This is a genomic window from Sneathiella limimaris (genome assembly GCF_012932565.1).
Taxonomy (GTDB): Bacteria; Pseudomonadota; Alphaproteobacteria; order Sneathiellales; family Sneathiellaceae; genus Sneathiella; species Sneathiella limimaris.
In genome coordinates this window covers 286,996-344,666 of sequence record NZ_JABBYJ010000003.1, presented here as the reverse complement: position 1 = coordinate 344,666, position 57,671 = coordinate 286,996, and the positions used below count along the sequence as shown (strand labels likewise).

47 protein-coding genes (2 of these 47 only partly in view) are annotated in these 57,671 nt (G+C 50.4%); 23 read left to right on the top strand and 24 right to left on the bottom strand.

What is annotated here, in order from left to right; translation table 11 throughout:
- From HH301_RS17265 to ectA, 9 genes are all read right to left on the bottom strand, one after another.
- Positions 1-374, bottom strand: the 5' portion of a protein-coding gene (locus HH301_RS17265) for a response regulator (RefSeq protein ID WP_169570291.1). It extends 103 nt beyond the left edge of the window; 374 of the gene's 477 nt are visible here — the first part of the coding sequence; its start codon is at positions 372-374; the stop codon falls past the left edge of the window.
- A 14-nt stretch (positions 375-388) separates the two neighbouring features.
- Entirely contained in the window at positions 389-2,713 is a 2,325-nt protein-coding gene (locus HH301_RS17260; RefSeq protein ID WP_169570290.1) for a sensor histidine kinase, read from the bottom strand.
- 117 nt (positions 2,714-2,830) lie between these two features.
- Positions 2,831-3,295 carry a response regulator gene (locus HH301_RS17255; RefSeq protein WP_169570289.1) on the bottom strand — a complete coding sequence of 155 codons (465 nt, stop codon included), beginning with the start codon at positions 3,293-3,295 and terminating at the stop codon, positions 2,831-2,833.
- 657 nt (positions 3,296-3,952) lie between these two features.
- Complete coding sequence (locus HH301_RS17250; RefSeq protein ID WP_169570288.1) at positions 3,953-5,725, bottom strand: methyl-accepting chemotaxis protein; 1,773 nt, start codon at positions 5,723-5,725, stop codon at positions 3,953-3,955.
- Between the two features lie 175 nt (positions 5,726-5,900).
- On the bottom strand, positions 5,901-8,801 hold the full coding sequence (locus tag HH301_RS17245; RefSeq protein ID WP_169570287.1) for an ATP-binding protein: 2,901 nt from the start codon (positions 8,799-8,801) through the stop codon (positions 5,901-5,903).
- 158 nt (positions 8,802-8,959) lie between these two features.
- On the bottom strand, positions 8,960-10,447 hold the full coding sequence (locus HH301_RS17240) for an aspartate kinase (RefSeq protein ID WP_169570286.1): 1,488 nt from the start codon (positions 10,445-10,447) through the stop codon (positions 8,960-8,962).
- 90 nt (positions 10,448-10,537) lie between these two features.
- Positions 10,538-10,939, bottom strand: a complete 402-nt coding sequence (locus HH301_RS17235) for an ectoine synthase (RefSeq protein ID WP_169570285.1) — start codon at positions 10,937-10,939, stop codon at positions 10,538-10,540.
- Between the two features lie 63 nt (positions 10,940-11,002).
- Complete coding sequence (ectB, locus tag HH301_RS17230) at positions 11,003-12,277, bottom strand: diaminobutyrate--2-oxoglutarate transaminase (protein ID WP_169570284.1); 1,275 nt, start codon at positions 12,275-12,277, stop codon at positions 11,003-11,005.
- Between the two features lie 64 nt (positions 12,278-12,341).
- Positions 12,342-12,896, bottom strand: coding sequence for a diaminobutyrate acetyltransferase (gene ectA, locus HH301_RS17225; protein WP_169570283.1), 555 nt, complete (start codon positions 12,894-12,896; stop codon positions 12,342-12,344).
- 328 nt (positions 12,897-13,224) lie between these two features.
- Here ectA and HH301_RS17220 point away from each other — a divergent pair, with 328 nt between their 5' ends.
- Both HH301_RS17220 and HH301_RS17215 read left to right on the top strand, forming a co-directional pair.
- Positions 13,225-13,704 (top strand): MarR family winged helix-turn-helix transcriptional regulator, encoded by a 480-nt coding sequence (locus tag HH301_RS17220; RefSeq protein WP_169570282.1) that lies wholly within the window; start codon positions 13,225-13,227, stop codon positions 13,702-13,704.
- A gap of 120 nt (positions 13,705-13,824) precedes the next feature.
- Positions 13,825-14,622 (top strand): sulfotransferase domain-containing protein, encoded by a 798-nt coding sequence (locus HH301_RS17215; protein WP_169570281.1) that lies wholly within the window; start codon positions 13,825-13,827, stop codon positions 14,620-14,622.
- A gap of 3 nt (positions 14,623-14,625) precedes the next feature.
- On the opposite strand, the gene HH301_RS17210 is transcribed toward HH301_RS17215, so the two are convergent.
- Positions 14,626-14,970, bottom strand: a complete 345-nt coding sequence (locus HH301_RS17210) for an antibiotic biosynthesis monooxygenase family protein (protein ID WP_169570280.1) — start codon at positions 14,968-14,970, stop codon at positions 14,626-14,628.
- A gap of 4 nt (positions 14,971-14,974) precedes the next feature.
- The gene (locus HH301_RS17205) at positions 14,975-15,289 is read right to left on the bottom strand and encodes an NIPSNAP family protein (protein ID WP_169570279.1); all 315 of its coding nucleotides are present in this window, start codon (positions 15,287-15,289) and stop codon (positions 14,975-14,977) included.
- 73 nt (positions 15,290-15,362) lie between these two features.
- Here HH301_RS17205 and HH301_RS17200 point away from each other — a divergent pair, with 73 nt between their 5' ends.
- Positions 15,363-16,040 carry an ArsR/SmtB family transcription factor gene (locus HH301_RS17200; RefSeq protein ID WP_169570278.1) on the top strand — a complete coding sequence of 226 codons (678 nt, stop codon included), beginning with the start codon at positions 15,363-15,365 and terminating at the stop codon, positions 16,038-16,040.
- An 84-nt stretch (positions 16,041-16,124) separates the two neighbouring features.
- Here the strand turns inward: HH301_RS17200 and HH301_RS17195 are convergent, their stop codons facing one another.
- From HH301_RS17195 to HH301_RS17185, 3 genes are all read right to left on the bottom strand, one after another.
- On the bottom strand, positions 16,125-18,455 hold the full coding sequence (locus tag HH301_RS17195; RefSeq protein ID WP_169570277.1) for a methyl-accepting chemotaxis protein: 2,331 nt from the start codon (positions 18,453-18,455) through the stop codon (positions 16,125-16,127).
- Positions 18,456-18,629: 174 nt separating this feature from the next.
- A complete protein-coding gene (locus HH301_RS17190) occupies positions 18,630-19,271 on the bottom strand; it encodes a hypothetical protein (protein WP_169570276.1) in 642 nt (213 codons plus the stop codon).
- Between the two features lie 197 nt (positions 19,272-19,468).
- On the bottom strand, positions 19,469-20,332 hold the full coding sequence (locus HH301_RS17185; RefSeq protein ID WP_169570275.1) for an urea carboxylase-associated family protein: 864 nt from the start codon (positions 20,330-20,332) through the stop codon (positions 19,469-19,471).
- Positions 20,333-20,419: 87 nt separating this feature from the next.
- Here HH301_RS17185 and HH301_RS17180 point away from each other — a divergent pair, with 87 nt between their 5' ends.
- Positions 20,420-20,710 (top strand): DUF1330 domain-containing protein, encoded by a 291-nt coding sequence (locus tag HH301_RS17180; protein WP_169570274.1) that lies wholly within the window; start codon positions 20,420-20,422, stop codon positions 20,708-20,710.
- Positions 20,711-20,796: 86 nt separating this feature from the next.
- Here HH301_RS17180 and HH301_RS17175 read toward each other — a convergent pair whose 3' ends face one another.
- Positions 20,797-21,144 (bottom strand): RidA family protein, encoded by a 348-nt coding sequence (locus HH301_RS17175; RefSeq protein ID WP_169570273.1) that lies wholly within the window; start codon positions 21,142-21,144, stop codon positions 20,797-20,799.
- A 103-nt stretch (positions 21,145-21,247) separates the two neighbouring features.
- Between HH301_RS17175 and HH301_RS17170 the strand changes: the two genes are divergently transcribed.
- From HH301_RS17170 to HH301_RS17160, 3 genes are read left to right on the top strand one after another with little or no spacing between them, the layout of a single operon-like run.
- Positions 21,248-21,673 carry a DUF2141 domain-containing protein gene (locus HH301_RS17170; protein WP_169570272.1) on the top strand — a complete coding sequence of 142 codons (426 nt, stop codon included), beginning with the start codon at positions 21,248-21,250 and terminating at the stop codon, positions 21,671-21,673.
- A 7-nt stretch (positions 21,674-21,680) separates the two neighbouring features.
- Positions 21,681-22,007: a hypothetical protein gene (locus HH301_RS17165; RefSeq protein WP_169570271.1), complete on the top strand. Its 327-nt coding sequence runs from the start codon at positions 21,681-21,683 to the stop codon at positions 22,005-22,007.
- A 4-nt stretch (positions 22,008-22,011) separates the two neighbouring features.
- Positions 22,012-22,953 carry a helix-turn-helix transcriptional regulator gene (locus tag HH301_RS17160; RefSeq protein ID WP_169570270.1) on the top strand — a complete coding sequence of 314 codons (942 nt, stop codon included), beginning with the start codon at positions 22,012-22,014 and terminating at the stop codon, positions 22,951-22,953.
- Between the two features lie 3 nt (positions 22,954-22,956).
- On the opposite strand, the gene HH301_RS17155 is transcribed toward HH301_RS17160, so the two are convergent.
- From HH301_RS17155 to HH301_RS17145, 3 genes are read right to left on the bottom strand one after another with little or no spacing between them, the layout of a single operon-like run.
- Positions 22,957-24,336, bottom strand: a complete 1,380-nt coding sequence (locus HH301_RS17155) for an HlyD family type I secretion periplasmic adaptor subunit (protein ID WP_169570269.1) — start codon at positions 24,334-24,336, stop codon at positions 22,957-22,959.
- Positions 24,336-26,462: a peptidase domain-containing ABC transporter gene (locus tag HH301_RS17150; protein WP_169570268.1), complete on the bottom strand. Its 2,127-nt coding sequence runs from the start codon at positions 26,460-26,462 to the stop codon at positions 24,336-24,338. Before HH301_RS17150 ends, HH301_RS17155 begins: the two co-directional genes overlap by 1 nt.
- Entirely contained in the window at positions 26,459-28,237 is a 1,779-nt protein-coding gene (locus HH301_RS17145; protein WP_169570267.1) for an ABC transporter transmembrane domain-containing protein, read from the bottom strand. Before HH301_RS17145 ends, HH301_RS17150 begins: the two co-directional genes overlap by 4 nt.
- Before the next feature lie 315 nt (positions 28,238-28,552).
- Here HH301_RS17145 and HH301_RS17140 point away from each other — a divergent pair, with 315 nt between their 5' ends.
- From HH301_RS17140 to HH301_RS17125, 4 genes are all read left to right on the top strand, one after another.
- Positions 28,553-32,668 carry a cadherin domain-containing protein gene (locus tag HH301_RS17140; protein WP_169570266.1) on the top strand — a complete coding sequence of 1,372 codons (4,116 nt, stop codon included), beginning with the start codon at positions 28,553-28,555 and terminating at the stop codon, positions 32,666-32,668.
- A gap of 178 nt (positions 32,669-32,846) precedes the next feature.
- A complete protein-coding gene (locus HH301_RS17135) occupies positions 32,847-34,772 on the top strand; it encodes a PAS domain S-box protein (protein WP_206378402.1) in 1,926 nt (641 codons plus the stop codon).
- An 88-nt stretch (positions 34,773-34,860) separates the two neighbouring features.
- Positions 34,861-35,289, top strand: coding sequence for a SufE family protein (locus HH301_RS17130; protein ID WP_169570264.1), 429 nt, complete (start codon positions 34,861-34,863; stop codon positions 35,287-35,289).
- Positions 35,290-35,404: 115 nt separating this feature from the next.
- Entirely contained in the window at positions 35,405-38,674 is a 3,270-nt protein-coding gene (locus HH301_RS17125; RefSeq protein ID WP_169570263.1) for a carboxyl transferase domain-containing protein, read from the top strand.
- A gap of 9 nt (positions 38,675-38,683) precedes the next feature.
- Here HH301_RS17125 and HH301_RS17120 read toward each other — a convergent pair whose 3' ends face one another.
- The gene (locus tag HH301_RS17120) at positions 38,684-39,592 is read right to left on the bottom strand and encodes a LysR substrate-binding domain-containing protein (protein ID WP_169570262.1); all 909 of its coding nucleotides are present in this window, start codon (positions 39,590-39,592) and stop codon (positions 38,684-38,686) included.
- A gap of 246 nt (positions 39,593-39,838) precedes the next feature.
- Here HH301_RS17120 and ugpB point away from each other — a divergent pair, with 246 nt between their 5' ends.
- The 4 genes from ugpB to HH301_RS17100 all read left to right on the top strand — a co-directional run bounded on the left by ugpB (position 39,839) and on the right by HH301_RS17100 (position 44,057).
- Complete coding sequence (ugpB, locus tag HH301_RS17115) at positions 39,839-41,149, top strand: sn-glycerol-3-phosphate ABC transporter substrate-binding protein UgpB (protein WP_206378401.1); 1,311 nt, start codon at positions 39,839-39,841, stop codon at positions 41,147-41,149.
- A gap of 73 nt (positions 41,150-41,222) precedes the next feature.
- Positions 41,223-42,107 (top strand): sn-glycerol-3-phosphate ABC transporter permease UgpA, encoded by an 885-nt coding sequence (gene ugpA / locus HH301_RS17110; protein WP_169570261.1) that lies wholly within the window; start codon positions 41,223-41,225, stop codon positions 42,105-42,107.
- Positions 42,104-42,952 (top strand): sn-glycerol-3-phosphate ABC transporter permease UgpE, encoded by an 849-nt coding sequence (ugpE, locus tag HH301_RS17105; RefSeq protein WP_169570260.1) that lies wholly within the window; start codon positions 42,104-42,106, stop codon positions 42,950-42,952. Before ugpA ends, ugpE begins: the two co-directional genes overlap by 4 nt.
- Before the next feature lie 16 nt (positions 42,953-42,968).
- Complete coding sequence (locus tag HH301_RS17100; RefSeq protein WP_169570259.1) at positions 42,969-44,057, top strand: sn-glycerol-3-phosphate import ATP-binding protein UgpC; 1,089 nt, start codon at positions 42,969-42,971, stop codon at positions 44,055-44,057.
- Between the two features lie 27 nt (positions 44,058-44,084).
- On the opposite strand, the gene HH301_RS17095 is transcribed toward HH301_RS17100, so the two are convergent.
- The 3 genes from HH301_RS17095 to HH301_RS17085 all read right to left on the bottom strand — a co-directional run bounded on the left by HH301_RS17095 (position 44,085) and on the right by HH301_RS17085 (position 47,102).
- Positions 44,085-44,711 (bottom strand): 2-hydroxychromene-2-carboxylate isomerase, encoded by a 627-nt coding sequence (locus HH301_RS17095; protein WP_169570258.1) that lies wholly within the window; start codon positions 44,709-44,711, stop codon positions 44,085-44,087.
- Positions 44,712-44,724: 13 nt separating this feature from the next.
- Entirely contained in the window at positions 44,725-46,215 is a 1,491-nt protein-coding gene (gene glpK, locus HH301_RS17090) for a glycerol kinase GlpK (protein WP_169570257.1), read from the bottom strand.
- Between the two features lie 83 nt (positions 46,216-46,298).
- Positions 46,299-47,102, bottom strand: coding sequence for a DeoR/GlpR family DNA-binding transcription regulator (locus tag HH301_RS17085; protein WP_169570256.1), 804 nt, complete (start codon positions 47,100-47,102; stop codon positions 46,299-46,301).
- A gap of 204 nt (positions 47,103-47,306) precedes the next feature.
- Between HH301_RS17085 and HH301_RS17080 the strand changes: the two genes are divergently transcribed.
- A complete protein-coding gene (locus tag HH301_RS17080; RefSeq protein ID WP_169570255.1) occupies positions 47,307-48,299 on the top strand; it encodes an aldo/keto reductase in 993 nt (330 codons plus the stop codon).
- On the opposite strand, the gene HH301_RS17075 is transcribed toward HH301_RS17080, so the two are convergent.
- Positions 48,300-49,310 carry an LLM class flavin-dependent oxidoreductase gene (locus HH301_RS17075; RefSeq protein WP_169570254.1) on the bottom strand — a complete coding sequence of 337 codons (1,011 nt, stop codon included), beginning with the start codon at positions 49,308-49,310 and terminating at the stop codon, positions 48,300-48,302. It abuts the gene before it with no gap.
- Positions 49,311-49,507: 197 nt separating this feature from the next.
- Between HH301_RS17075 and HH301_RS17070 the strand changes: the two genes are divergently transcribed.
- Positions 49,508-50,314: a GNAT family N-acetyltransferase gene (locus HH301_RS17070; RefSeq protein ID WP_169570253.1), complete on the top strand. Its 807-nt coding sequence runs from the start codon at positions 49,508-49,510 to the stop codon at positions 50,312-50,314.
- A 92-nt stretch (positions 50,315-50,406) separates the two neighbouring features.
- Entirely contained in the window at positions 50,407-50,949 is a 543-nt protein-coding gene (locus tag HH301_RS17065) for a hypothetical protein (protein WP_169570252.1), read from the top strand.
- Here HH301_RS17065 and HH301_RS17060 read toward each other — a convergent pair whose 3' ends face one another.
- Positions 50,950-52,566: a short-chain fatty acyl-CoA regulator family protein gene (locus tag HH301_RS17060; protein ID WP_169570251.1), complete on the bottom strand. Its 1,617-nt coding sequence runs from the start codon at positions 52,564-52,566 to the stop codon at positions 50,950-50,952.
- A gap of 191 nt (positions 52,567-52,757) precedes the next feature.
- On the opposite strand from HH301_RS17060, the gene HH301_RS17055 reads away from it, so the two are divergent.
- From HH301_RS17055 to HH301_RS17035, 5 genes are all read left to right on the top strand, one after another.
- The gene (locus tag HH301_RS17055) at positions 52,758-54,104 is read left to right on the top strand and encodes a substrate-binding protein (protein ID WP_240969640.1); all 1,347 of its coding nucleotides are present in this window, start codon (positions 52,758-52,760) and stop codon (positions 54,102-54,104) included.
- Between the two features lie 108 nt (positions 54,105-54,212).
- Positions 54,213-55,229, top strand: coding sequence for a branched-chain amino acid ABC transporter permease (locus HH301_RS17050; protein ID WP_169570250.1), 1,017 nt, complete (start codon positions 54,213-54,215; stop codon positions 55,227-55,229).
- A 1-nt stretch (position 55,230) separates the two neighbouring features.
- Positions 55,231-56,379, top strand: coding sequence for a branched-chain amino acid ABC transporter permease (locus tag HH301_RS17045; protein WP_206378399.1), 1,149 nt, complete (start codon positions 55,231-55,233; stop codon positions 56,377-56,379).
- 12 nt (positions 56,380-56,391) lie between these two features.
- The gene (locus tag HH301_RS17040; RefSeq protein WP_169570248.1) at positions 56,392-57,150 is read left to right on the top strand and encodes an ABC transporter ATP-binding protein; all 759 of its coding nucleotides are present in this window, start codon (positions 56,392-56,394) and stop codon (positions 57,148-57,150) included.
- Positions 57,150-57,671: the 5' portion of an ABC transporter ATP-binding protein gene (locus tag HH301_RS17035; RefSeq protein ID WP_169570247.1), read on the top strand. 195 nt of this gene lie beyond the right edge of the window; 522 of the gene's 717 nt are visible here — the first part of the coding sequence; the start codon lies at positions 57,150-57,152; its stop codon lies off the right edge, out of view. The genes HH301_RS17040 and HH301_RS17035 overlap by 1 nt, the downstream gene beginning before the upstream one ends.

The following is a 57,671-nucleotide window of genomic DNA, read 5'->3' as shown; positions in this document are numbered from 1 at the left end:
ATAAAAGTGTTCGCCCCCGCATCATAGCAATCTTCAATGTCACGGGGATCATCAGAGGTTGTGAGGACAATGATCGGAATATTTTTGAGCTCCGCGTCACTTTTCAAGCGCATGAGAACATTGCGACCACTGATGCCGGGCATATTCAGATCGAGAAGGATCAGGTCAGGGGGTTGATTTTTTTTCCCGTTGTAGCTGGGTTTGCATTTCTCCAGATAGGCGAGGGCTTCCTTGCCGCCTTCGCAATGAACAAGATTATCGGTGAGCTTGTCTTCCCGGCTCAATGCGCGGACCATGGCCTCATAGTCATCTTCACTATCTTCGACAATCAGGATCGTTGGGGGGCGTTTCAGGCGGCTTTGTTCAGGTATCATGTTTAGTCTCGGTGTTACTCACCCGCTTTGGAAAGTACATTTGGTTGTGACACGACCTGCCGGCCTTTTTCCAGGGTAAAATAAAAGGTTGTTCCATTACCAGGTTCAGACTCGACCCAGATTTGGCCGCCATGACTTTCAACAATTCGTTTCACGAAACTGAGGCCAGCCCCGCTGCCACTGCCGTAGTCAGTTGGTTTGTTCAGCCGTTTAAAGATCCGGAAAACTTCATCCTTCATTTCTTCATCGATACCGATCCCGTTGTCTTTCACATAGAAAACAGGCGGAGACTCATCCAGATAGCCAACTTTGATTTTCGGCGCGCCGCTGTCGTTGTATTTGAGGGCATTGACGATCAGGTTTCGAAACACCTCGCCCACCCGAACCTCATCGCAGAAGATTGTCGGCATATCCGAAGAAATGGAGAGCTTGGCATTGCTTTCTTCGATTGTATCTTCAAGCAATTCTTTTGTTTCCTGGGCGAGCGAAGACATATTCACATTCCGCCGGGCATTATCGACCCGACCCAGCCGTGCAAAATACAGCAGGTCACTGATCAGCTTATCCATTTTCTGGCAAAGTTCACGGGTGCGCGTGATGCGCTTAATCCCATCTTCCTCAAGGGTTTCTCCATAGTCTTCCAGCAGCAGGGTTGCATGGTTATTAATGGCTCTTAAGGGCTCTTTCAGATCATGAGAAGCGATGTAAGCAAACTCATCCAGTTCCTTGTTGGATTTGCGCAACTGCTCCAGCAAGGAGTGAATATCCCGTTCGTGATTTTTCTGGGCCGTGATGTCGCGAATAACACCAGTATAGATGACGTCGTTGCCCAGTGGGACTTCACTGACGGCAAGCTCAATGTGGAAGTTAGTCCCATCCTTGTGCCGTGCCATCACTTCCCGTCGATAGCCAATGGCATGGCGGACACCCGTTTCATGATAGCGGGATAAATAGTCGTCATGCTCGGCGGCCCGCTTTTCTGGCATCAGCATATTGATTTTCTGGCCGATGACCTCTTCGGGATTGTATCCGAAAGCCTTCACACAAGCCGGGTTATAACTCAGAACAATCCCCTGCTTGTCGATGGTAATGATGGCGTCCATAGTTGTGTTCAGAACTGCCTTGGTCCGCTGTTCACTGTTAAAGAGGGCATCCAGCAAGGTTTGGAATGAGGTTGCCAGCTTGCCAATCTCATCATTTTGTCCCTCTGGAAGATCGAGCTTACTACTGTTATTTCCCAGTTTGAAATGACTGATGGACTCAGTCATTTGTTCCAGCGGGGCAGTGAGGCGCCGGGCAAAATAAACGGTGATGATAACAGAGAAAAGAACAAGGCCAAAGGCCGCTAACGCCGTTTGGAACTGGACTTCTTTTGCTGCTTTCAGGGCCGTAGCGACAGGGATTTGCTGAACAACATCAACAAAGGTTTTGTTGCGGGTGAAATCGATATAACTCCTAACCTTATAGGAAAGATAGGCGGGACCGATATTCACATCTTCTGCCTTCGACGATTTCGCAAGCGCTAGTAGGGTCTGAGAAGGGTTTACAACATAGTTATCGCGAAAGTTGAAGGGGCCGAGCTGGTTCTGCTCATCCTTGAACATATAGTCCAGATGGGGGCTAAAGGCATAGGTGCGTCTGTTATTATTGAGCTTACTCAAGGTGGCAGACAAGATCTCGGGGTAATTTGCGTTAATGATGATAAAGCCAAACAAGGATCCCTCGCCGGTAAAAACGGGGACAAGGCATCTTATCGTCGGGATCTTGTCGGCTGTAACTTGGCCATATTCCCTATTCAGGGTTATCCTGGAAAAGTAGGCTTCACCGGGTCTAAGGTTCAAGCCCGCAATAAAGTAGGGTTCACGCTCCTTGGGCTGTAGCTGATCATCTGGGATAGCGACGATCCCTCTTTCTTTTCGGTCCACGCGAACCAGTTCCCGGCCATTAGCCGCCACACCAATATAGCGTATCTGGGTGTAACTGGAATTGACAGACATGACGGTAGTGAAAATTTCAGAAAGGCGGTTTTTCCATTGTGTCGTTGTCGACTTATCAATGGGGTCAACACCCCGGTTCTGCGTAGAGCGGATAAGTCCCTGAATGGGCGGCGTCCGTGAAATAACGTCAGTATCTCTGTAGATATTCTGGTAGCTTTCCCGGATCTGCAAGGCGGAGAGGCGCGTTTCACCGGCGATCGTTTCGATTGCCGTTTCCTCTGCAAATTTGGAAATCGTCAGGTAGCTGGTAAGGCCTGTTGCAACACTGGCAATGAGAACCAGGCTACAGGTCAGCAAGACCGTTTTGTGTCGCATCAAAAGAGTTGGGAATTGGACGCTCAAAAATCAGGTATCCCTTGCTAAACGCTTGTCGTCAGTGAGTGGCATTTTCTCATCCTATGTCCAATATATTTTCAAAACATTAATGTAGTTTTATTGAATATAGAAAAGATCAATTTTCTAGCTGATCCGAAACCGGGGTTTGGGAAGACTGGCAATATTCAGCCAGTAATTGCAGGTCTGGGATATTTTTTGGACGGTGTCTCTGAACTCCATCGGTTTGACAATAAAGCTGTTGACGCCGGAGCTGTAACATTCGCGGGCAATTTTATCATTATCGAAGCTGGTAAAGATAATTGTCGGGATGTGGCTGAGCTTGCGGGAGGTTTTGATTAGGTCCAAGAGTTCCATGCCGTGGGATCCGGGAAGGGTTAAATCCAGCAGGATCAGGCCGGGAAGATTATATTCTTCAAGGCTTTCATATGGGCCCTTGCGAAAAAGATACTCAATAGCCTCTTTACCGTCAGTGCATCTGTCGATTCGGTAATTAAAATCTTCGATCGCTTTAAAGGCCATCATCAGCACCTCAAAGTCGTCGTCGCTGTCTTCGATGACTAGAATGGGCTGGCCAATATCCATCGGCATTAAAAAATTATCCTAAAACGCAATTACGCTAAGTATTTACACCCACCCTCATATCTTATGTAATATACCTAAAGTATTAAACAACTAATAAAGCGGTGTCGATTTAAGGCGTGGAAAATTGATCTCGCTAGAGGGGTCCTCTGCAAAGTGTGAAATCTATGTGGGTTAAGGGCGCCAGGATTGAAATTACTGTTAGAATTCAATGATTTTAGGGCGCTGCGTTCATAACGATCAACGGATCCTTTCAAAAAAGATCGCCGATGATGCGGGGACTTGATACGGTACTTCTGTTACAACTCTTTACTACGCGACTGGTGCATCACCGGCGACAAGTTTATTTATCGTTGATTTTGCACGTGACGAATTTTGGATCAGATCTGTTGTACCGGTCTTTTGGAACGGCCCTGTCTTCCTTGGCTTCCTGCCACATGAGCCCTCTGTCCCCGATTGGGTACTTGCCGACACAAGTTCCCGCCCGCACGATCCAGCGCCTGATCACCGGAGGCTGCCACCCCCACTCTTACGCAAGACGGCTCATGTGGGACCCCACCCCCAAAGCTTCAAGCCTTTTCCTCAAAAAAGTGGAATAAGTATTATTTATCAGCAAAAAAGCCGACCCAAAGGCCGGCTTTTTAGAGTTTTCCGTGCGGTGTTATCTTATCCGGCTTTCACTGTCTCCAGGAAGCGGGATACCTGACCCTGCAATCCTTGAGATTGCTGGGATAACAGTTCTGCGGCGGTCAAAACCTCGTTGGCTGAAACGCCTGTCGCTGTTGAGCTTTCCCGGACGGAGCTGATATTACGGCTCACATCCCCGCTGGAGTTGGCTGCAACCTGGGCATTGCGGCTAATCTCAGCCGTTGCCGCACCCTGTTCTTCGATAGCTGACGCAATCGTGGTGCCGATCTGGTTAATCTCGCGAATGGTTTCGGAAATTTCCTGGATCGCTTTGGTCGTTGTCTCTGTCTCTGACTGCAGGGACCCGATTTGAGTAGAGATTTCTTCCGTCGCGCGCGCTGTCTGGTTGGCGAGGGATTTAACCTCGGAGGCGACAACTGCAAAGCCTTTTCCTGCTTCGCCAGCCCGAGCGGCCTCAATGGTAGCGTTCAAGGCCAGCAGGTTGGTTTGACCAGCAATGTCGTTAATCAGGGTGACAACTTCGCCAATTTTTGTGGCAACGGTCTGCAGGGAATTCATGGCCTCGCCAGTTGTGGTTGCCTGATCCACTGCACGGGTGGAGATGGTGGCTGACCGGCTTACCTGAGAGGAGATTTCCCGGATAGAGCTAGAGAGTTCCTCAGTTGCGGAGGCCACAGCCTGCACGCTGGAGGAGGCTTCCTCTGATGCAGAGGCAACCAGATTTGAGCGCTCGCTCGCATCATTGGCGTTCTTGCTCATGGCAGAGGCGGTTGAGCGCATCTGCTCGGACGAAGAAGAGACAGTTGTCACAACGCTCTGCACGCTGCTTTCAAATTCTTCGGCCATGGCGAGAAGGGCACTGCGACGTTCAGCCTGTGCGCGCTCTTCTGCTTCTTTACGCTGTTCTGCTTCACGGCGCTGGTTTTCAGCCCGTTCTTCGGCCAGTTTCTTCTCTTCCTCAAGGCGCTGCAGGCGCATTTCTTCCTGCTGTTTTGCCATGTCATCCATCTTGATGGCGTTTTCACGGAAGAGAGCCAGTGCGTTGGACAGCTTACCGATTTCATCGCTCCGATCCGTATCGGAAGGTTCGAAATCCTTATCTCCATCCGCAAGGCGTTCTACATTGGCTGTGATCCGGGAAATAGGCCCTGCAATGCTACGGGAGATCAGGAAGGAAATGACGCCGATCAGGATCAGCACAATAACACCGGCACCCACCAGTTCCATGACATAGCCATTTCGGGTTGCCGCAAGGTCATCGATGTAGAGGCCAGTCCCGATCATCCAGCCCCATTCCTTAAACAGGGTTACATAGCTGATTTTGCCAAACTCGCCTTCCAGACCGGGCTTTTTGTAGTGATAGTCCACATAACCACCGCCGTCAGCCTTTGAGACCTTGATCATTTCCTGGATGATGAATTTGCCTGTGGAGTCTTTCAGTTGAAGCTGAGAGGTGCCGATTTTGTCCTTGGCCACCGGGTTCATCACCATGATCCCGTCTACGCCATTGATAAAGACATATTCCTTGCCGCTGTAGCGCATGTTTTCAAGGGCTTCGCTGGCACGTTGCTTGGCTTCTTCTTCAGTGATTTCGCCTGCTTGTGCTTTCGCGTAATAGCCTTTGACGACACCTTCGGCGACATCAACGATATTTTTGAGAACTTCTTTTCGGTCGTTGGTCAGGACCGTGTCGATGGCTTTGATTCCAAAACCACCGATCACCAGCATGGCAATCACGGATGCGCATACGAGGGTGAGCAGCTTTTTGCTGATACCGATATTTTTTAGCATTGGGTGGAAACTCCGACTACGTAATACTTGGCCGGGAATTTACGTTCAATTGCTTAACAAATGCTGAACCGATTTTTTTAAGAATTTGTCAAACGCCGCAGCTGGCTTGGTATCGCTGCGCTGCACAAAAGGTTAACGAATTTTTCAATAATGTTTGAGGGAAAACTATTGCCTATCAGGCGCAATATGTCTCAATTGTCTTTTCAAGCTGATTCCAGTCAACTGGCTTTGAGAGGAAGGCGGTCATTCCAGCTTTATTGTAGCGCTCGTTTTTCTCAGCCTGAATATCAGCGGTAAGAGCGATAATGGGGGTGTTGCTATTGGCCCCTTCAAGGCCGCGGATGGCGATGGTGGCATCACAGCCATCCATTTCCGGCATCTGCATATCCATCAGGATCAAATCATAAGCATCTTCACCTTCGGCCTTGGAGACGGCTTCACGGCCATTGACCGCTTCCACGACTTCATGACCCCATTTTTTCAGCACAGTCGAGACGATCATCCGGTTTACATCAACATCCTCGGCCAGCAGGATGCGGAGCTTCCGCCGATCATCCGCGTCCCGTTCGGCAAGCAGGCTCTGCGGCTGATTTTCCGTCTGCCAGGTCGCTAAGTCACCTTTTGGCAAGGTAAGCTCCAAGGTGAATACAGATCCCTTGCCCAGTTCACTTTCACAAGCGATGGAGCCACCCATGGCATCGACCAGTCGCTTGCTGATAGAAAGGCCAAGCCCGGTACCCCCAAAACGCCGGGTGGTTGATGTGTCGGCCTGAGTAAAGGGTTGGAACAGGTCATCGATTTTATCCTGCTCAATGCCAATGCCCGTATCCGTAACGGTGATCAACAGTTTGACCTGATCGTCGGTTTCCTCGGTGACTTGGCTTTTGACAGTTACACTGCCCTTGTCGGTGAATTTGACCGCGTTTGAGGCGAGATTCAACAGGACCTGACGAAGCCGGTTTCCATCCCCATAAAGAATAAGGTCCTCAGGCAAGCCTTCTGGCTGGCATTTCAGATCAACTCCCTTGCTGTCGGCAAGTGGCTCCAGCAGTTCCTCCAACCCATGCAGGAGGTTGTTAAAGTGGAAATGATGGCTATCCAGTTCCAGCTTGCCCGCTTCAAATTTAGAGAAGTCCAGAATGTCATTGAGCAAAGCGAGGAGACTGTTCGCAGACTGGCGAAGCTGTGTCAGGTGATCATTCTGTTCTTTTGTCGGTGATGTTGTGAGCAACAGATCGGTCAGGCCTAGAATGCCGGTCATGGGCGTGCGGAGTTCATGACTGATAATGGCCAAAAATTCTGATTTTGCCTGTGTCGCTTCCTCGGCCTTGATCTTGGCGTTCAAATGCTGTTTCGCCAGATTGCGCAGTTCATCCGCCTGGTTTTCCAAAAGGTTCTTCTTGTCACGAAGCTCGGATTCAGCCTCTTTCAATTCGGTGATATCGGTGCGAACGCCCACGGTTAGTTCCGAGGCGGTACGGCGCTCTGTAATCTTCAGCCAGCGTCCGGTGCCCAGTTGCTGGATAATTGTGGTCCCAGTTGGGTTAAGATGTAAATGCACCCGGTCTTCAAGCCAGGCTTGTTGTTCCTCTGGCGTGCGGCCAGACTGGGGATACTCGCCGTGATCAATACCATATTTGATAATTTCGCGGAAAGAGGCCCCTTCCACTATGGCCGGGGCAGAATTTTTGTAGATTTCACGATAGGCATCATTGCAAAGAAAAAGCTTGTCATTGGCGTCATAAATCGCAAATCCATCCGGGATGGTATCAATAGCCTCCCGCAGCATTTCTTCCGCCAGATTTCGCTGGAATTGCAGATCTTTTTTCTCGGTCACATCGCGCAGCGTTACGGTGATTTCATCGCCATTCCGATCACCGGCCAGACCAAGGCTAACCTCTGTTTCCATGATCGCACCACTGCCATCGCGAAGGGTGAGGGCGACCGACTCGATACGGCCTTTGATCCGCAATTGAGAGACAAAGTCTGACCAGGACTTAAACCCGTGCTCCTGCTCAATATTACTGAGAAAATCTGGGAACGACAAAGTTGTCAACTTTTCCGTTGGATATTTGAGCATTTCACAGGCTTTGAGGTTCGCCTGAAGGATCTGCCCCTGAGCATTGAGGAATATCATGGCGTCTGGCGCATTTTCGACCAGGTTGAGATACCTTGCCCGCTCTTTCGTGACGGCACCGTAAAGCAGTTTCCGCTGGGTTTGGTGATAGCCGGCAAACCCACCTAACAGGATAACAATTGTACACAGACCTGTAATGGTTCCGTGACTAATCAGAAGTTCGGTTGCAAAGCTACTGCCCCATCCGTCTTTTGGGATGACAGCAACCTCCCAAAGACCGTTTGGAACATTCACCGAAACGAGAACCGGATTGGCTGATTGTGCGAAAAGGTCTTCCTCACCGAAGAAGACATTGGTTTGGCTGCCGTCCCTTGGACGGTTTTTGATGGCGATTGAAAGATCTGAGGTGTTCAAGGGTTCCAGAAGGCGGTCCACATCAACAACGATACTGACAAGGCCCAGGAATTCACCCAAAATTCCATCAGTCTTTCGGTAAATAGGGGTTCGCTGAATAAGGCCGATACCGCCCTGGATCAGTTTCAAGGGGCCAGCAATGACGGTTTCCCGTTTTTCAATTGCTTCCTTCACCTTTGGCCACTGAGCGGGGATGCGGCGATAATCAAGTCCAAGGATCGCCTCATTTCCGGCCCTTGGGTAGACATAGATAAAGGTTGTGTCTTTGGTGAGGGCAATATTGCGAATGTAATCCAGCTCATCCAACAACTCTCGGGAGAGAAGGGAGAATTCGTTGAGGTTTAGCTCACCAAGGAGGGAATAGGGCGCTTCGATGGTTCGAGTTAGGGTGAGTGCTGTCGCCAAGCGGTTGGAAATCGTTTCCCGAAGATCCGTCAGTTCATCGAGGGTTTTTGCTCGCTCATTTTGGGTGAGTTTTTGATGGATTGTTTGTTCAATATAGACCGCAACAGGGAGCAGGATAACCGCAGCAATGACTGCGCCTAATATCAGGCCAAATACGGGTCTAGAATTCAGCCCTTTCAACAAAGAGCACTCCTGTTATCACGATTACAGACTCAACTATGCCTATTATGTGATGGGTGGGTTAATTTTATCTAAACCCCGTATATAAGAATAGCCGCAAGTTGCAGCTTCAAGCTGCATCTCACGGCTATTGCAGGGGTTCGGAAAGGAGCGGTTGATTAAGCCGCTTTCTTAATAGCTGGTTTTACCTTGTTTGCACGGATCTCAACCAATGCTTTATGCAGGGTCCGGATCGTTGCGTCATAGTCCTTTTCGGCAACGACAAATTGCAGATCCACATTCCGGCTTGGTTTCTGGGTTGCAATCAGGGAGATCCCGGCTTGTGACAAGGCTGCAACGGCAGTTTCAAAGAACTGCCCTTCCGCCAGGTTGGAGCCGATCGCGGACACAACGGCCACCTTGCGTGTTCGCACCGTGGCGGAAGGGCATTTCTGCTCCAATTCATCAATGCACCTGCGAATTTGTTTCAATGGTGCTGACACGTAATGGGTCAGCGTATTGGCATTGATGTATTTGGAGACAGTCCAGAGTTTAAACCGGGAGAAGGCCTGTTGTACCGGGTTAGCGGCGCCAGGCGTTCCCACGATATCCTGGTCATAAACCTCAACCTCATAGAGGCTTGGCAGACCTGTGATAATCTCCACTTTTGAGCTGTCGGATTTGCCATCTTCGGAGATGATCGTTCCTTCATGGTTTGGCTCAAAAGTATTCATAATCCGAAGCGGAATATTATTCTTGCGAAGACCTTTGGCGGCCTTCGGATGGATGGCCTCCATCCCCATATTGCTGAGCTGATCAGCCACGTCATAATTGGTGACGCCAATGGGGCGTATATCCTCAGCGGGAACAATTTTCGGATCCGCGCTGCTGAGGTGGAATTCCTTGTGAATAATGGCTTCTTTTGCGCCGGTTAGGCAGGCAATGCGAGAGAAGGTCACCTCACTATACCCACGACCGTAAATTCCTGTCAGGCCCTCCTCGCACTGGGCGTAGCCCGTCACGATCGGAAGCTGCTGCGTCAGATCAATCTCGGCAAAGGCTTCGGTAATCCGCTCATCCAGAGTGAGCGAATGACTTTCCCGCCAACCGGAAAGATCAACAAAGATGGAATTTACACCGCGGCGCTTGAGCAGCAGCATGGTGTTAAACGCACTATGGGCTTCACCAAGACTGCTCAGCATTTCCCGGACAGTGGCCAGATGTTCAGGCAGCTGGAAGTGACCAAAAGAGCATAGACGATGCAGGTCAATCAGGCAGCTTCTGACGCCTTCAATCCGTTCTTCCACGAACCGGTTGGCCAGATCCAAATCAGCCTTGTCTTCCAGGCATTCCTGGTTCTTTTTGTGCATGGCTTCGCCGACTTTATTGAGCGCATCACCCCAAGCCCACTCATTTTCAGAGCTTGAATAGAGTGAGAAAACGCCTGGTTCATGGGTTTTCTTATGCTCAAGCAGCAGGTCCGTCATCCCGCTATAGGCGGAGACAACGAAGATCCGGTTATAAAGATCCGCGCCTTCGCGATCACCGATCAGGATGTTGTTAAAGACCGCCTCTACTTCGTCCATAGAGGTGCCCCCGATTTTATGGACACTGTGACCCGGTTCTGGGGTTTTGGTCTGTTCGGCCTTAAGATTGGTTTTTGGCATACTGTCCTCTTTTCATGGCGTGAGAGGATCAGGGGCCCTTTCAGACCCCTGAAATATTAAGCTACGCGTCTTCTGACGATTGGTGGCTGGTTAAGCCGACTTCTTCATGTCTTCAGGAGCCGGATACGCACCGGTTTCGTCGTGCACTTCCTTACCTGTGACAGGCGGATTGAAGACGCAGGCGAGCTTCAGTTCGGTGCGGGCGCGCAACACATGCTTGTCATGTTTATCAAGGTTATAAACAGTTCCCGGCACGATCTGGTAAACCTTGCCATCATCAAGGGTTTCGATCTCACCTTCACCGGAGATGCAATAAACCGTTTCCAGATGGTTGCGGTACCACATTTCTGTTGTGGTGTTGGCGTAAATCGTTGTGATGTGAAAGGAGAAGCCCATGTTGTCATCGGCCAAAACCAGACGTGTGCTTTCCCAAGTTTCAGATGTAACACGGCGATCGGATTTTTCCGCCGCCTGTAAAGTGCGAACAAACATAATAGATCCTCTTGAACTTCGTTCAGTTAATGATTTGGTTTAATTGCTCTCCCGAGCGAGGACTCACTCAGCGGCACGGGCGCGGGAGGCAGGAATTTCCAGAGCAACGGCTTCTTCCAGAATATCGAGACCCTGGTTCAGCACTTCTGCTGGAATATTTAGCGGCGCCAGAACTTTGACGACTTCATCATCGGCACCACTGGTTTCAATGACCAAACCGTTTTCAAAGCAATGAGCGCAGATCCGGCCTGCGATTTCCCCGTTTTCAAAGGCAATGCCTTGCATCATGCCGCGACCGCGGCCTGTTAGGCTGCCCTTGCCATATTTCAGGGTCATTTCCAGGAGACGATGGTGAAGAACACGGGCGTTTTCGTTGACCTGTTCAATAAAGGCATCGTCGGACCAGAACTCCTCAAGCGCGGCAGCAGCTGTCACAAAAGCGTGGTTGTTGCCACGGAAGGTTCCGTTATGCTCACCCGGTTTCCACTGATCCAGCTCTGGGCGGAACAGGGTGATGGCAAAAGGAAGGCCATAACCGGAGAGGGATTTCGACAGGGTGATCATGTCTGGCTTAATGCCGGCATCCTCAAAGCTGAAGAAGCTGCCGCTCCGACCACAACCGGCCTGAATATCATCAAGAATGAGCAGCACATCATGCTTGCGGCAAACCGCTTCCAGATTTTGCAGCCAGTCGATCCGGGCAGCATTGAGGCCACCCTCGCCCTGAATGGCTTCCACGATTACAGCAGCAGGTAAATCGACACCGCTACTTCCATCGGAGAGAAGCTTGTCCAGATACTCTGTCGTATCAATTCCGCTCCCCAGATATCCGTCGAACGGAACCCGGGTCGTGCCACCCAGGGTGACGCCAGCAGCACCGCGATGATGTTCATTGCCAGTGACGGCCAACGCACCCAGGGTCACGCCATGAAAGCCATTCGTGAAGCTGATGATATTTTCCCGGCCTTTGACTTTGCGTGCCAGTTTCAGCGCAGCTTCGACTGCGTTAGCACCTGTTGGGCCTGTAAATTGAATGCGATAATCCATGCCCCGTGGGGAGAGGATATATTTATCAAAAGCCTCCAGGAATTTCCGTTTGGCGCTGGTGTGCATATCCAGTCCGTGGGTAATCCCGCCAGATTTGATGTAATCCACAAGCGCTTCCTGCAAGACAGGATGATTGTGGCCGTAGTTCAGGCTACCGGCACCTGCTAGAAAGTCGATGTAAGGTTTTTCATCGGCTGTAATCAGGTATGGGCCTTCTGCCCGAGTGAATTCTACTGGGAAAGAGCGCGCATAGCTCTGGACTTCAGATTCTCTTTTGTCAAAGATAGTCATGATCTCATATTCCAATTTTAATTTTTGAAAATTTGGTTCGGTTTGGTGCGTTTCAGTCACTGCCTCAGGCAGCTTTTTTCACCAGTTCCTCAGCCATATTGTCGAACGGTCCAATGATCCACAGATGCTCGCTCTCATGAGCACCATCCAGGTGACGGTTCCGATCGAATACAAGCTTGGATTCAGCTTTGGTATCAAGGCTGTCAGCAACGGAGCTGAACAGAGCCTGAGAGGCTGAATTGCTTGGGGTAATGGTGGTATGCAATTCTGTCACGTCTTCACAGACCGGACGGGACAGAATGTCCAAAATCATCCGCTTGGCAAGACCATGACCTCTGGCCGCCTCATCTACAGCGACTTGCCAAATGAACAGGCGGTGAGGTGCTTCCGGTACGATGTATCCAGAAACAAACCCGTATACGCCGTCATTTGCCTTGGCGATGGCAGACGTGCTGGCGAAATGAGTGCACTGCAAGAGATTGCAGTATACTGAGTTTTCATCCAGTGGCTGACAGTTTGCAATAAGATCGTTTACTTCAGACCCATCGGTTGCCGATGGGGTGTCAATGACAAAGGGATTGGAGCCCGGTCCAAACGTCCCCGTACTAAGTGTCCGCATAATTTTAATTGCCCATTTTCCTTCGAATGTCGAAATTGTTGGGTCAATTCCTCTTGATTTATGTTCAAGTTCCGTCGGAACATATTGGCTATCGAAATAAATTTCAAGGGGTTTTTGACAATTTTTTGAGCAAAAATCTGAAATTTAGGCACCAAAATCCCGGATTTCTGCAACATAGTGGCGGAATATTAAAATAATATTACTTTGATAGGCAAAATTTTAGGCATTAAAATATTTAGGCTTCTGAAACAAGTTGATGGGGGCCAAAATTGGCTGTATTTGTGGGACCTGGCTTGTAAATAGAGGTTTTTAGAGGGAAATTTCTGGAATGGATCGGCTTGAGGAAACACTTGTCGCACTCCGTCAGATTATGCGGGCAACGGACCTGAGTGGTCGAAGTTTGGCGCGGGAGACGGGTTTGTCCACATCACAATTGCTGGCAATGCAGGCTTTGAAATCCGGAGACGAAATGACGGCCGGTGCGATCGCCAAAGAAGTCAATTTATCCCAGGCGACGATCAGCAGCCTGATCGATAAGCTGGAAGGCCGGGGACTGGTCATGCGCGAGCGGGGCTCGACTGATAAGCGAAAAGTCTATGTGGTTTTGACACATGCGGGCGAGGAGCTTCTGAGCCAGGCGCCAACCGCCTTGCAGGATCGATTCTCCGAAAAATTTGAAGAGCTGGAAGATTGGGAACAGGGCATGATTGCTGCTGCCATGGGGCGTGTGGCCAGCATGATGGGCGCCTCCAACATTGACGCAGCGCCTGTTCTGCATACCGGCGCTATCGACAAGACACCGGTTTAAGCTATCGGTTTGGGAGTGCAGGGAGGTCCTTAGAATAAGCGGTGTTCAGGCACGGCATTTCCGTGTAAAAGGGGCCGATCAATTTTAAGGCAAGACCCATAGACGACGGGCAGAGGCGGCATGGATACAGTTTTCAGATTTCACGCGTTTCGGCGGGATATGTCCAATTTCTCCATCCTGAAATACCGGAATTTCCAGGGATATCTGGTGACCGGTCAGCATTCAGGGACTCATTGGCTGAAATATATGATGAGCTGCGCCATTGCCCATAAACATGGTCACCCCACGCCGCAGCACACGGATAACGCCAAGAGCAACGACTTTATTGGTCATCCAAAACATACGCCGCTTTACCCGGATACCCCGCGGATTGCCAGCACTCATCAGATCCCGCATCGGCTTTACGATAGCCGGATTGTGCGCTCGTTTCTTGAAGTCCCGCCGACGGCTATCCTGTTTCGGGATATTCGCCATGCGCTGGTCTCCTATTATGAAAAATGGCAGGGAGAGACCTTGCATATGTCCTTCAGCGAGTTCCTTCGGGGCGATAAAAATGGGCATAAGCACTGGGCTGATATCTGGTGGCATATGCGGTTTTATAACCGCTGGGGCCGGACCATGGAGCGCTTTCCTGATAAAAGCATTGTCCTTTATTATGAGGATCTGAAAACCGACGCCAAAGAGCAGATGCGCCGGATTTTTACCCATTTCGGTATTGAGATGCCGGACGAAAGCCTAGAATTTGCGGTAGCTGAAAGCAGCCGGGAAAAAATGGCGGCCAAAGCGGACACGGAAAAGTTTGTCCGCTTTGACAAGCGCGATCCTATGGAATGGTACAGCCCTGAGGATATGGAATTTTTCAAAAAAACAATCCGCGAGAACCTGCAATATCACCACGGGTATCAGTATCTGGACTAAGCCCTATCCATTGGCGGATTTACTGTCATCCGGGGCTTCTGTTCTCTCTTCAAGCCCGTAGTCTCGAATGACGGAGGCAACACGAAGGCGATACCCCTTGAAGATACCGCTCCGCCCAGCGGCTTGCGCTTGACGATGCACCTCCAGATTCCGCCATTGCTTTACAGCATCCTCGGTTTCGAAAAACGAGACGGAGAGCATTTTGTCCGGGTTGGTCAGGCTCTGGAACCGCTCAACCGAGATAAACCCGTCAATTTCACTCAAATGCGCTTTCAGGTTGGCGGCAATGTCCAGATAGGCATCGCGCTTGCCTTCAGCCGGTTCCACTTCAAAAATGATGGCGATCATCAGTTTACTCCCGGATCAGGGATGCGTTTTTCAGAAAAGTTCGATCCTCTTTGAGGATAAACTTCTCCCGCATCGCAAATTCATAATTTTTCTGGCCCAGCGGATCTGCCGCCAGGCGTTGTCGATATTGCTCATAAGCGGCGAGATTTTCAATATGATAAACCCCGTAAGCCAGCGTCGTGGAGCCTTCATGGGGTGCGAAATACCCCACGAGCTCCGCGCCGTTTCGGGGAATGGCAATCGCCCAGTTGCGGGCATATTCCTCAAACGCGGCTTTCTTGGTAGGGTCAATTTGGTATTGAATAAAACAGGTTAGCATAACTCTCTCCTTCGTAATTGAGGGCGGAGAATAGTCGCTTGTGATGCAGTGATGTTTCGATTAGTATCGAACTATGAAAGAAGGACCGGATATTGCCCTTGTGGCCTCCCTCATTGGGGATCCAGCACGCGCCAATATGCTGACAGCTTTGCTGTCGGGTAAGGCACTCACTGCGACCGAGCTTGCAGCGGAGGCAGGGATTACAGCGCAAACCGCCAGCACGCACTTGAAGAAACTGGAAGGGGCAGACCTGATCGCCACGCGCAAACAGGGCCGGCATAAATACTTTACCCTCGCCGATGAGGAAGTGGGCCAGGCACTGGAAGCGCTTATGGGCCTCGCCGCAAAGAGGGGGCTTCTTCGAACCCGCACAGGTCCCCGCGATCCGGAACTTCGAAAGGCGCGGATTTGTTATAACCACTTGGCCGGGGACATGGGTGTCCGGCTCTATGATGGGCTGGTCGCCAAGGGGTTATTGCAGGAAAAGGGGCAGGAAGTTCTGCTGACAGAAGAGGGCAGCAGTCGTTTCGATCAGTTTGGCATTGATCTTAGCGCCCTGGAGGCGGCCCGGCGCCCCATGTGCCTGTCCTGCCTTGATTGGAGTGAGCGGCGTACCCACCTGGCCGGTAGCCTCGGCTCCGCGCTTCTGGAGCGGTTTTACGAAAAAGGTTGGGCCAAACGCATCGATGGCACCCGCATCATCAAGTTCTCCCCCAAAGGTGAGCAGGAAATGCTGGGACTTTTTGGGTGAGCTTGAAACAATAAAGTAATTCAAAAACCTGCAGTAAAAAACCCCGCGGTTAAGCGGGGTTTTTTGGTGGGATAGGTGATCCGCTTAGCCGTTGCGGACCTGCTGCAGGAAGCGATCGACTTCGCCTTGCAGGTTACCCGCTTCGTTTGCCAGTTTCTTGGCCACTTCCTGCACTTCGGAGGCAGAAAGACCTGTTTTGCTGGCGGTTTCGTTCACCGTGTTGATGTTTTCCGTCACCTCGTTCGCGCTGGAGGCGGCCTGCTGGACGCTCCGGCTGATTTCGGTGGTGGCAGCGCCCTGCTCCTCAACAGCGGCAGAGATCGTTGTGTTGATCTCGCTGATGCGGCCGATGGTGGTGCTGATGCTGCCAATGGCATCCACCGCATTACCCGTTTCGGTCTGCACGGACTTGATCTGATTGGTGATCTCTTCGGTGGCTTTTGCGGTTTGGGTCGCCAGGTTTTTCACCTCGCTCGCCACAACAGCAAAGCCTTTACCGGCATCGCCTGCGCGGGCCGCCTCAATGGTCGCGTTGAGCGCCAGGAGGTTCGTCTGCTCAGCAATGTCGCTAATCAGGGAGACCACATCACCGATCTTGGCCGCAGCTTCATTGAGGCCGGTGATCATGATGTTGGAGCGTTCTGCCTCTGACACCGCTTCACCAGCGACACTGGCCGCCTGACCAACCTGCTGGCTGATCTCGGAGATGGAAGAGGAGAGCTGCTCAGCTGCCGCCGCAACAGAATTGATGCTGTTGGAGGAGAGCTGGGAAGCGTTCGCCACATTTTGTGTAAGAGCTGTCGTCTGACCAGCGCTATCTGTCATGGAACCGGAAATGTTGGTCATGACGGATGTGGCTTGCGAGAAGCTTTCCACCAGATGCTTGATGCTGCCTTCGAACTCGTCGGCAAGGCGCTGCATCTCGGCCCGTTTTTCCTCTTCTGCCACTTGTGCAAGACGTTCTTTCTCAGCTTGCGCTTCGCGTTCGCGCTCTGCTTCGGCAACGCGAGCTTCTTCGCGTTCTTTTTCACGACGAACCCGGGCTTCCTCTTCTTTCTCGCGGGCGGCTTTCGCCTCACGCGCATTATCGCGGAAGCCGACAATGGCAAAGCCAAGGCGGGCAATTTCGTCGTTGCCTTCGCGGTAGATGCTACTTTCCAGATCCCCTTCGGAGAGCTTGCGAGCACTTTCCACCATCATCAACAGACGTTTAACGAGATTGCGTGCGATGTAGAGCCAGCCGATAGCTATGGCAATAATCACGGAGATAGCGGCCGCAATCAGAAGCATCAACTTGGTCTGCTCTGCCAGTTTTCCATTTTCAGCTGCCGCAGCTTTAACGCTTGCTTCGACTGAATTGACAAAGCTGTTCACATCAATGGAGAGATTCTCAGCCAATGCGCGGGTCTGTGTCATGGCATCGGTTGAATTGGCAATGGAACTGAGTTCGTTCTTGCGGATCTGGAAGATCACTTCGTCTTCAGTTCCCTTAGTGCCGATCTGTAGCATGCTCTGGAAAAGTTCTTCAAACTTCTGAGCAAATTTGGCTGTCTCACCAGAATTGATCTTGGCAAGCGGTGTTGCCATGCTGGAGATGGAAGACAGGAATGCATTGGAGAGGTTTTCGACATCTTCAGGCGTTTCTGCAAGCGCCCCTTCAGCCAACAGACTCACCAGCAGGAAACCGGAAGCCTGCACCCGGAAAACAGATTCCTGGGCGGTCATGGCATTTGTCATATTCTGTGTCAGTGGGTCCACATTATATTCAGGTGTTGTCCCTTTCAGAGCTGTTTCAATGCTTTTTTCCAGGGTTTCAATCCACTGATCAGAAGTGTCAAACATCTTCAGGCGGATCGGGATCAGCATGGAGCTGACGCCTTTATCCAGAATGTTCCGGAATTCCTGCAGTTGTTTGAGGCGTTCCTGACGCAGGGCCGCATAGCGAAGACGGTCGGATACGTTCATGTCCAAGGTATTGACCATCGGTGCCAGGGCCTGAAGATCCTGCGCGATATAGCTAAGGGCGTCTTCGTCCGTGATATATTTCTTCAACTCTTCCAGCCGGTCTTGCGCCCGCTTGATAGAAGCGTTCAGTCGGTCCAGATTTTCTTTGCGATCTTCCGCTGTGTTGGACAGGCCGAGCTGCGGCGCCAGAGCTGAAATTTCTGAGGCATCATTGGCCAGTTTCAGGGCCTGCGTGATCGCCGGAATATCTTTGCCAGCCGTTTTGTTCTGAGCACTTGTCAGGACATCAAAGCTGAACCAGCCAAGACCGGAAATAATGATTGTCAGCGCGGTGACAATTGAGAACGCAGCAATCAGTCGATAGCCAATGCCGAACTTGCTGTAGGTCTGTTCGGTTGAGGTGCCCTGTTTCTCTTTTTTCTTAAACAGAGCCTTCATTTTACTAAACATATTTTTCACACCTTATCCCCCCGTAACCACGTACAGGTCTCCCTTGAATGAAGGACAGGCGATTAACTATAAGGAGGGGTAGTTAAAAAATTCTTTAGCAAAACCAAATGCGAGAAAAGCCCGAGCATGACACTCGAGCTTTTCAAAATTCAGTGTTGGGGAGGTCGGTTTGCGTTAGTGAAACCGTTTTCGGCTGATCAGTCCCAAACCAATGATCGCCGCGCCAAACATGAGAATTGCAGGGGGCAGCGGAACAGCTGAAATTGCAATGTCCCGAACCAGGAAGGCGCCATATTTACCTTCAATGCTGTAATCAGAATATGGGCCACCGTTGCCATAGATATAGTCAGCGTCATTTTCCACATGATCCATATCATAAATGAAGGCTGACTGATGATGCCAGTCGCCAACTTTATCGGCAAGCACGCCACGAATGAAGTAGTTGTTAGACCCTTCCGCAAAAACACCGCCTGAGGTTGGGCCGAGCAAGCTAACCAGTCCATCCAGCAGACCTTCAGCAAAGACAACCTGATGCTGTACGGTTACCGTGATGCCGGTCCAATTGGAAATCAGTCCGAGAAATTCCTGGGCTGTGGCATAGCGCCAGCCTTCAAACTCACCGCCGGAGCCAAGCTCAGAAGAGACATCAAAATAATTGCGACCTGCAGTGAGGTTCACATCCAGCCATTCAAGACCACTTTGGGTGTCAGACGTATAAGTACCATTGTCGATGAAGCTGACAGGAGCAGCAGCGGCTGAAGACAGGGTCAGGAAGAAGCCGGCCAGAACGGCCAGAAATTTTGCTTTGACGGTCATTGTCATTTACTCAAACGATTAAGCTACTGTGATCGAAATTCATCTGAATCTCGATCGGTCAAAAATTATGCTGCAGCGCAATAAGCTAAGGGCTGCCTGATGTCAATGACAATAACTTTTCATTCCTAATATTCGGTGAAGTTTGTTGGTTAACTTCTGAATAATATGATAATTGTCACACGGTAAATTCTGTCGATTTACGTGAGCCCATGATTTCTGGAATAGCCTGATGGATCGGGTGGGGTCCAGTCTGCTGGGAGCGAGATCCGGCTCTTGTAAATCTCAATCTCAAGCGGATAACAGGCCGCCTCCTCACTGGAGTGAATAGTCGAACAATCCCCGCCGGGGCAGGTGGAGAGAGCTCCCAAAAGATCTGTTTCTGCAAAGAATTCCAGATAGTCGCCCTTACGAACCGGACTTGCCTTCATGAAATACTGATGGGTGTTCTGGGTGAAGCCGGTACACATGAAAACGTTGAGCACATCGTGAACGGCGCGTTCTGCCTGGTCTTTGTCCAGGCCACGTTCCTGCATTAAGGCGCGGGTCAGATTGGAGTGACAGCAATAATGATATTCTGTGTCGTTAAGGAGTGTGTTTGTATAGGGATCACAGCGGGTTCCGATGACGTCATGCACACCGCCGCCAAACGCATCAAACCCGTACCAGTCCAGCGTGTCATAAGTTACTGTCGCGAGGGCACGTAAATAGGGCAGGGAGCTCCAGAGCCGATCGCCAACACCTACATGGGTGCCGTGCAGTGCCCGGGTTTTGCCACTGAAGAATTTTTCATCCAGATTATGCTGCTGCCAAAGGTTCAGATCTCCCACTTGTGGCCCATCAGGGCAGGTGATCCGAAAAAAGTTCCCTGCGGCCACTTCGAAACACCGGGCATCGCGGGGTGGAACCGTGACTGTATCCAGAAGCTCCAGATCCTCGCGCAGGTGCGCCCTGTAACCAAGCCCGCTTTCGTTCAGACTGTCGGAGGGATAACAGATAACCGGTTCTACGGCTTTACGTGTTTCTGCATCGGTGGGGGCGGGGTTCTGCGGTGTTGGTTTCATGATCTGAATTTCCGGTTTCAATCTCAGTGAAATGTGAGAGTATGGCTGCCTGATTTTTTAGTTTGACTTCTGACAGGGGGAATTTCAATGCCCAAAGCATACTGGATTGCACATGTAACGGTCACCGATCCGGAGCCGTATGCAAAATACGCTGAAAAAGCGAGCAAAGCCTTTGAGAAGTATAACGCCAAGGTTCTCGCCAGAGGCGGGAATTTCAAGCAGGTCGAAGGCAAGGGGCATGCCCGGAATGTGGTGATCGAATTTGAGGATATGGCAACAGCGCTGAATTGCTATAATTCAGATGAGTATGATGCGGCCAAAAAGCATCGGAAGGATGCCGGGATTGCAGATATTGTGATGGTTGAGGGCGTCGAGTAAGGCGTCTAAATTCTGTTCCAGTGGGCAGTTTGCCCACTGGAGAATCCCCATGATCAGGCGGCAGCCATGATCTGGTATCTTTATTCTCAGGCGGCAGCGGTGATCAGGATTTCCACCTTGTAGTCAGGTGTCGCAAGAGCAGATTCGCCGCAAGCTCGTGCTGGGGTATGGCCTTCGGCAACCCAGGCATCCCAAACTTCATTCATTTCGGCAAAATAATCGATGGAGGACAGCCAGATGGTTGCCTGCAGGATTTTGGTTTTATCGGAGCCGACTTCCGCCAGAAGCTCGTCAATTTTGTTCAAAATGTCTTTTGTCTGCTCGGCAGGGGTGCCAGCAGGATTGCCAACCTGTCCGGCCAGATAGACGGTTCCGTTATGCTTGACGATTTGGCTCATGCGGGCGCCGACATGGCGCCGTTCAATTTCTGACATATTTTCCTCTGTCTTTCAGCTCAAGGATTGTGGCGTAATTATTCAATATTCTGGATGAAATCATTTCTACACTGAGCTTCCAATTGAAGGAGGATCCAAGGAAATGAATTCCAGAAGATGGCTACTATCTCTTTTCCTGCTGTTGCTCGTCAACCCTGCTTGGGCAGCAGAGATACATATTCAGGTTCAAGGGCTTCGAAGTGCGGATGGTGATGTTCGGGTGACCTTGTTTCAAGCGGGGAATTTCTTGAAATTTGATAAGGTATTTCGCAGAGCGAAAACCCTCGCAAGTGGCGCTCCTGTTGAGTTGGTGCTCAAAGACTTGCCGGAGGGGGATTATTCCTTTTCCATCGCCCATGATGAAAACGCCAATGGAGAGCTGGATAAAAACTTTTTTGGTATTCCAAAGGAGGGGGTTGGTGTTTCCAACAATGCCAAGGGATTTCTGGGACCGCCCTCGGATGCGGCGGCCACGTTTTCCTTAAGGGCAGAGCCTGTTCGCCAGACAATTTTACTCAGCTATTTTTGAGGAACCCATGTTCGGATATATTGAGTTTTGCAAATCGTCGCCCGGTGCGGCAGTGTTGATAACCGCACTTGCTGCGCTGATCATCCAATTACTGATCGATGCGTGGCTTGGACATGTGGCTGAATATTTTAATGCCTGGTACCTGATCAAAGCGATCGGCCTGTGGGTTACCGGACAACCGTATGGAGAGGTTCCATTTTTGATAGGGCAGGAGAAACTGGGTGTCATAAGTTTGCCGGTAGGGACGCTTGTTCTTCTGGTGCAGCCGTTTCTATACGGGGCCTTGCTTGTTGGGGCCGCACGCCTGATTGCCCCCTTGATCCGGGGAGGATGAGCCTTTGAGCCGCCAGCCTAAAATGCCAGACAGTGGATTTTCGAACACCCAGTTGGTGACCCTGATCTGGACGGTTTTCAAAGACAGGGATAAGGGGTTAATCCCCGAGGGCTTCATCCCGCCCAACCCATATGCATCTGGTGTATTTGATGCAGCGGCAAAAACCAAACTGGTAAAACATGCTTTTGAGGTAGGCGGTGCGGCACCAATTCTGTCTGTAGGGCAGCATCTGAACAAAATCGGGGATGCACCGATCGGGCGGATTTTGCTGAAAAGTGCAGATCCAAATGTGCTGGCGCAAAAATGGATGCGGCTGGAGCGGTATAACCATGCCAGTCACCGATTGAAAATCACATCGCTTGAAGATAATTCCTGGAGTTGTAAACGCTTCTGGAAAGGAGCTGTCGCGCCAAGCACAGCAGAAAACATCCTGATCTGTGGGCTTCTTTGTGGGTTGCTGGATTTGATCGGGATGAAAGGCATTCGGGTTGAGATGGACGGCGTGACATTTTCTTGGCCACTGTCTGAAAAGACCAATGTCAAATTGTCGGGTGAGGGCCGTGACTGGATGGTTCGCTGGCAAAAACCATCAGAGAAAGAGTTGCCTGTTTCGCCTAATGACACTGAGGAGACGATGGTAAAACGCCTTAGCGGGTTGTTATCTGAAGATGTGGCCCGGCTCTGGAAGTTGGAAGAGGCGGCAAAATCCTTATTTGTATCGCCCCGAACCCTGCAACGGCAGATCAAGTCGGAGGGGCATTCTTTTTCCAGCCTGACCCGAAAGGTACGGATCACGGAAGCCTGCGACTTGCTGCTGGAAGGGACTGAAAGTCTGTCGGAAATTGGCTACGCTTGTGGTTATTCTGATCAGGCCCATTTCCAGCGGGATTTTCGCCGGACACTGAACATGACGCCCGGCGAATATCGAAGTGCTGACAGGGCCTAATCCCTAGCGTTCGCGGAACGCCTCGCTCACGGTGGTGTGGATAGGCTTCAAGAGATAATCCAGCAGTGATTTCCGGCCTGAATTAATATCGGCAATTGCTGTCATGCCCGGCAGGATCAGATTTCGTTCCGGGTCCTCTCCCACATAGGCCTTGGAGAGGGCAACCTTGCCTTTATAAAAACTCTCGCCCTGCTCATCCTGGAAAGTGGTCGCTGAAATATGGGTCAGCTTGCCGGGGACAGAGCCGTAGCGGGAATAATTATAGGTAGTGAATTTCACAGAAGCGAGCTGACCCACCTGCAAGAAGCCGATGTCCTCTGGCCGGATGCGGGTTTCGACAATCAATTCCTGATCCACTGGAACGATGGAAAGGATCGGATTGCCCGGTTTAATCACCGTGCCGACTGAGTTTACATCGAGGCCCTGAACAACACCATGAACAGGCGACTGGATATTTAACCGCCCGATCACACCATGCAAGCGCTCAATTTCTTCTGTTAATTTCAAGGCTTCGGAATTGGCAGCGGCCATTTCATCCAGAGCTTCCCGGCGGATGCGGCTGTCCAGTTCTTCGCGCCGTTGTTCGGCTTCACTGATGGCCTGCTTTGCAGCCTGCTGTTTATTGACCAACTCATCAAGGCGGCCTTTTTCCTGCAGATACTGGCGCTGGCTATCCAGATAGTCGAAGCGACTGATGGTTTTGTTTTTCAGAAGGCCTTCGCGGATGGCCATCTGTTCCTGCAATGGCTTGAGCTGGCCTTGAAGGATGACAATCTGTTTTTGCAGAATATCCAATTCAGATTTGCGCTGTTCAATCTGCGTATTAATGACGGAGAGTTGGTTTTCCCGGTCCAGGTTCTGAATGCGAAGAAGGTTCTTCTGCTCCGCAATCTGGTCAATATAGCGATCCTCAATGCCTGCAGTGTCGATTTCCGTTCCGTTGACAAATGCCAACAAACGCCGGGATTTCAGATCCCAGATGGTTTTCTGGGTTTCCAGCTGTTTGAGTTCGGCTGTTGCATCAGTGTGATCCAATTGAATGAGAGTTTGGCCCGCGTTGACGATCTCACCTTCTTCGATATTGATGCTGCTGATAGTGCCGCCATCAATATGCTGGATGGTTTGAACTGTCCCTGACGGGATCACTTCTCCGGAGGCAACGGCAACTTCATCAATTTCTGTGTGCTGCGCCCATGCGATGAAGGAGAGTAGCCCCACGAAACTGAACAGGATCGCGATCCGAAGCAGTGACGACGGACCTTTTTCCTCAAGCATGATGGATTGCCCAAGACGTTGGGTTTCAGGTTTCCCCTTCTCCAGTTTCTGGGAGATGGTTTTGTACTTTTCCTGATCAATGGCAATGAATTTAAGTGATTTGCCCATTACGCGCCCCCAAAGAGCATTGGAATAATTGTATCTGCCGGTCCGATTGTCTGGATCATGCCCCGGTTCATCATGATAACCCGGTCCGCAGCCCGCATATGGCTGGGGCGATGGGTGATAATGATAACGGTGGCCTTCCCACGCATTTTCTCAACAGCCTCCAGAAAGGCTCGATCACCGGCATCATCAAGCGTGTTACCGGGCTCATCGAAGATGAGGATCTGGGCGTTGGACAGAAGTGCCCTCGCCAGATTAAGGCGCTGCTGGAAGCCAGCGGGAAGTTGCAAAAGGGTCTGATCCCCGATGCGGGTATCCAACCCTTCCGGCAAGTTGTTGATATCCTCGGTCAGGTTTGCCCATTCGCAAACTTCCAGGATCTGTTCTTCACTGGCGGTGTTCTTGCCGAGCAGCAGGTTCTGGCGGATTGTTCCGTGGAAAAGCTCACAATTCTGGGGCATGTAGCCAATGGATTTGCGAAGTTCCAGTGGATCAATCTGACGAAGGTCAACCCCATCAATGGCAATGCGTCCAACCTGTGGCTGGTAAAGTCCTGCCAGCAATTTAACAACTGTCGATTTACCGGAACTGTTAGCACCGACAAGTGCAACGACCTCACCCGGTTCGATCTGGAAATCAAGGCCCATGACGGCTGGATCCTGATCGGCAGAATAACGGAAACTGACACGAGAGAAATTAATCCGGCCCTGGAATTGTTTGAGCTTGGAAACCGTGTAAGGGTTGCTTTCACTTTTTAAGGTGAAAAGCTGGTTCAGCCGTTTGATGCTGATGCCGATCTGGTTCAGCTTGGTCAGGGCAAGGAACACACCCTGTGTCGGGGATAGCATGCGCCAGATCAGAGCCATGGTAGCGACCAAGGCACCCACAGTCATGCTTTCATCCAACACCTTATTAATTCCGAAGGAGAGGGTCAGAATACCGGCTGAAATCATGACGACATGCGCAAAAGTCTGGGCAACTGCCCCGATCATGTTGTTGCGAATACCAGCAATTGCATTGCCGGTGGAGAGATCCCGATACCGCTCCAGCCAGATTTCTTCTGCGCCGAGCTGTTTGATGGTCCGCACATTATTAAAGCACTCAGTCACAAAAGCGCCTTTACCGGCAGAATGGCTGAGATCTTCTGTTGTCCGTTGTTGGATGATTGGCAGGATGATCAGGGCCGCAACGATGTAGAGGACAATCATAACAATTGGGATCAGAACAAGAGAGCCCCCGATCAGGCCGACCGCTAACAGGAAAATGAAGACAAATGGAATTTCCAGAAGTGCCATGGCCATGGGACCGATGAAAAATTCCCGGATCATGTCAAACTCCCGGAACCGGGCCAGTTTGGAGCCGAGGGAGCTGCGTTCTGTTTGCTGAACGGGTAGGGACAGGATTTTCTGCAGAACTGTTGTCCCGACGATATAGTCCAGCCGTGCCCCAATATAGGCCAGCATTTGTCCCCGCATCAGGCGGAGCATGATGTCGCAGATAAACGCGATCAGAATACCCAAGATCAAATATTTCAGGGTTTCCTTGGAGTTTGCCCCAATGACCATGTCATAAACGGCCATGATAAAAAGCGGCGTTGCCAGCGCCAGGATATTCAGGACAAAGGTGATCATCATGATCTGGCGGGTCAGGGGCTTGAAGCGGTCAAAAACTGCCCGGAACCAATTCTGACCAGAATTCCACTGACCGATTTTTTCTTTCGGCGTCGCCTTAAAGAAAAAGGCGGTGCCGCTGCCTTTCAAATCAGCTTTTTCCAGAACCCGATATTCCTGGGTTTCCGCATCAAACGCATGAATGCCGCTATCCCCAACGGACAATAAAACCTTCACGGATCCATTCTCTGGGTCGAAAACGCAGGGGAATAGGCGCGGGTCAATCTTGCTGATCTTGGTCGTGCGGCTGGTGCTGTCAAAATGCAGGTTGGCAAGGGTGCTCTGAAAATCCAGGAGATCCATCGTCGTCTTGAAATGAGGCATTGCCTCCATCACCTGTGCAGGCTCACCGCGCCAGCCCAGTGCATCCAGCAAAGGGGTGATGCAGGCCGCATATTGGGTATCGCGGCCCCAGTTGTTCGCGCCAGCATAAGCGGCTTTTGTCGTCAGGAAACTCATGGCTTAACCGTCCTCAAGTTTGAAACCTTGGACGGGGCTGGTGGCTTGAACTGCACCAGATTTTCCATCGGGGTCTTGATCAGTTTATGATCGAGAATGCGATAACCATTATCGGCAATCTTCACCAAGGATGGCCGCAAGCTAACCATAATGACGGTGCTTTTGCCTTTTTGATCCAGCAGGAATTTTTTCAGGATTTCGTCCCCTTGTGCATCAAGGGAGGTGTTTGCCTCATCAAAAAGGATAACATCCGGGCGGCTCACAAGGGCGCGGGCAATAGCGATCCGTTGACGGATCCCGCCAGGCAATCCATCGGCGGCGCCATCACCAACGATGGTATCATACCCGTAAGGAAGGCGATGGATCACATCATGAAGACCCAGCTCTTCGGACAGCTTCATGGCTTCATCAATAAAGTCGCCTTTGCGGAAGGTGGTCAGATTTTCCATGATTGTACCGTGGAAGATCGCACCGTTCTGCGGAAGATAGGCAATCCGTTCGTGAAGATAATCTTCTGGCAGGGTGGAAATGTCTTCACCGTCCAAAAGAACCCGCCCCTGATTGGGTGTCAATAACCCCATCGCGAGCCACATAAAAGAGGTCTTGCCGGTGCTGTTGCGGCCGACAAGGGCGCTGGTGGAGCCGGGCTCAAAGCGACAGTTTAAGCCTTCGAACAGGACAGGGTCCTTGTCGGAGTAGCGAAAATCAACGTTTTCGAATTCAAGGGTTGCACCGGTACTGACGGGACTTAGGACGCGTTCTGTATCCTCGTTTCGCGCATCGCGCTGAATTGCCATCTTGGATTTTTGCGGCAATTGCAGCAGGGTGTTCACCCGCTCCTTTGCGAGCTGAATATTCTGATAATGGGTCCAGACACCCATAGCCCGCATTAAGGGTTGCAAGGCACGACCAGACAATAGTGTACAGGCAGCGAGCCCACCGATGGAGAGTTGGTTATCAATGACAAACAGCGAACCTGCGGCCGCCACACTGACCAGTGTCAGCTGAGAGAAAAGTGCTCCAAGACCCTGGGCCACATTATTTTGGAACGTCACATTCTGTAGCACGCCAGCTGTTGTTTCCTGGAGGCGTTCATAACGGCGGACCATTTGCGCCTCAAGCGCGAGACCCTTCACTGTGTGGATGCCGGTCAGGACCTCAATCAGGAAGTTGTAGCGCCGATCCTCCCAAATGGATTTCTCAGACAGGGATTTCCGCAAACTCCTGCCGACAATCAGGGTAATTGCACTGAAAATGATGAGAAGTGCCAAGGGGACAACGATCAGGATGCCGCCGATATACCAAACCATGCCTAGGAAAATCGCGGCAAAGGGCAGATCGACAAAGACGAGCACGTTACTGCCGGACATGAATTCACGAAGCGAGTCGATGGCGTTAAAGCGATGGATATAAACACCTGCCGCTTCACGCTCGTAATGGCCGATATCTGTATTCAGGGTGTGTCCGAGCGCCCGGCAGCCGGCAATATGCTCAAACTTGGCGCCGGCGTAAGCAGTTATGTAGGACCTGGCAAGGCGGAAGAAAGCCTCCAGAAGAAGGGCGATCCCGACGCCGATGACCAATAGACGTAAGGTTTCAACCGCCGAGTTGGGGATGATCCGATCATAGACCTGTAAAATCATGATGGGCAGCGCCAAAGCCAGAATATTGAGCGCCGTTGACGACAGAATAATATCCAGTCGAGTCTTGCGCGCAGTCGGCAGGCGCGATGGCCTGAGACTTGGCTTATCGTCTTTCAGTTTTTTAACTGTCACTCGTGGTTCACCCGGGTTCTTAGAAACAAGCTTTGTCTGGCTTTGGTAAAATTTTACCTAACCTTCGTTAACCATATTCAAATTTAAAGATTTAATTTTCGTAAAAATTTGCACGTTTTTGTGGTAAATTTTATTCAAGGCTGATTTCGTTAAATAATTGTAAAATTTACCTTATTTTTAGCCAAATGCTGATAAATTTTAGGCAAATATTAAGGGTTCTTTAAGGCTTTTTTCCTCATGATAATGCGAGCTAATTGTGCCGAAACCAGGCTCTCTAGCGTTGAATTGTTGGGATCATAAATTGCGAGAAGCGTAATGAGTGACACGAAGAAGCCTGCTGAAACTTCACCAGATCAGGATCTGGCGGACCTTGCTAATAACGTTGCCAAGCAGCGGAATGCATTTGCCGAAGACGAGATGAATACACAATCCTCCTCTCGTCTGGATGAGGCGGATCAGTCACTGGGTGCCCTGCATACAGGGAACCAGTCCCAACATGAAGAAGTAGTACTCGCGCGCGAGGCAGGCGCCCCGGAGCATGAGGACAGTGCGCGCCAAGAGAATGATCTTGAAGAAAATCCGGATGTTGTGGCCCTTGATGCCAGCAATAACGGTCCAGATGATGCCGGAAGTATCCAAAACGATCTTGCAGATCTTGCGGCTAGTGAGCTTCGCGAAGAAGATCGAGAAGTTGAAGACTTAGCTCTCTCACCATCAGATTTGCTGAATGAAACCCGCTTTGGGTTTGAAGAGGACAACGGCGGACCAGAAAATATCAATACGAGACCTGAGCAGCCTGCGGAAGAAGCGGTCCAGAACCAGCTTCAGGCCGATGATGATCCTGAAGCAATCGACAATGGCGCCCCAGAAAAAGTTGCGTTGGATAGCCAGACAATTTCTGAAGATGCCGCGATCGGTGACGTCGTCGGTCAAGTGTCCGCTATCGATCCAGAAGGCGATACGCTGACATTCAGTCTTTCTGACGATGCAGGTGGCATGTTCACGATTGATCCGGACAGTGGGGAAATCAAACTCGCTGGCGGTTTGGATTTTGAAAGCACCGAAAATTATTCCGTCACTGTTGATGTATCTGATGGCGAAAACATCACTCAGCAGACCTTTACTATCAATGTGGGCGACGTGAATGAAGTTGTTCATTCCGTAGCGCTGGATAACAACGCGATTGCCGAAGATGCCTCCGTTGGTGATGTGGTTGGGACTGTTTCAGCCGTTGATCCAGAAGGTGGGGCGTTGTCCTACAGCCTCAGTGATGATGCAGGGGGCGTGTTCACGATTGATCCGAATAGCGGGGAAATCAAACTCGCTGGCGGCTTGGATTTTGAAAGCACCGAAAATTACTCCGTCACTGTGGATGTATCGGATGGAGAGAACGTCACCCAGCAGACTTTCACGATTAATGTGGGTGATGTGAACGAGGCCGCTCATTCTGTGGCACTGGATAATAACGCGATTGCCGAAGATGCATCTGTTGGTGATGTGGTTGGGACAGTTTCAGCCGTTGATCCAGAGGGCGGAACCCTGTCTTACAGCTTCAGTGATGACGCAGGTGGTATGTTCACGATCGATCCGAACAGCGGGGAGATTAAGCTCGCTGGTGGGCTCGATTTTGAAACCACAGAAAACTACACCGTTACTGTTGATGTGTCCGATGGCGTTAATATAACCCAGCAGACCTTCACGATTAATGTGGGCGATGTGAACGAAGCTGTTCATTCCGTAGCACTGGATAACAATGCGATTGCCGAAGATGCATCCGTTGGTGATGTAGTTGGGACAGTTTCAGCCGTTGATCCAGAGGGCGGAGCGTTGTCCTACAGCCTTAGTGATAACGCCGGTGGCATGTTTACGATTGATCCAGACAGCGGGGAAATCAAACTCGCTGGCGGTTTGGATTTTGAGACGACAGAAAACTACTCGGTGACGGTTGATGTATCCGATGGCGTCAATGTCACCCAGCAGACCTTCACGATTAATGTGGGCGATGTGAACGAAGCCGCTCATTCCGTGGCGCTGGATGATAATTCTGTCAACGAGAGCGCCAATATTGGGGATGTGGTTGGAGTTGTGTCCGCCGTCGATCCTGAGAATGAAAGCCTGTCCTATAGTTTCAGTGATGACGCTGGAGGTCTGTTCACGATCGATCCGAATACAGGTGAGATTAAGGTTGCGGGCGCCCTCGATTACGAGACGACCACAAGTTACAACGTCACTGTCGACGTTTCTGATGGCGTGAATACGACGACGGAGACCTTTACCATCAATATTGATGATAATCTGTCGCCTGTACTTTCCGGTGGTGGGAATTCCATCGAGATTCAGGAAGCTGGTGAGGTTGTTGATCTCAGCAACATGGATATGTTCCCAGATTTGCACACATCTGGTGATGCAGAGCAACGGATTGGTACCGAGCTTTTTGAGGAGATGGTTTCTGACTCCGAAAATCTGACCATTAACTATCAATCCAGTGTGACAGTCACTTTCCAGGGTGAAATTGCGGGCTATCGGAATTCGATCGGTGCCTATCAGATCAGCAATGATGGAACGATTACCGGTGCTGACCTGCTGTGGGGGGACGCGTCTAGCGATAAGCTTGAGGCTGGTGTCTCTCAAGCGACCTATGACGGGATTGAAAGCGGGTCCACGCTGGGCTTCTTTGTGATTGCGGATGGTTTTGGCAAGCTGCCAGGGGAGTCTTATACAGGGGATGGGAACAGCTTCCCATCTGAGGGGAACTGGATGTTCGTCAGCCCTGATTTTGATCCAAATACCCAAAACCCTGCGGATCATCTGTATAATATCAACACTGATAACGGTGTTCCGAAATTGATCTTTGTGGATGGGGATGGAGATATACATACCCAAAGTGGAAATGTTTACCATTCCACGAACCAAGAAGAGTTCAACCCAGATAGCAATGAAGATATGCGGGAGCATTTCATTGCGGGTGTGGACCAGGAAAATGGCGTCCTGAATTTCGGATTTGAAGACCTTTATAATGGCGGTGACCATGACTTCAATGATGGCATGTTCAGTGCAGAGATTGATGTTCGGGATCTAATGGAAGCGCCGAACCCTCTATTTTCGAGGGATGCGGACGGCAACTCTTCTTTTGAGATTGAAGATCTGGATAGTAGCGAGCTACAGCAGGTTGTTGTAACCGTTACCGATATTCAGGATGGCGATACTCTGTCCTTAAGTGGGCCCTACAAAATCGTCGATGGTATGGTTCAGACCTATGATGGACAGGAAACCGGTATTGCGATTTCGATCGATACGGTTGGAGATACCACGACCCTGTCTTTGAGTGGGGATGGGGATCTGGATCACTACGAAGCGATTGTCCAGAATATCAACTTCTCGAATACGTCAGGCAGCTATGACATCGCTGGTGATCGGTCCATTACTGTTGTTGCAACGGATAGCGACGGGGAAGTTTCCGAACCACTTGAGACCGTGTTCAGTATTGCTGTTGACGAAGCGGTGCATACAATAGAGTTGTCAAACTATAGTATCGTGGAAGATGCTGAGAGTGGGACATATCTCGGCACGGTAACATCCATAGATCCTGAAGGGCGTGAGCTGTCTTACACCTTGAGCGATACTGCTGGTGGCCGGTTTGAAATCGACACATCTACCGGTGAGATCTGGATGACAGGGGAGCTGGATTATGACGCAGCAAACTCTCACAATATCACTGTCGGTGTCAGCGACGGGGTCAACACCACCTACCAGATGTTCGAGATTAATGTTATTGAAACGATGGACGGATCTGCTGGTGAAAACATCATCGGAACCGTACATGCTGACGTTCTGACCGGAACGGAAGAAGCCGACTTTATTGACGGCTTGAACGGTGACGATGTGATCTATGGCCGCGGTGGTGATGACACCATCGAAGGCGATAACCAGGAAGACCTGGTTTATGGCGGTACTGGCGATGATGTGATTGACGGTGGTCGTCAGGATGACACCCTTTACGGCGAAAGCGGGAATGACTCTATCGATGGTGGTTTCCAAAATGACCTGATTTATGGCGGCAGCGGTCAGGACACCATTGATGGCGGCAAGCACGATGATACGATTTATGCTGGATCTGATGATGATTATATTTTCGCCAGTGAAGGTGATGATGTGGTCTATGGTGAAGCCGGGAATGATATTTTCGAGTTTGGTCTTGGAGATGGACTAGACAGTTTCTCAGGTGGTGACGGTGGCGGCTGGTCCGATACGATTGTCTTATCTGATGGAATGCCTTCCGGTGATATCGGTGACTGGCTGACCCTGACCAGCGGTACGGTAGAATCCACCGCAGATGGAGAGATCTTCCTCTCTGAGGATGCGGCGGGAACAATTACATTGGACGATAATGCTGTGCTGACTTTTGAAGGTGTTGAGAAAATCGAAGGCTAGACTCTTTTATCATCTCAGGGCATTATGCTTTTGCTGTTTGTGTTCAAACGAGATCAGACCTGAAAGCCTGCGCTTGTTCGACTGCAAATTTTTAGTGGGAAATAGTACTATGGTATTATATTCTCTCTGAGCCGCAGGGGGATGGCGGCTTATTTTCATGGGTAGGGCTTTCACGGCTATGACGTCTGATGGCAACTTACATACCGTCCTTCGGGATGCTGTTGACCGGGCTACAGATGCAATTGTGATCTACGGTAAGGATGGCAACGTGCTGTTCTGCAACCGCAGATTCCGTGACCTTTACCGATATCCTGAAGAATTTTGCAGCGAGGATAAGACCATCGTGGATCTTATTCGCCATGATCTGCAAACTGGTATCGTCGACCCGGATCAAACTAGCTATATGCGTAATCTGGACCGCGAAACAGGTGAGGTCAGCGACGGTGAACCTTACTCCAGCTATTTTCTTGAACTGACGGATGGGACCCAGCTGCATATTTCAGAATATGAACTGGACGATGGCAGTCTTGTCAGTATTCAAAGAGACGTCACGGACCTGAAGAGCCAGGAGAAAGAAGCCCGCTGGAATGCGGAGCTATTCCGATCTGCATTTAACATGAATGCGAGTATCTGCTCACTGACTGAAATGGAGACAGGCCGGTTTTTGGACGTCAATCAGAATTGGCTTAAAACAATAGGGTTCGAGCGATCAGAAGTTGTCGGCATGACAGCTGATGAATTGGGTCTTTGGGCTGGACATGGTGGTCGCGACATTTTCATGCAGCAGATCCGGGAAAATCCAAAGCTGAGAGATTTCAGGACCACCGTGCTTGGAAAAGAAGGTCAGAACATCGATATCATCATGAACTCTGAGGTTCTGGAGATCGATGGGCTGCAATATCTGTATATTTCTTGTTGGGACATTACAGAGAAACTGAAGACAGAAACTGAGCTGTCTCTCAGCCGTGAGCGGCTTTCTGATTTTAACAATATCAGTTCGGACTGGTATTGGGAGACGGATTGTCTGTTACGCTACACCTACATCTCCCCAAATGTTGAGGAAACGTCCGGTATTTCTCCAAAAGATTATTTGGGGTCAACCGTAGCGGATGTGCTCGGCGCTAGTGGGCGAAATCAGGCGGCGCTACGCAATATTTTCGGGCTGATGACTGATAAAAAGCCGTTCCGCGAGCATGTTGTCTATCGCTTTAATACGAAGACAGGGGAAAAACGCTGGATGCGGGTCAGCGGATTACCTTTCTATGATGAGCATGGCCGGTTTGCGGGTTATCGCGGGTGTACTGCAGATGTCACTGATCAGGTCAAACTGCAGGAACGGATCAAGGAAAGCCAGAAGCTGGAAGCTGTCGGAAAATTAACCGGCGGCGTTGCCCATGATTTTAACAACATGCTGGCCGTGATCCAGGGGAATGCGGAAATGGTTCTGGAGGCGATTGAGCAAAGTCATCCAGAATTGGTCAATAATCTGAAGGCAATTATGCGCGCCTCAGATCGGGGTGCGACCCTAACAGAGAATATGCTCGCCTTCTCCCGTATTCAGCAGCTGGATCCGAAGGTTGTGGATCTGGATCAATTTGTGAAGGCAGAGCTGGAGACCATTCGGGAGACTATGGGAGCTGATATCACAATCCGAACAGAATGTGACAGGCAGCTATGGCCGTGTTCAGTCGATGCGAAGAAACTTGAAAACGCCTTGATCAATATTTGCCTGAACGCAAAGGACGCCATGCCCGAGGGCGGGACGCTGACTCTTGAAGCGCGTAACATGGAAGTTGATGAGACTTATGCGTTGATGGAAAAAGAGGTTGAGCCAGGAAAATATGTCTCCCTGATCATCAGTGATACAGGCTGTGGCATTTCCCCTGAAAAACTCCATCACGTGGTTGAGCCCTTTTATACCACCAAGGATATGGGGAGTGGCGCTGGATTAGGCCTTAGCATGGTTTATGGGTTCGCCCGTCAATCCAAGGGGAATTTCTCTATTTACTCAGAGGAAGGGATTGGAACAACAGTCCGTCTGTTGCTGCCAGTTGCTGAGAGCGTCGGAGCGACACAAGGTGAAACGCAAGCAGTTCAAGACTAATTACTTTGCTGCAACTCCCCATTTATTTTCCTGTCAAAACCTGTTAGATCAAGCCAGCATTTAAGAGAAATGACTGGTGTGGAGTGATATGGCTGAAACTGTGGCCCCGACCCAAGAGATTATTCAGGATTTTAAAGACGCGTTCGAATTCCTTGAGGAATGGACCGATCGCTATGGCTACATCATTGATCTTGGCAAGAAACTGCCCCCTTTTCCAGAAGAGTTGATGGTGGATGAAAACCTGATGCCGGGCTGCCAGTCTCGGGTTTGGCTGATTTCTTATATGGAAGGAGATCGGTTGCGGTTTAAGGCGGCAAGCGATGCGATGATTGTCAGCGGACTGATCGCCCTGATCCTCGGCGTTTATGACAATCATACACCCCAGGAAATTTTAGATACCGGCTCTGATTTCGTGGAAGAGCTGGGTCTTCAAAAACACCTGTCGCCCTCACGCAGCAATGGCCTTCATTCTTTGGTCAAGCATGTGATGGCGGCGGCCAAGCGGCACGCAGGCTAGTCTGATATCTAAATCCCCTCTGTTCCCATGGCAATAAGCCTTTCGTGATTGATCTTGGCAGTGTAGATTGCGAGACAATCAAGAAAGAACTGCACAAAAGTGCTCTGGGGAAGCTATGCCAATAAAACGTCTGATGATCGCAAATCGGGGTGAGATTGCGATCCGAATTTTCCGAACTGCACGAAATCTGGGAATGGAAGTGGTCGGGATTGCCCCCAAAGATGACCAGGATGCGCTGCATGCCCGAAAACTCCCCCAAATTGCAGAACTAAGCGGCGAAGGGACACCCGCTTATCTGGATATCGAGGATATTCTGACCCTTGCCAAAGCGCATCGTGTTGATGCCATCCATCCGGGCTATGGGTTTCTCAGTGAAAATGCGACCTTTGCCAAACGATGCCAGGAAGAGGGACTGATTTTTATTGGTCCCGATGCAAAGACCCTGGAAAGGTTGTCAGATAAAAGTTCAGCACGGTCATTGGCGATTGAGGCTTCTGTCCCGGTTCTGGCCGGACGGAATGAGGCCACCAGCCTTGAAGCGGCGAAAGCGTTTTTTGAAGATCTGGAGAGCGGCAGCGGAATGTTCATCAAGGCGATTGCCGGTGGCGGTGGCCGGGGTATGCGACTGGTGACAGAGGCTTCGGAAATAGAAGAGGCCTATGAAAGTGCGGCGCGCGAGGCCAAGGCATCTTTTGGAAACAGCGATCTTTATGTTGAACGCTATATGCCTGATGCCCGCCATATTGAAGTGCAAATCCTGGGTGATGGGACAGACGTCATGCATTTCCACGAGCGCGAATGTTCCCTGCAAAGGCGAAACCAAAAAGTTCTGGAGATCGCCCCGGCAGTCGATCTGGTGGCGTCTGTTAAAAAGGCGCTACTGGAAGCGGCGCTTCGGATGGCTGACAGTGTGTCTTATAAGGGGCTTGGGACTTTTGAGTTTTTGGTCTCAGCCAACGATGACAGCTACGCCTTTATGGAAGCGAACCCGCGCATCCAGGTTGAACACACAGTCACCGAAGAGATCCTGGGTGTGGATCTTGTGGAGGCCCAGCTTCGGGTGTTTGCAGGAGAGAGCCTGAAAGCCCAAGGGTTATCTGACAGGGAGCCACAAGGTTATGCCATTCAGGCGCGGATCAATGCTGAGCACTATAATAAAAAGGGTCGGCTTTTGCCCTCGGGTGGGGCAATCAGCCGAAACGAAGTGCCGCAGGGCCGTGGGGTTCGTATTGATAGCGCGGCTTTCGTTGGCTGGAAATCCAACCCCCGCTACGACTCGCTGCTTGCCAAACTGATCGTGAGTGATCCTCGGGGCGATTATCAGGATGTATTATCAAAACTGGATCAGGCCCTTGGCGAATATGAGATTGAGGGAGTTAAAACCTCTATCGGGTTTTTACGGGCTTTGATCCAGCAGGAAGCCGTTCGAAAAGGTCCGGTGACGACGAATTTCATCGACGCCCATCTGCCTGATATTCTTACGCGGATTGAGGAGCCGAAATCAATTCACTCTGAAATCAAAGATGACGGGTTAGAGACGCAAAAAAGCCCTGAGATTTCCGATAATGCTGTTCTCGCCCCGCTGCCAGGCACGGTTGTTAGTTACCTGGTTGCTGCGGGAGATGTGGTTCGCAAAGGCCAGGAACTTGTGGTTCTGGAAGCCATGAAGATGGAGCATCTGATCCTGGCACCCCACAGTGGCACTGTCACCAGTCTGCACTTCAAGGCCGGGGAAACCTTGAATGATGGCAGTGGCCTTTTGCATCTGGAGCCGAGTGAGGATCAGGCGGAAGATGAGGCTGTAACTGAGGATCTGGATCTTGATCATATCCGACCGGATCTCGCAGATTTGCTGGAGAAGAAACTTGCGCTTCTGGATGAGGCGCGGCCCGAAGCGGTGGCCAAGCGGCGGAGCAAAGGCAAAAACATGATCCGGGAGAATATTGGTCTTCTGGTGGATGAGGGGAGTTTTTCTGAATATGGCGGGTTGAACCTGGCGGCACAAAGATCCCGTCACAGTGTTGAGGTGCTTGAAAAAATCAGTCCAGCTGATGGTATGGTTTGTGGAACCGGCTCTGTCAATTCGGATCAGTTTGGAGAAGAGGCCTCGGCGGTTGCGATCCTGGGATATGACTACACCGTTTTTGCGGGCACGCAAGGCGGTATGAACCACAAGAAAACCGACCGGATTCTGCATCTGGCTGAAGAACGGCGGCTGCCGATTATTTTTTACGGAGAAGGTGGCGGCGGGCGGCCAGGTGATACAGATATATTCGCCGCCTCCACCCTTGATGTGCCGACCTTTCAGACTTATGCGCGGATGTCAGGGCTTGTCCCACGGATCGCGATTGCCTCCGGCCGTTGCTTTGCTGGAAATGCAGCCTTGATGGGGGTAAGCGATATTCTGATTGCAACCAAGGATACGTCTATCGGAATGGGCGGGCCTGCCATGATCGAAGGCGGGGGCCTTGGTGTTTATACGCCTGAAGAAGTGGGGCCGGTATCGGTGCAGGGACCAAACGGGGTGATTGATGTGCTGGTTGAGGATGAAGCCGAAGCCACGAAAGTCGCCAAGAAGGTCCTTTCCTATTTTCAGGGATGCGTATCAGAGTTTGAAGAACATGATCAGCGGGAGCTCAGATTTGCTATCCCGGAGAACCGGCTCAGGGTCTATGATATTAGGACTGTGATTGATCTGCTGGGCGATAAGGGATCAGTCCTCGAACTCAGACCGGAATTTGCCAAGGGCATGCTGACCGGCTTTATGCGCATCGGGGGGCAGCCAGTCGGCTATATTGCAAATAACCCCAAACATCTGGGCGGTGCAATTGACGCTGATGGTTCAGAAAAGGCCGCCCGGCATATCCAGCTATGCGATGCCTTTGATATCCCGATCCTTAGCCTTTGTGATACGCCCGGCTTTATGGTGGGGCCTGAGGCTGAGAAAACAGCATTGGTTCGTAAAACCTCCCGCCTGTTCGCTGCGGCCGGCAGTATTACAGTTCCAGTCTATACCTTGATCCTTCGGAAAGGATACGGGCTTGGCGCGCAGGCTATGGCTGGTGGCTCCATGCATGTTCCTTTTGTAACGCTGGCCTGGCCAACAGGTGAAATGGGACCTATGGGCCTTGAAGGAGCGGTTCGGCTCGGGTTCAAGAAGGAGCTGGCAGCGATTGAGGATGAGGCGGAGCGTCAAAAGACGTTTGAAGCCATGGTCGCCAAGGCCTATAAGCGAGGCAAGGCAACAAATGCAGCAGCCTTCATGGAAATTGACGATGTGATTGATCCGGCAACCAGTCGGGAGCGATTGATCCAGGCCATCAAGGCCAGCCATTCTCCTACACCACGAACTGGTAAGAAGCGCACCTTTGTTGATACCTGGTAAGGGAGTTGATCACCGGTAATAGTCTGCCTGGTGGATAAATGGCTCTAGCCTGGTTTTGAAATGGGTGATGAAATCCTGCAATAGAAGTGAGCGGGGATGGAATTTGGGGTAGAGGATATCAAGCCTGAACAGGATCTCCGGCTCAAACGGTCGGGCGATCAGTCCCCGATTGGTATATTCCGCCGCATCAATGGAGCTGACGATCGCAGCGCCAACCCCCTGCATAGCCAGAAGGCATGCGGTTGCAAATTGTCGCACCTCTACTTTCACATTCAAGGTGACCCCGTTTTTATCGAATACCGATTTTACCCGATGAAAGAATCGATTTTCCCTATCTTGCACGATCATGGGCATATTGTGTAAATCACCGACCTGAATGACCCGTTGTCCCGCCAACGGATGCTGCGGTGACATCACGCAGAGGGTTCGAATATCCAAAGGTTCATTCTGAACGGCAGTATGCCCTTCAAACTCGTCCGCAACTCCGATGTCATATTGTTGAGCGGCAATCCATTCCCGAACCCTAAGGCCAGAGCGGGTTTGAATGGAGAGCGTGACGTCATCACGGTCTTTTAAAAATTCAGCAATGACGGTTGGCATCAGGGATGTGGCGAAGCCAGAAAGGCAGGCTAACCGCAGATGACCAGCTTTTTGGTTTCGAATATCTTCGGATAGGCGAGAAAGATGTTCGAGATTCGAAACGGCCCGATCAACCTCCTCAAGAAGGAATTTGGCTTCATAAGATGGATAAAGACGACCTTGTCTTCGGTCAAACAAAGACAGGCCCATAGACTCCTCAAGGCTAGCAATTAAGCGGCTTACAGCCGGTTGTGAGATGCCGAGCATACGAGCTGCGGAGGTCACGCCGCCAGTCGACATAACAGCCCGGAAAGCTTCTAATTGACGAAGACGAATCATAGAGGTTGTCCATATAAAATTGGTCTGTTCATAACATCATGTTATGGTTCAATTCAAAGCCTTTATCAAGAGTGAAGAAAAATGAACCCTAAACGGTAATAATTCGCACTTGTCATTAAACGGTCATTGAAGGAAGTCTAAATCCCCCTATTGTGTAGCGGGGGGAGGATAATTACCTCCGTTGACAAACAATGAACCGCGGCTCACCAAGAGCCTCAAAATGACGTAGATCAATAGGGAAACGATATGTCTATTTGGAAAAAACTCGTTGTGCCTGCAACACTTGCGGCACTGGCTGGCAGCACGGCAATCGCCAACGCTGCGACGGAAATTCACTGGTGGCACGCCATGGGTGGCACGAACGGTGAACGTGTGAACAAGATTGCTGACGATTTCAACAAGTCTCAATCAGAATATAAAGTTATCCCGACTTTTAAAGGAAACTACACTGAAACAATGACATCTGCGATCGCCGCTTTCCGGGCGAAAAAGCAGCCACACATTGTGCAGGTTTTCGAAGTGGGTACAGCAACCATGATGGCTGCCAAAGGCGCCATTTATCCGGTTGAAGATGTCATGAAAGATTCTGGCATTGCATTTGACAAATCTGACTACCTGCCTGCAGTGATCAGTTACTACCAGACACCTGAAGGTGATCTGCTGTCCATGCCTTTCAACAGCTCCACACCAGTGCTGTGGTACAACAAAGATGCTTTCAAGAAAGCTGGCATTTCTGAAGTTCCAGCAACCTGGTCAGAAATGAAAGATGCTTCTGACAAGCTGCGGGCAGCTGGTTACAAATGTGGCTTCTCATTTGGTTGGCAGTCTTGGGTCATGGTTGAAAACTTCGGCGCATGGCACAACATCCCAATGGGCACAAAAGAAAACGGCTTTGCCGGTTTCGACACAGAATTTACGTTTAACAACGATGCGATGAAGAAGCATTGGACAAACCTGGCCAACTGGTCAAAAGACGGCACATTTGCTTATGGCGGACGTCGCGGCGACAGCCTTCCAATGTTCATCAACCAGGAATGCGGAATGTGGATGAACTCTTCCGCTTACTACGGTTCCATCAAATCACAGGCAAAATTTGAGTTCGGTCAGTCCATGCTGCCATACTACAAAGATCTGACAGATAAACCACAGAACTCCATCATTGGTGGTGCAACACTTTGGGTTCTGAAAGGTCAGGATCAGGGCGACTATAAAGGTGTCGGTGAGTTCCTGAAATTCATGTCTTCACCTGAAATCCAGGCTTGGTGGCATCAGGGAACAGGTTATGTTCCGATCACTAAAGCTGCTTATGAGTTGTCTAAAGAGCAGGGTTTCTATAACGAAAACCCAGGAACAGACACCGCGATTAAGCAGCTGTCTCTGAACACACCAACACCTGCGTCTCGCGGTATTCGCTTCGGTAACTTCGTTCAGATCCGTGATGTGATCAACGAGGAAATGGAAGCTGTCTGGTCTGGTGAAAAAACACCAGAAGCTGGTCTCGAAACAGCTGTAGAACGCGGCAACGCACTTCTTCGCAAGTTCGAAAAAGCAAACTAAATATTTTGCCTCCGTAATCCCGTCGCTTGAGTTAAACTCAGCGGCGGGACTTGTCTTACAGGTTATTATTTAGATGTTAAAACGTGTTCATTTCTCACCATCGGCTTTGCCCTTTCTGTTGGTCTTTCCGCAGATCGCAATCACGCTGGTGTTTTTTATCTGGCCTGCCAGTCAAGCTCTCTATCAGTCCATGCTGGTAGAGGATGCTTTTGGGCTTTCCACCCAGTTTGTCTGGTTCCAGAATTTTGAAGAGTTATTCAGTGATCCGCTGTATTGGGAAGCCTTTGAGCGGACATTCATTTTCTCTTTCCTCGTCGCCTTCACGGCAATGGCTTTTGCGCTATTGCTTGCTGTGATGGCGGATCGGGTCATAAAGGGATCTGGAGTTTACCGGACTCTCTTGATTTGGCCCTATGCGGTTGCTCCTGCTGCGGCAGGTGCCCTGTGGTTTTTCATGTTCAATCCATCGCTTGGAATACTTCCGTATCTCCTTAGCTTCATTGGGTATGACTGGAACCACAAGATAAACGGCAATGAGGCCATGGCGCTGGTGATCCTGTCGGCTGCCTGGAAGCAGATTGCCTATAACTTCCTATTCTTCCTGGCGGGACTTCAGTCCATTCCAAAATCTTTGATTGAAGCGGCAGCCATTGACGGCGCCGGACCCGGTCGTCGGTTTTGGACGATTATGTTCCCGCTATTGTCGCCAACGACTTTCTTCCTGCTGGTCGTTAATGTCGTGTACGCCTTCTTTGAAACCTTCGGGATTATTGATGCGCTGACGGCGGGGGGACCTGCAAACTCCACCCAGATCCTTGTGTATAAAGTTTATAATGATGGCTTTGTTGGATTGGATCTTGGCGGTTCGGCTGCGCAATCGGTGGTGCTCATGGCAATTGTTGTTGCGCTGACTATTGTCCAGTTCCGCTTTATTGAGAAAAAGGTGTCTTATCAATGATTGAAAATAGACCCTTCCTCAAATTCATGGAGCATCTGGTCCTTATCCTGGGTGTGCTCGTTGTCGCGTTCCCCCTGTGGTTGACATTTGTTGCCGCAACCCATGATGCAGGACGCATGTCCGAGCTACCGCTACCGGTTTTGCCCGGAAGCCACTTTTTTGAGAACCTGAACACGCTCTTAGATAGTGGCCTCAAAGGGGGCGATGGAATTGGTATTGGCTACATGCTTGTCAACAGTTTGATCATGGCCCTGATGATTGCAATCGGTAAGATCATCATCTCGCTGATGTCAGCTTTTGCTATCGTGTATTTCAAGTTCCCTTTCCGCATGTTTTTCTTCTGGCTGATCTTCATCACCTTGATGTTGCCGGTGGAAGTTCGGATTTTGCCGACCTATGAGGTGGTTGCGAACCTTGGCATGCTGGATAATTACTGGGGACTATCAGTTCCGCTGATTGCTTCAGCCACAGCCACCTTCATGTTCCGGCAGGTATTCCTGACGATCCCGGATGAGCTTTTGGAGGCTGCGCGGATTGATGGGGCAGGACCGTTCCGGTTCTTCAAGGATATCTTGATCCCCATGTCGCGGACTAATATTGCGGCTTTGTTTGTGATCCTCTTTATCTATGGCTGGAACCAGTATCTTTGGCCTTTGTTGGTGACAACAGATCAGAGCATGTACACCATTGTCATGCAAATCGGTCGGATGTTGGAAGCCGGTGAAGAGGCGCCTCAGTGGCATTTGATTATGATGACAACCCTGCTGTCAGTTATTCCGCCTGTATTGGTGGTTGTCTTTATGCAGCGCCTGTTTGTACAGGGCTTGACGGAAACAGAAAAGTAAGACGTGAAGGTATGAAATGGCAAGTGTAACGCTTGAGAATATTCAGAAAACCTATCCAAACGGCTTTAAGGCCATCCATGGTGTTAATGTGGATGTAAAGGATGGGGAGTTCCTAGTTCTGGTGGGTCCGTCAGGCTGTGGTAAATCAACACTGCTTCGGATGATTGCAGGGCTTGAAGGGGTGACCGAAGGAAGTCTCAAAATTGGGGACCGCGAGGTCAACAATGTTGAGCCATCCCAGCGGGATATCGCCATGGTGTTCCAGAACTATGCGCTTTATCCGCATATGACGGTCTATAACAACATGGCCTATGGTCTGAAAATTATGGGTTTGAGCAAACAGGAAATTGCGGAGCGGGTACAGAACGCGGCGTCTATCCTTGAGCTGACAGAAGACCAGATGACCCGTAAACCCCGTGAACTGAGCGGTGGCCAGCGGCAGCGCGTGGCCATGGGCCGGGCCATCGTGCGTGAACCGAGTGTGTTCCTGTTCGATGAGCCGCTTTCCAATCTGGATGCTAAACTTCGGGTTCAAATGCGGGTCGAGATTAAACGCTTGCAGGAACGCCTTGGCATTACCAGCATCTACGTAACCCATGATCAGGTCGAAGCCATGACCCTTGGGCACCGGTTGATGGTGCTCAATGGCGGGAATGTGGAACAGCTGGGAACACCAATTGAGCTTTATGAAAAGCCAGCCTCCCTGTTTGTGGCTGAGTTCATTGGCTCGCCAGCTATGAACATTGTCGATACGAAAGTGAGCGATAGCGGCGCTGAAATCGCGATCGCTCAAGGGATCAATCTGCCAGTTGGCGGCGAAGGCCTGAAATCTATGGCGGGTAAGCCTATTAAGCTCGGCGTTCGGCCAGAGCATCTGGAGATTGCAAGTTCAGAGGCAGGGGCACTGCCACTCACTGTCACTTTGGTTGAACATCTGGGTGCAGACACCTTGATCCATGGGCATTTTGGTTCAGACCAAAATGATCTGACAGTTCGCTGCAGCGGGACGCAGGCAGTTAGGGTCGGCGAAATCCTGCCGATCGCCATTACGCCCGATCATATCCATCTGTTTGACCCGGTCACGACCCGCCGGATCGACATCTAAAGTTTTGGGGTGCAAGGGGGGGAGGTTTTATCCTCGGATAGGCCACCTTCCCTTGTAGGGTTTTTCGATCGCCCGCTCCATCATTTCCAGCCGGTCCTGGCCATAGAACATATCCCCATCCAAGAAATAGGTTGGAGATCCAAAGACAGAACGCTCAATGGCTTCCTTGGTATTCTTTTCATATTGAGCCAAGACATCAGCAGTCCGGGCAGTTTCCATCAACGCCATACCATCCAAATCAGCCTCGGCGCAGATGTCCAGCAGCGTCTGTTCATCATCAAGGTCGGCGTCCTTCGCCCAGTGGGCATGCATCATGACATTTGTCAGCTTCCGCATATCAGCACCTGACTGATCTGCTGCGATCAACAGGCAGTTGGAAAGGGTGATGTCGTTGGCATGGTGTGTCGGGATAAAATCAAGGATTTCGAGCCCCCGATATTCTGCGGTCCGGGATATTTCCCGGCCAAAGAAATAGTCTTTATGCGCCTGACTGCGCTCTGGCATTGGTGTGGCACCCGCAGCTGGAAGCGTTGCCCGAAGATCAAAGGGGACATAGCGAATTTCCAGATTATGGCGACTGGCGATGCGGTGTAATTCTTCATTGCCGATATAGGCAAACGCAGAATAAGACGCAAAAAAATACTCAACTTTCATTCTCAATACCTGTCTATCGGGTGCTTAAAGTTCGGGAAACGGCGTCCTTCCACAGATCATAATGACTGTCGCGGGATTGATTATCAACCGTTGGGCTAAAGCGTTTCTCCTGTTTCCAGAGTTTAGCAAACTCTTCCGGTCCAGGATAGAAACCAACCTGAAGACCAGCCAGATAGGCAGCGCCCAGGGCAGTGGTCTCTAGAATTTCAGGACGATCAACGGGGGCCCCTGTCAGATCAGAAAGACGTTGCATGGTCCAGTCGGAGGCAACCATGCCCCCGTCCACCCGAAGAACAGTATCTGCTTTAGCGCCCATATCCCCCATCATTGCCTCCAGCAAGTCGCGGGTCTGGAAACAGACGGATTCTAGCGCTGCACGGGAAATTTCTTTTGGGCCTGTCCCGCGGGTCAGGCCAAAGATCGCTCCGCGGCAATCCGCATCCCAGTAAGGTGCGCCAAGTCCAACAAATGCCGGAACCATAATAAGCTGCTGTTCCGGGTCTGCCTGATCGGCAAGTTCGCCTGACTGGCTGGCCTGTTCGATAATACCAAGGCCGTCGCGAAGCCACTGAACTGCAGATCCCGCCACAAAGATGGACCCCTCAAGTGCGTATGTGGGCTTCCCATCCAATTGATAGGCGATTGTGGTTAAAAGCTTATTTGTGGACTGGACCGGTTTGTCCCCGGTGTTAATAAGGGCAAAACAACCCGTTCCATAAGTCGACTTCATCATGCCCGGCTCAAAACAAGCCTGACCGATGGTGGCGGCCTGCTGATCCCCGGCGATACCGGTCACGCGGATCGGGGCGCCAAACAAATCGGCGTTTGTTTCCCCAAATTCTGCAGAGCAGCTTTCGACATCAGGCAAAAGTGTCGCGGGGATGTTGAGGATTTTCAGAAGCTCATCATCCCATTTGCCTTCCTTGATGTTGTAGATCAGGGTGCGGCTGGCGTTAGTGGCATCCGTTTTGTGGACTTTGCCACTCGTTAATCGCCACAGAAGATAAGTGTCGACCGTTCCAAAGGCGAGCTTTCCTGTCTCCGCTTTTTCCCGGGCGCCTTCCACATTGTCCAAGATCCAGGCGATTTTCGTGCCGGAAAAATAGGGATCCAACAGGAGTCCGGTTTTTTCGGTGAAAAGCGGCTCCAAACCATTTATCTTGAGCCTTTGACAAAAATCAGAGGTTCGCCGGTCCTGCCAGACGATGGCACGGTGAATAGCTTCGCCCGTATCCCGATCCCAGACTATAGTTGTTTCGCGTTGGTTGGTGATGCCAATTGCAACAACATCTGAAGCCGTAGCTCCAGCTTTTTGCAGGGCTTCGCGGCAGGTCGCAACTGTCGAATTCCAGATGTCTTCCGGCTCATGTTCCACCCATCCGGAGGAGGGGAAGTGCTGGTCAAATTCCTGCTGTCCAACGGCGACAATATTTGTCTGCTGATCAAATAGAATGGCCCGTGACGAGGTCGTGCCCTGATCAATTGCCAGAACATATTTTGACATAGTGGAGTTCCTTCCCTGACTAACTTTCTTATTGTTTCGACTTTACCAGTAATCGAGAGAAAAAAGAAAGTAAATGAAGGTGTTTATGAGGCGCTCTCTACCCGGTTTGTGGTGAAGCCGTGGGCTTCGGTGACTTTGACTTTGACGTCATTCTCGTCACAGATGGCCTGCAGATGTTTCGGCAGTTTTTTGTCTGTGACAATGTAGTCAAGCTGGGTCAGATGTCCGATGCGCACTGGGGCGGATCGTTCGAGCTTCATACTATCGGCGACGAGAATAGTCTGACGCGCATTTTCAATAATGGCTTGGGCGACTTTTACTTCCCGATAGTCATAATCAAGCAGGGAGCCATCTTCATCAATGGCAGACGCGCCAATCACCGCATAATCCACCTTGAACTGCTTGATAAAGTCGACCGTGGCCTCCCCAATGACACCGCCATCGGTTGGGCGAACCACACCACCTGCAACAATCACTTCGAAGCCCGGTGTGCCGGAGAGAATATTGACCACATTGATGTTATTGGTAATGGCCATCATCCCTTCTTTGCCGCGAAGAGCGATCGCAACCTGTTCGGTTGTGGTCCCGATATTAATCAGCAGGGTGCAGTTGTCAGGGATGAGGGTTGCTGCAAGCACGCCAATATGACGTTTTTCCTCAACAGCCAAAAGCCGTCTGGCTTCATATTCGAAGTTTTTCACCCCGGAAGAAAGAACAGCACCACCATGAACCCGCTGAAGGAGGTCCTGTTCACTCAGTTCATTGAGGTCTTTTCGGATTGTTTGCGGGGAGACATTGAAAAACTCTGACAATTCGTCAACGCCAACACGTCCGTCCTGACGCAACATATTCATTATTTCAGTCTGTCGAGGGCTGATGACTTCCATTCGACTCCCCATTTATTTTTATATACTCGACCTTTGAAAAAGCTATCGTATTGATCGCTGGAGTACAATAAATTTCAGGCGAGTGTTAAGGTTATATGACCTTGGTAGAAATAAATTTTCCAGCTCATTGTTTACCCCAAAGCGGATAGCCTTTATCCTGAGTTTTGAAATTCTGGGGCGCCCTTTCAAGGACAAGAACTAAAAATGCAAACACGTAAAATTGCCGACCTCTCTGTCTCTTCCATTGGTCTTGGTTGTATGAACCTTTCATACGGATATGGACCAGGGCCAGACGAAGCCTATGGTATCCGTCTTTTGAATGAGGCGTTAGACGCCGGTTACACTTTGATGGATACAGCTGCCCTTTATGGGTTCGGTGAAAATGAGAAATTGGTCGGTAAGGCCCTGAAATCCAGGCGGGATGAATTTGTACTGGCCAGTAAATGCGGTCTTCGCCGGAACCGGGAAGGCGTTAAGGAAATTAATGGCCACCCCGATGCAATTCGGGAAACCTGCGAAGATAGCCTAAGTCGCCTTGGGGTGGATGTTATTGATCTTTATTATCTGCATCGGGCGGACCCAAACGTACCGCTTGAGGATACGATTGGTACCCTGTCAGAGCTGGTTTCAGAGGGTAAAATCCGATATGTGGGCATGTCTGAGGTATCAGCGGAACAAATCAAGCGGGCGCATGCCATTCACCCGATTGCTGCCGTACAGACGGAATATTCCCTGTGGACCCGCAATCCGGAAATTGCCGTTTTGCAAGCCTGTAAGGATATTGGCGCAGCCTTTGTCGCCTTTAGCCCAGTTGCCCGTAAATTCCTGACCGGAACCTTGCAGGACGTCAGTGGACTGCATCCAGATGACATTCGGGTGACCATGCCACGGTTCCAGCCAGACACTTATGAAAAGAACCTGGAATTGCTGGAGGAGTATGCAAATCTGGCGCAGGAAACAGGCTGTACTATGGCGCAGCTTGCACTTGCCTGGCTGCTACATAAAGATGACCATATTATTCCTATCCCCGGCACAACTGTCATTGAGCATATGAAGGAAAATGCGGGTGCCGCTGCGGTTTCCATCAGCGACGATGTGATGGCGTGTCTGGAGAAACTGATCAATCAGGATACAGTTATCGGTGGGCGCTATAATGACCAGGCCCAGTCAACTGTTTTTACGGAACAGTTTGCCTGATCAGCTTAATCCAAATTCCTGGGCGATTAATTCGTAGGATTTGAGGCGGGCCTCGTGGCTATGTGTAATAGTTACAATAACCGCCTCATCGACCTGGTACCTGTCCAGCGTTTGAAGCAGCTTTTCTTTGACCTGTGCAGGTGTGCCAATAATGTTCCGCCTTGAATGATACTGGCGGCGCTGTTCCTCAATAGGTGAGTATTCGTAAGCTAAAGCCTCTTCCACGCTTGGAACAGGGCCAATATGGCCGGTGTCCAGTCGGGTTCGCCACAAGTCACGGCTAGCGGCAAGGCGTTTGGCTTCTTCCTCGGTTTCGGCGCAGATCACAAATATCCCGATATTACCCTCAGGCACTTCTGCAATGTCCGAGGGTTCAAACATGCTTCGATACATCTGCATGATTTCCGGGCCCTGTTCATCGGTGATGAAGTGAGCAAAGGAAAAAGGCGTGCCAAAGAGGGCTGCCATCTGGGCCGATTGGTCACTGCTGCCGAGCATCCAAAGATGCGGCTGAGACGGCGGAACCGGTGTTGCGATAACGTTTTTGAGCGGGTGTCCTTCTTCAAAATTGCCGCTTAGGAAGCTCATGAGGTCCCGAACCTGACTTGGGTATTCCCTGGGTCCCCTCGGGGCATTTCCATAGGCAAGTGCATGGGCAGTAATCTGGTCGCTGCCGGGGGCGCGACCTATTCCGAGATCAATCCGCCCGGGATAGAGACTTTCCAGCAGATTGAACCATTCCGCCACCTTAAAGGGGGAGTAATGGGAGAGCATGACACCGCCCGAGCCGAGGCGAATGCGAGAGGTTTCCGCACCCAGCCGAGCCAACAAAATTTCTGGAGCGGAGCCCGTCAGCCCACTGGAGGCGTGATGCTCTGCCACCCAATAGCGGTGAAATCCAAGCCGGTCAGTCAGGCGGGCCAGTTCAATTGTTTCCCGAAGTGCGTCCTGCGCTGTTGCGCCGGATCGAACAGGGGATTGATCAAGTACGGAAAGTTTAATCTGGGTCATATTCTGGTTTGTATTTCTTAAAAGCGCCCTTCCGCTAAAGTGGAGACTTCTATGGCTTTTGTCAATCTGATGCCGTCGCTGACTTGCCAGTTGGGGTCTTTCGACCTGTCACTAAAGTTTCACCGGATTGCAAAGAAGATGTAGGCGCGACTTCATATTTTTCTTCAAACACAGCCTTGGGTATTTGGAGAGATTAAATGCAACAGATGGCGTCCACTAACCTGACCGTTCGCCTGGCACGAACACGAACAGAAATTATCAAGGCACAAGAGTTGCGATATCGGGTGTTTTATGAAGGAATGGGGGCCTTGCCCTCTCAGGAAATCAGGGCACTGGGCCGGGATATGGATGGTTTTGATGACATCTGTGACCATCTGATTGTCATTGAAAATGAATTTTCCCTAAATGCTGAAGATCTCAAAGTAGTTGGCACCTATCGATTACTTCGAAAATCTGTTGCTGATCAATTTGGTGGGTACTATTCCGCCTCTGAATTTGATCTGGCGCGGCTTAAAAATTATTCCGGTGAGCATGTTGAGCTTGGCAGATCCTGCGTAGACCCAGACTATCGTGGCAAAGCGATCATGCAGCTTCTCTGGCGAGGTATTGCGGATTATCTTTTGGCACATGACATCAGCCTGATGTTTGGCTGCGCGAGTTTTCCGGGAACAGATGTTCGGGAGTTTTCATCTGCTCTTTCTTACCTGAACAGGTTCCACAAAGCGCCGTCTTTCTGGAGACCAAAGGCTCAAATGAAAAGATATGTGCCCATGAAAATTCTAAAGAAAGATCAACTTGATGTGCGTCAGGCCATGCGGGAAATGCCGGCCCTGATCAAGGGTTACTTGCGGGTTGGCGGTGTGGTTGGCGACGGCGCTGTCATTGATCATGAGTTTAACACAACAGATATCTGTCTATTGGTTGAGACCTCCAACATTACCGGTCGCTATCAAAAACACTTTATGGGAGCGCCTAAGAAACTGGAAGAGCAGGTATCTGCTTAAGCCCTGTTTATATTTTGTGCGTCTGAATTAAGTTCTGGAACTCCTTTTTTGCCTCCCTTATGATTTCAGAAAACAGGGGGAAGGGGTCTCCAATGAAGAAGTTGTTTGCGGCCGTCGGGCTGATCTTTGGGTTTTGCTTGTCCACTAATCCGGCATTTGCTGATTTGTCCATTAAGGCATTTGAGGGGGTCTGGGAAGGCAGCGCCATTTCAGAAAACAGTAATAGCGAGCTGTTTCCGGTTTCTGTCCGGGATATGGATGTGGAGGTTCGGCTTCTAGATCAGGGGAAGTTCGCCTTAAAATGGCGAACGGTCCAGCGGCAGAAAGGGGCCATTGATAACCCAACAGAAGTTCTTCGGGAGACGGAAAGGGTTTATGTGCCTGAGCCTGGAAAATCCTACTGGGCTGCGGAAAAGTCCGGTAACCCGCTCAAGGGTGATTACACGTCCTGGGCCGTGATGGCGGGGCAAACGCTCACCGTTTACAGCATGGCAATCCGCGAGAATGGCACATATGACATGCTGATTTACAAACGGACATTGACCGGCCTGAATATGAAACTGGAATTTTCAGCCTTTCGAAATGGCAAGCTAAGGCGGACTGTCACGGGAACATTAATCAAGACAGGGAAATAATCACCACTCGCCAATACCTGGAGAGATGTTTCGCTTGGTGGATGTGGGGCGGCTTGATTGCTGAGGAGGAGGTGCCGCCCGGTGCGCGCAGTTTTTCCGATCACATAACCGGCAGGTGATCCCAACCGGCATGACCGTTTTGGGGGCCTCGATATTCATGCCGTCTGCATAAATCAAGCGGTTTGCATGAGAAATTTCGCAACCAATACTGATGGCATAGTGGCGTTTCGGGTATTTAAAGCCAAGACTGGGTTTTGTGACCGTGCGCGCAATGGAGAAATACTGGTTTCCATCCGGCATCTCGGAAATTTGGGTGCATAGCGTTCCTGGTGTCAGTATTGATGAATGAACAACCCATCGCGGGCAGGCACTCCCATATCGGGGGATACGAAGTCCTGAGGCGCTAAAGCGTTTTGAGATATTTCCGGCGATATCTGTCCGGATCAGATGAAAGGGAACCCCACTTTTCTCTGGTTTCTGGAGGGTCGTGAGGCGATGACAAATTTGTTCGTAACTGGCACCAAATTGTTGCTGCAGAAGTTCAATATCATAACGCAGCTCTTCAGCCGCTTCATAGAACATGTCGTAAGGAAGGAGGCAGGCGCCAGCAAAATAGTTCGACATTGCCGCCATTCCTTTTTCCTTAGCCATATCAGGCAGGAGATCCGATTTCGCAACCAGACCACTTAACAAGTCCTGAAACTGCAGTTGCCCGATCAGCAATGCCAAGTGAAATTTAACGCTGCTGGGCGGAAGGGAGCGAGACAATGTCAGGTGCCGGCGTTCTTCATCATACAAGGAAATTTCTGTATCATGACGTTCCTTATCTGCAAACTCGACTGTAACGTTCAGTTGTTTGAGAAGATAATCGCTTAATGCTGGGATATTTGGCGTGAAAGGGATATCAAGCCGGGCGATCAGATCTTTTGCGGCGCTCTCCACTTCTTCAAAATAGTTATTATTCTGTTGGATAAAGTCAGTTACTGCATCGTCGGGGGAGACATTGATCGTTGAACCGGCTTCTTTATCCATTCCGACAAAACCAAGCATCTCATTGATTGTTTCCGTCAGGGACGTGCTGTCATTAACAACGATTTGTAGAAATTCCTGGCGCTGCTTCTGATCCATATCGGCGTTGTCCCGCATGATCTCAGTTAACGACATAATGGAGGTGACGAGGGTTCTCAGGCGAAAGGAGCTATCCGCCAGGACACTGTCTTGAGAGAGGCGTTCCCGCAGATATTGCAGATCCGTTGATGCTGTTTTGTATCCTTGATAAAGCTTGGTGAAAGCATGAGCGATATCCTGATGCTCAGAGACGAAGCGAGAGACGGAATCTTCGGGCGGCTGGCTAGATCCCAACAGGGGATCTTGCATTATTTCACCTATATCCGCGAGAAGCTGACCATCTTGCTCGCTGGCGAACACAAGCGGATCAACTTTCAAAGTTTGACTTATTTTGAGCAGCAGTGGAACCGTCAAATCCCGCCGGTCATGCTCAATCAGATTCAAGTAACTAGCTGATATTCCAAGCTCCGCAGCAAGATCGACTTGCGAGAGCCGCTTGTCAATTCGCAAGCGTCGTAGCTTGTTTCCAAGGAAAGTCTGTTTTGCCAAATTTACAAACCTTTACAAGTTTACAAAATTATATTTTCAATATTAACATTAAAAAACCATTAAAAACAATGTTTTATTGGTATTCCTAATGAAATTGTGAAATTTTTACACCTCCATAGCGATTATTATCACGCTGTTCCTCCTGTGTGTGTTGGAGGCAGGCGATCGCTGGACAATTAGGGAGGAACAATATGACGGATAAGAGTAAGTTCGATTTCTCACGACGTGGTCTGCTGAAAGCCGGTGCCGGTGCCGGTATCGTTGCGGCTACCCCTACATTCTTTATGCAGAATGCCTGGGCAGAAGAATTCAGAAACAACCCAGGTAACGCCAGCTCTATTAAGCTGGGCTTTAACGTGCCACAAACCGGTCCTTACTCAGAAGAGGGTAAAGACGAACTTCGCGCTTTTAAACTAGCGGTCAAGCATCTGAACGGTGAAGGCGACGGCGGTATGCTGAACACCTTTAAGCCATCAAGCTTGAAAGGTAACGGTGTTCTCGGCAAGAAAGTGGAATATGCAACAGGTGATACTCAGACTAAGTCTGACGCCGCGCGTGCATCAGCCAAGCGCTTGATCGAGAAAGAACAGGTTCTGATGGTCTCCGGTGGTTCATCTTCCGGTGTGGCTATTGCTGTGCAGTCTCTTTGCCAGGAAGAAGGCGTTATCTTCATGGCGGGTCTGACTCACTCGAACGATACCACTGGTAAAGACAAGCGCCGGTATGGTTTCCGCCACTTCTTTAATGCATATATGTCCGGTCGTGCACTGGGTCCTGTGCTTGAAAAAGAATATGGCAAGGAACGCCGTGCTTACCATCTGACAGCCGACTACACTTGGGGCTGGACACAGGAAGAATCCATTAAAGCAACTACAGAGGAACTGGGCTGGCAGACAACAGCAACAGTCAAAACTCCTGTGGGTGCCGGTGACTTCTCACAGTATATCACTCCAGTTCTGAACTCTGGTGCAGACGTATTGATCCTGAACCACTACGGTAAAGACATGATCAACTCTCTGAGCCAGGCCGTCCAGTTTGGCCTTCGCGAGAAACAGGTCAACGGCAAGAACTTCGAAATCGTTGTGCCGCTGTTCTCACGTCTGATGGCGCAGGGTGCTGGCGAAGCTATTAAAGGTATCCTTGGTACAACTAACTGGAACTGGTCACTGCAGGATGAAGGCTCACAAGCCTTCGTGAAATCCTTCGGTGCCGAATATGGTGCGCCTCCTTCAATGGCAGCGCACACCTGCTATGTTCAGACATTGCTTTATGCAAATGCCTGTGAAATGGCCGGAACCTTCTATCCACCAGAAGTCATCAAAGCCCTTGAAGGCTTTAAATTTGATGGCATGGGTAATGGTGCTACCGAATATCGTGCAGAAGATCATCAGTGCTTTAAAGATGTGCTTGTGGTGCGCGGTAACGAGAACCCAACCAGCCAGTTTGACCTGCTGAAAGTGGAACAGATCGTTCCTCGGTCACAGGTTGAGTATGACTGGAAGATCTTTGGAGGCGAATTAGGCCCATATAAAGTCTAATTCAGCTTTTTTGGCGGGTCGGCGATGCTGCGGAATGCCGGCCCGTCCTTTTTTCCAGAGTTTGGGAAAGGCGTTTGATCAGGCCTTTTCATCAGTGGGATAGATGTAATGGATGCTGTAGTTCTTCAAATACTGAATGGGTTGGATAAGGGGGCGGCTTATGCGCTGATTGCGCTGGGACTGACCCTTGTGTTCGGGACCCTGGGTATTGTGAATTTCGCACATGGTGCCTTGTTTATGCTCGGTGCCTTTTGTGCGGTTTCTTTCAATAAATTGATGTTGATCTCAACCAAGGTTGAAGACACCAATGTGACGCTGTTTAAGGCGTTCAAGGAGAAACCTTACCTGGAAATTTGGTTCCCGGATTGGGGGCCGTTACTCATTCAGTATTCAGTGCCGCTGTCTATTCTGCTGGCCATACCCGTGATGATCCTTGTGGGATATGTCATGGAAAGGGGCCTGATCAAGCATTTCTATAAACGGCCACATGCAGAACAAATCCTTGTGACATTTGGTCTGGCGATTGTTCTGCAGGAAATTATTAAAGTTGTCTTTGGAGCCAACCCAATTCCACAAACCGCTCCTGATATTCTGTCTGGCAGTGCTTCTGTTGGTAGTTGGATTGGTTTGGGTGAGGCTGTTGTCTATCCCTGGTGGCGACTGGTTTACCTGGTGTTCTCGGGTGTGATTATTCTCGCCGTGTTCTCCTTCCTGCAATTTACGACCTACGGAATGGTTGTCCGCGCAGGTATGAGAGATCGAGAGACCGTGGGGCTGTTAGGGATTAATATTCAGAAGCGGTTTACGATTGTGTTTGCCATGGCAACTGTTGTTGCTGGTCTGGCAGGCGTAATGTACACGCCGATCCTGCCACCTGATTACCATATGGGTATGGATTTCCTTGTCCTTTCCTTTGTCGTTGTTGTTGTTGGCGGAATGGGGTCCCTTGGCGGCGCAGTTCTTGCTGGTTTTCTTCTCGGTATTGTCCAGTCCTTTGCTTCGATGACTGAAGTGAAGTCGATCCTGCCGGGTATTGACCAGATCATTATCTATCTGGTTGCTGTTATTATTTTGTTGGTACTGCCCCGCGGTTTGATGGGTCGTGCCGGTGTGATGGATGATTAAGATGAAATTTGGTCAAATGAACGATATCACCCGGTTCGTGCTGTTTGCGGTCATTATCTTGGCGATGCCGCTTTGGCTTGAACCCTTGGGTGGAAACTATCCGGACCTGCTGCAGAAATTTGCAATTTACGGGATTTTTGCAATTGGCTTTAACATCCTTTTTGGCCTGACAGGATACCTCTCCTTCGGTCATGCTGCATTCCTCGGAATTGGCTCCTACGCAGCGGTTTGGTCCTTTAAGCTGTTCACAATGAACGCGATCCCAGCTGTATTTTTCGGAATGATCTTTGCGGGTCTTTTGGCGGCTGCAATTGGGTTCCTCAGCCTGCGAAGGACAGGGATTTACTTCTCGATCCTGACGCTGGCGTTTGCCCAGATGTCCTATAACCTGGCTTATTCGGTGCTGACACCGATTACCAACGGTGAAACAGGGTTGCAGCTTTCCCAGCAGGATCCACGGATTATTGACAGTCTCTTTGTTGAAGCGGGTTCAGGCTTGCCTTCTACCAATCTGTTTGGCTTGAAAATGAGCGGTTATCCAGGGTTTTACTTCTGTGCCGTTCTACTGATCATCTGCTTCTATATTTCAATGCGGATCTTTCGCTCACCCTTTGGATTGATGCTTCGGGGTATCAAATCAAACCAGAACCGGATGCGGTACACTGGCTTGAACACGCGGCCATATATGCTGACCGCTTTTGTAATCTCCGGCATGTATGCAGGTCTCGCAGGTTCACTTCTGGCAGTAACTGACCCTCTTGCGGGTGCGGAACGGATGCAGTGGACAGCCTCTGGTGAGGTCGTGTTGATGACCATCCTTGGCGGCGTTGGAACCCTTGTGGGGCCAATGCTCGGAGCAGGGTTGATCAAGTATTTCGAAAATATCTTCTCAGCCTTTAACAATAACGTGCTGATGGATATGTTCTCCTTCTTGCCTGATGCGGTCGCTGAAGTTGTGGTTCCAATCGTTGGATTGTTCGTCGGTGGTGGCTGGCATCTGACCTTGGGTCTGCTGTTCATGGTTATCGTGATCTTCCTGCCGGGCGGCATAGTTGAAGGGATCTCGAAACTGGTCAATTGGATCAGTGGGGCTCGTAAAAATGGTAGTGTAGGCGGTTCAGCCTCCCCGCAAGATCAGCCGGGTGAATAGGGAGTAAAGAGTATGAATGATCTAGTCCTTCACCTGGATAATATCCAAAAGAGTTTTGGTGGTTTGAGCGCCCTTTCCGACGTAAATTTGCAAGTGGAAGAGGGAACGACCCATGCCATCATTGGTCCAAACGGTGCCGGCAAATCAACCTTGCTGAATGTCTGTATCGGCCGACTGAAGCCAGATTCCGGTCATGTGACTTTCAAGGGAACCGAGCTTACGGGGCGCCAACCTCATGAAATTGCACAGCTTGGCGTTGCCCGTGTGTTCCAGACACCTGAGATTTTCCCGGAGATGTCACTTCTGGAAAATGTAATGTTGCCAGCGTTTTCCAAACGCGATGGGGCGTTTAAGATGAACGGTTATGCCCAGCTCACCGGACAGACTGAAATCCGCGATGAAGCTCAGCACATTCTTGAGGATGTGGGCTTGCAGGAACAGATGATGCAGGAGGCTGGTAGTCTGTCTCGTGGTGACAAACGACGGCTGGAACTGGCTATGTGCCTAATCTTGCATCCGAAGCTTCTTTTGCTGGATGAGCCGACAGCCGGTATGTCCCGGCATGACACAAACCGGACGATTGATCTGTTGAAGAAGATTAAGAGCCGGGGGATGACCAAAGTGATCATCGAACATGACATGCATGTGGTTTTCAGCCTTGCTGACAAGGTGAGTGTTCTGGCCCGGGGTCAGATTATCGCTGGCGGTAAGCCAGAAGATGTTCGGGAAGATCCGAAAGTTAAAGAGGCTTATTTGGGAGGAGCCCACTGATGAGCGAAAATTCTGCATTTTTCAGTGTTCGCGATATTCATGCCTATTATGGCGAAAGCTATATCGTTCAGGGTGTTTCCTTCGATGTCGAAGAAGGCGAAATCGTTGCCTTGCTTGGCCGAAATGGCGCGGGCAAGACATCAACATTGCGGGCTCTGGCCCGGGTTGATGATCCTCAGCTGACGAAGGGGGAGATTTACCTGAACGGAGAAGCTGTTCATGAGATGAAAAGCTATCAGGCCGCGCAGGCAGGTATTCAGCTGGTCCCTGAAGATCGCCGGATTATTGGCGGACTTACCGTGGAGGAAAACCTGATCTTATCTCAGGTGTCAGAGCCTAAGGGTTGGGAAATTGAGAAGATTTACGATCATTTCCCTCGGCTCGGCGAGCGGCGTAACCAGGAAGCAACAACCATGTCCGGGGGTGAGCAGCAGATGCTGGCCGTCGCGCGGGCATTGGCTCGGGATGTGAAAATTCTGTTCCTGGATGAGCCCTATGAAGGACTTGCGCCTGTGATCGTG

Coding starts and splice junctions, on each gene's coding strand:
- HH301_RS17180 (WP_169570274.1), top strand. CDS start 20,420: ATGCCCAAAGCATACTGGATTGCACATGTAACGGTCACCGATCCGGAG.
- ugpE (WP_169570260.1), top strand. CDS start 42,104: ATGATTGAAAATAGACCCTTCCTCAAATTCATGGAGCATCTGGTCCTT.
- HH301_RS17165 (WP_169570271.1), top strand. CDS start 21,681: ATGTTCGGATATATTGAGTTTTGCAAATCGTCGCCCGGTGCGGCAGTG.
- HH301_RS17250 (WP_169570288.1), bottom strand. CDS start 5,725: ATGCTAAAAAATATCGGTATCAGCAAAAAGCTGCTCACCCTCGTATGC.
- HH301_RS17170 (WP_169570272.1), top strand. CDS start 21,248: ATGAATTCCAGAAGATGGCTACTATCTCTTTTCCTGCTGTTGCTCGTC.
- HH301_RS17205 (WP_169570279.1), bottom strand. CDS start 15,289: ATGCTAACCTGTTTTATTCAATACCAAATTGACCCTACCAAGAAAGCC.
- HH301_RS17200 (WP_169570278.1), top strand. CDS start 15,363: ATGAAAGAAGGACCGGATATTGCCCTTGTGGCCTCCCTCATTGGGGAT.
- HH301_RS17045 (WP_206378399.1), top strand. CDS start 55,231: ATGAAATTTGGTCAAATGAACGATATCACCCGGTTCGTGCTGTTTGCG.
- HH301_RS17210 (WP_169570280.1), bottom strand. CDS start 14,970: ATGATCGCCATCATTTTTGAAGTGGAACCGGCTGAAGGCAAGCGCGAT.
- HH301_RS17255 (WP_169570289.1), bottom strand. CDS start 3,295: ATGCCGATGGATATTGGCCAGCCCATTCTAGTCATCGAAGACAGCGAC.
- HH301_RS17175 (WP_169570273.1), bottom strand. CDS start 21,144: ATGTCAGAAATTGAACGGCGCCATGTCGGCGCCCGCATGAGCCAAATC.
- HH301_RS17150 (WP_169570268.1), bottom strand. CDS start 26,462: ATGAGTTTCCTGACGACAAAAGCCGCTTATGCTGGCGCGAACAACTGG.
- HH301_RS17135 (WP_206378402.1), top strand. CDS start 32,847: ATGACGTCTGATGGCAACTTACATACCGTCCTTCGGGATGCTGTTGAC.
- HH301_RS17055 (WP_240969640.1), top strand. CDS start 52,758: ATGACGGATAAGAGTAAGTTCGATTTCTCACGACGTGGTCTGCTGAAA.
- HH301_RS17120 (WP_169570262.1), bottom strand. CDS start 39,592: ATGATTCGTCTTCGTCAATTAGAAGCTTTCCGGGCTGTTATGTCGACT.
- HH301_RS17125 (WP_169570263.1), top strand. CDS start 35,405: ATGCCAATAAAACGTCTGATGATCGCAAATCGGGGTGAGATTGCGATC.
- HH301_RS17190 (WP_169570276.1), bottom strand. CDS start 19,271: ATGACCGTCAAAGCAAAATTTCTGGCCGTTCTGGCCGGCTTCTTCCTG.
- HH301_RS17195 (WP_169570277.1), bottom strand. CDS start 18,455: ATGTTTAGTAAAATGAAGGCTCTGTTTAAGAAAAAAGAGAAACAGGGC.
- ugpA (WP_169570261.1), top strand. CDS start 41,223: ATGTTAAAACGTGTTCATTTCTCACCATCGGCTTTGCCCTTTCTGTTG.
- ectA (WP_169570283.1), bottom strand. CDS start 12,896: ATGCGGACACTTAGTACGGGGACGTTTGGACCGGGCTCCAATCCCTTT.
- HH301_RS17070 (WP_169570253.1), top strand. CDS start 49,508: ATGCAACAGATGGCGTCCACTAACCTGACCGTTCGCCTGGCACGAACA.
- HH301_RS17080 (WP_169570255.1), top strand. CDS start 47,307: ATGCAAACACGTAAAATTGCCGACCTCTCTGTCTCTTCCATTGGTCTT.
- HH301_RS17095 (WP_169570258.1), bottom strand. CDS start 44,711: ATGAAAGTTGAGTATTTTTTTGCGTCTTATTCTGCGTTTGCCTATATC.
- HH301_RS17085 (WP_169570256.1), bottom strand. CDS start 47,102: ATGGAAGTCATCAGCCCTCGACAGACTGAAATAATGAATATGTTGCGT.
- ectB (WP_169570284.1), bottom strand. CDS start 12,277: ATGACTATCTTTGACAAAAGAGAATCTGAAGTCCAGAGCTATGCGCGC.
- HH301_RS17075 (WP_169570254.1), bottom strand. CDS start 49,310: ATGACCCAGATTAAACTTTCCGTACTTGATCAATCCCCTGTTCGATCC.
- glpK (WP_169570257.1), bottom strand. CDS start 46,215: ATGTCAAAATATGTTCTGGCAATTGATCAGGGCACGACCTCGTCACGG.
- HH301_RS17140 (WP_169570266.1), top strand. CDS start 28,553: ATGAGTGACACGAAGAAGCCTGCTGAAACTTCACCAGATCAGGATCTG.
- HH301_RS17100 (WP_169570259.1), top strand. CDS start 42,969: ATGGCAAGTGTAACGCTTGAGAATATTCAGAAAACCTATCCAAACGGC.
- HH301_RS17040 (WP_169570248.1), top strand. CDS start 56,392: ATGAATGATCTAGTCCTTCACCTGGATAATATCCAAAAGAGTTTTGGT.
- HH301_RS17235 (WP_169570285.1), bottom strand. CDS start 10,939: ATGTTTGTTCGCACTTTACAGGCGGCGGAAAAATCCGATCGCCGTGTT.
- HH301_RS17050 (WP_169570250.1), top strand. CDS start 54,213: ATGGATGCTGTAGTTCTTCAAATACTGAATGGGTTGGATAAGGGGGCG.
- HH301_RS17185 (WP_169570275.1), bottom strand. CDS start 20,332: ATGAAACCAACACCGCAGAACCCCGCCCCCACCGATGCAGAAACACGT.
- HH301_RS17065 (WP_169570252.1), top strand. CDS start 50,407: ATGAAGAAGTTGTTTGCGGCCGTCGGGCTGATCTTTGGGTTTTGCTTG.
- HH301_RS17155 (WP_169570269.1), bottom strand. CDS start 24,336: ATGGGCAAATCACTTAAATTCATTGCCATTGATCAGGAAAAGTACAAA.
- HH301_RS17240 (WP_169570286.1), bottom strand. CDS start 10,447: ATGCCAAAAACCAATCTTAAGGCCGAACAGACCAAAACCCCAGAACCG.
- ugpB (WP_206378401.1), top strand. CDS start 39,839: ATGTCTATTTGGAAAAAACTCGTTGTGCCTGCAACACTTGCGGCACTG.
- HH301_RS17130 (WP_169570264.1), top strand. CDS start 34,861: ATGGCTGAAACTGTGGCCCCGACCCAAGAGATTATTCAGGATTTTAAA.
- HH301_RS17215 (WP_169570281.1), top strand. CDS start 13,825: ATGGATACAGTTTTCAGATTTCACGCGTTTCGGCGGGATATGTCCAAT.
- HH301_RS17220 (WP_169570282.1), top strand. CDS start 13,225: ATGGATCGGCTTGAGGAAACACTTGTCGCACTCCGTCAGATTATGCGG.